Origin of the sequence: Saccharomonospora amisosensis (genome assembly GCF_011761185.1) — a bacterium.
Classification (GTDB): domain Bacteria; phylum Actinomycetota; class Actinomycetes; order Mycobacteriales; family Pseudonocardiaceae; genus Saccharomonospora_A; species Saccharomonospora_A amisosensis.
Map to the genome: position 1 here is coordinate 2259372 of NZ_JAAOYM010000001.1, position 57142 is coordinate 2316513.

Here is a 57142-nt window from a genome sequence, read left to right on the forward strand (position 1 = left end):
CGGGAAGGCGACGCGCTTGCGTGGCAGGACCACAGCTTCATCATCCGTGGCCTGAAGCACCTGCCGGTCTCACTGCGGGGCGCCCGGTGAGCGCCGCCGAACTCACCGAGCGGACCTGGCTGCGCCACGAGCGCACCGGCGCCGCGGTGAACCTCCTCTGCCTGCCCCACGCCGGCGCGGGAGCGTCGTCGTTCACCCGGTGGCTGTCGCTGTTTCCCGCCTCCGTCGCGCCGGTCCGCGTGCAGCTTCCCGGCAGGGAGGACGCCGTCGCCGAGCCGCCGCTGCGCAGTGCGGGTGACGTCGTGGCGGCACTGCTGCCCCGCCTCGCGCCGCTGACCGGCACGCGCCTTGCCCTGTACGGGCACAGCATGGGCGCAGTCGTCGCGTTCGAACTCGCGCGGGCGCTGTACGCGCGCGGGGTCGTGGTGGACCGCCTGTTCGTCTCGGGTCGCAGGGCGCCGCACCTGCCCGCCCGCGGCGCGCCGATCCACCGCGCGTCCGATGAGGAGCTCACTTCGGCGCTGACCACCGCCGGAGCCGACCTCACCTTCGCGGGCCCCGCGTTCCTGCGGTACGCGCTGCGGCTGGTGCGTGCCGATCTCGCGCTCTCGGACGAGTACCAGTGCCGGGACGAGGCCGTCCTGCACTGCCCCATCACCGTCTTCCACGGGATCGACGACCCGATCGTCGCACTCGAGGAGGCACACGCGTGGAACCGGCACACGGACGCGGGCTGCACCGTGCACACCTTCTCCGGCGACCACTTCTTCCACCAGCACCACCGTGCGGCGATCGCCGCCCTGATCGCCGGGGAGCTGGCATGAAGGGGCGGCTGCTGCCCGAGGTGCTGTCCGAACGCGCCGCCGCCGAGCCCGCCAGGCGGGCGTACGTGTTCCTCACCGAGGACGGGGCCGAGAAGGACTCGCTCACCTACGGGCAGCTGCACGCCAGGGCGCTCACCGTGGCGGGCGTGCTGCGCTCGCGGTGCCGCCCAGGGGAGCGGGCGCTGCTCGTGTTCCCGCCGGGCCTGGACTTTCTCGCCGCCTACTTCGGCTGCCTCTACGCGGGCGTGGTCGCGGTGCCGGTGAACCCACCACGCCGCGGCCGCGTACGGGACGCGACGTTCGGCATCGTCCGGGACTGCGAGCCCGTGGCGGTGCTGACGACCGCCGCCATGGCCGCCGGGCTACGGCCGGTTCTGGACGGACCGCTGTGGTGGCTCTGCGTCGACGACCTGCCCGGCGCGGGCCCGCCGCTCGAGCCGTGGCCGTGCACGGCCGGGTCGCCAGCCTTCCTGCAGTACACCTCCGGGTCCACGTCGGCACCGAAAGGAGTCCAGGTCTCCCACGGCAATCTCGCGGCGAACCAGGAGATGATCCGGCTCGCCTTCGGCCACGACCGGCACTCGACGGTCGTGGGTTGGGCGCCGCTGTTCCACGACCAGGGACTCATCGGCAACGTCCTGCAGCCCCTCTACGTCGGGGCCACCAGCATCCTCATGTCGCCGATGGCGTTCATCCGCAGGCCCTTGCTGTGGCTCTCGACGATCTCGCGATACCGGGCCCACACCAGCGGCGGTCCGAACTTCGCCTTCGAGGCCTGCGTCGAGCACGCCGCGCGCGCGAACTCGGCGGGGGAGCTGGATTTGAGCAGCTGGGCGGTGGCGTTCAACGGTGCGGAGCCGATCAGGCCGGACACGCTGCGCCGGTTCGCCGAGACCTTCGCGCCTTTCGGCTTCAGCAGCTCGGCGTGGTATCCCTGCTACGGCCTCGCCGAGGCGACCCTGATCGTCACCGGGAGCAGGCCGGGCCGCGGCGCGCGCACGCTCGACGTCAACACCGAGGCGCTCGGCCACCAGCGTTATGCACCCGGCGGCCGTCGCCTCGCCGGGTCCGGGTTCGCCGTGCCGGGGGAGCAGGTGCGGATCGTGGATCCCGACACACGCGTGCCCTGCGGCGACGGGCACGTCGGGGAAATCTGGGTTCACGGCCCCAACGTCGCGAAAGGCTACTGGAGGCGCCCCGAGGCGACGGCCGCGACGTTCCACGCGGAGTGCGCGGGGGAGCCGGGCCGGACCTATCTGCGCACCGGCGACCTCGGCATGATCGTCGACGGCGAGCTGTACGTCGTCGGCAGGCGCAAGGATCTGGTGATCATCCGGGGGCGCAACTACTACCCGCAGGACATCGAGCTGACCGCCGAGTCGGCGCATCCGTCGCTGCGGCCGGGTGGTTGCGCCGCGTTCTCCGTGCCCCGCGATGGCGAGGAGCGGCTCGTCGTCGTCCAGGAGATCCGGCGGGAGTACCGGCGAAACGCCGACCCCGCCGAGGTGGCGGCGGCGGTCAGGGCCGCGGTCGCGCGCGAACACGACGTGTCGCTCGCGGAGCTCGTGCTCACCCTGCCCGGCAGGCTGCGCAAGACCAGCAGCGGCAAGATAATGCGCGCGGACGCGAGGGAGCGTTTCCTGGCTTCCGGTTTCGAGGCGTGGACACCCGACATGGAGAGGACCGAGCGGAATGAGCATGCCGACACCGGCCAATCCGGACTATGAGGACGCGGTCAGGGGCGCGGTGCTCAGCATGCCCGCCGCCCAGCACCTCGGCTTCGACTTCGCGCGGATCGCACCGGGCGAGGTCGAGATCGTGCAGCCCTACCGCCCCGAGCTGACCCAGCACAACGGCTACCTCCAGGGTGGCGTGCTCGGTGCCCTCGCGGATTTCGCGGGAGGGTCCGCCGCGGGCACGCTGCTCGCGCCCGGCTGGGTGAACATGACCATTGACTACACCGTGAAGCTTCTCGCCCCCGCCAGGGGCGAGCGCGTGCTTGCCCGCGGGCGCGTCGTCAAGCCGGGTGCGCTGGTGACCGTCGCGGCCGCCGACCTGTACGCGGTCGACGGCGGCGAGCAGAGCCTGTGCGCCACCGCGCTGGTGACCATGCGCAACGTCAAGCTCGCCGAAGCCTGACGGAGCGCGGCCGGTGATGATCGACGTGGGCGGCACACCGATCGCCTGTACCGACACGGGTGTCCCCGCCGGTTCCCCCGGCGCGGAGACCATCCTTTTCGGACATGGCTTGCTGTTCGGTGGCTGGATGTTCGCCCCGCAGATCGCCGCACTACGGCAGCGCTACCGGTGCGTCACGATCGACTGGCGCGGGCAGGGCGACACGCCGGGCACCGGAGACGCGGGGATGGACACGCTCACCCGCGATGCGGTGGGCCTGATCGAGCGGCTGGGTATCGCGCCCGTGCATTGGGTCGGGCTGTCCATGGGCGGTTTCGTGGGACAGCGCGTCGCGGCGAGACACGGCGAACTGCTGCGTTCGCTGACGTTGCTCGGCACGAGCGCGGGACCCGAGAACCCCCGCCGCGTCCGGGAGTACCGCAGGCTGGCGACGTTGCTGCGCCTCGTCGGCATCGGGCCCATCGCGGGCGCGGTCAAGCCGTACCTGTTCGGACCCCGCTTCCTCGCCGATCCCGAGGGAAGGAGGGCGGTCGCTGCCTGGCAGGACCGCCTGCGTCGTGGTGACCGCGCTGCCCTGCGTGAAGCGGTGCGCGGGGTCACCGACCGAGCCCCGGTGGAGGCGGAGATCACTGGGATCACGGTGCCCACGTTGGTTGTCGTCGGCGCTGACGACAACGCCACGCCGCCGCACGAGGCCGAGCGCATCGCCGCGCTGATCCCCGGGGCCCGGCTGGAGGTGGTCGCGCGGTGCGGCCACACCAGCTCGCTGGAACGGTCCGACGTGATCACCGGGCTGCTGGAGCGGTTCCTCGCCGGTGGCCGCCAGTGAATGTCGAGCCGTGTCAGAACGCGGATCCGTTGTTGTGTCCCGAGCTGTGGTCCAGGCGCATACGCTCGAGCACTCCCGGGCGACACGGCTGACTTCGACCGGGCCACGCCGTGCTGTCTTGGTCGAGTAGGCACGAGCAGCCGAGCCCTACAGGCTCGAAGAGATGCTCTTTCCTCGTGACGATCCTGACGAGTCGCTTCACACCCGGCGCCGTCGTCGGCGACGAGGTGCACCGTCACGCCGAGCCGGTCGCGGGCGATGGAGCCGGGCACGACCACCGCGTACCGCACGCCAGGCGTGCCGAGTTCGATCACGCGCAACGTTGAACCCACATCACGTCAGCCGACGCGCGCCCGCGCTCACGGCTGATCATCTCGAACCCGATGTGGCGCTCACGAGGAGGTGTCGCCGCTCGCCAGGATCGCCGGAGATTCACCGACTGTTCGCCTCTGCCCGACCCGGCGTTCCCGACGGCTGCGCAAGCTTAGACATGTACCGGAACGGAGGTCACCTCCCATGGAGTTTCGCTACCTGGTGTCGTTCCTGGCCCTGGCGGAGGAGTTGCATTTCGGTCGGGCCGCGGCGAAGCTTCACCTCACCCAGCCCTCACTGAGCCAGCAGCTCCAGCGGCTGGAGCGCAAGCTCGGCGTGATGCTCGTGGTCCGCTCATCCCACGAGGTTCGGCTCACTCCGGCAGGCGAAGTCTTCCGAGAACACGTCCAGGCCATTGTCGAGGAGCTCGACCGTGCCACGCGCGCGGCGCGCGCGACGGCCGAGGGTCGTTCCGGAACTGTCCGCGTCGGTTACAACCTCTCGGCATGGCGGGACGTTTTGCCGAGGGTGCTTTCGGTCATGCACGAACGGTTCCCTCAGGTTGTGGTGGAGCTGTCCGAGCGGAGGTCCGGGGCGCAGCTGGCCGCGTTGCGTGAGGGCGACCTCGACGTCGCCTTCGCTTACAGCGGCGCGGCGGCGACGGACCTTGGCCAGCGCCGGCTGATGCGCGTGCCGATCGTGGCGCTGGTCGGGGTTCGCCATCCGTGGGCAGGCCGTCGTCGTGTCGACTTCGCCGAACTGGCGGGCCAGCCCTGCGTACTGTTCGCGAGGGAACAGAGCCCCGCCATGTACGACACGATCATCGCCACCGCGGAGAAGCTGGGTATCGGGCTCCAGGTCGCCCATCGCGTGGACGATCTGGGCGCCACGGCGATCGTGGTCGCCACCCGGCCGGTGGTCGCTTTCGTCTCCGCTCATCGCGGGGAGCACGAGGCCGCGGCAGGGATCGGCTCGGTGGCCGTGCCGTTCGCGGAACCGGCTCCCGCCGTGGACCTGCGCGCAGTGTGGCGCGTGGATGACCAACCGTCGACGGTGCAGGCGTTTCTGGCCTGCCTCGACGACGCGTGTCCCACGCCCGCCGCGTCCGGTTAGGACGCCGACCCTGGAGGCTCCATGGAGTTCCAGCAGCTGGTCTCGTTCGTCGCCGTGGCCGAGGAACACAACTTCGGCCGTGCCGCACATCGGCTGCACCTCGCGCAGTCGTCGGTGAGCCTGCAGGTGAAACGTCTGGAACGAGAGGTGGGCGTGGAGCTGCTCGCCCGCGCCCAGCATCCGGTCCGGCTCACCCCAGCGGGACAGGTGTTCCTCGCCGAGATCAAGGAGGCCCTGGAACTGGTCGAGCGCGCCGCCGATGCGGCACGGTCGGTTGCCGAGGGGCGCAGCGGAACGCTGCGAGTGGGATTCAACTTCGCCGCGGGCAGGCTCGTCCTGCCGTCGGCGCTGACTCGCCTGCACGCCGAACACCCGGGTATCCGCGTGGAGCTGACACAGGCTCGCAGCGGCCCGCAGCTGCGCGCGCTCGCCGCCGGTGAGCTCGATGTGGCGTTCGTGTTCGGCAGTCCCACGGGCGGCGAGGTGTCCTCAGCGCCGGTGCAACGGGTCGACCTCGTCGCGGTGGTCAATCGCAGGCACCGGTGGGCGCGCCGCGACCACGTCGGCTTTCGTGAGCTGTCCGGCCAGCAGTGCATCCTGTTCGGCAGGGAGCAGTGTCCCGCGATGTACGACGAGATCCACAACATCGCCGCGGGCACCGGGACGCAGCTCGATGTGGTGGAGAAGATCGATGATTCGCTCGCGACGGCGGCCGCCGTCCGGGCGCGCCCGCTCGTCGGTTTCGCGTCGGCGCCGAGGCTGAGCCAGGGTGGTGTGGCGGGACTGGCGACCGTGCCGATCGTCGACCCGGTGCCGAATCTCGTGCTGCATGCCGTGTGGCGGTCCGGTGAGCCCTCCGGCCTGGTGCGTTCGTTGCTGGGCTGCTTGCAGGTGCCATCGCGAGAACCAATCGCACGGTAACGCTTTACCGGTTGCCGCGCGGCGGGTGGCGAACGACGATCGATGCGGTGCCCTCGGACTGAGGAAGTGGTGGGATGCACGAGTTCTCTGTCGCCCCGCTGGTGGAGGTCGGCGACTCCGAAACCCTGACCGACGCTGTGTACGCGCGCTCACTGTCCGAACCGGACACCACCGTGCTGGCGGTCCGCGAGCGAGACGGCTGGCGCGACGTCGGGTACGGCGAGCTGGCCGGGACGGTTCTCGCGGTGGCGAGGGGCCTGCTGGCGGAAGGCGTGCGAGCAGGAGACCGCGTCGTGGTGCTCGGACCGACGTCGCTCGACTGGGTCGTGGCCGATCTCGCGGTGCTCAGCGTGGGAGCGGTGACCGTGCCGGTTTACCCGACGGCCTCGGCCGAGCAGGTGCGGGCCGTGCTGGCCGACGCTGAGCCGGTCGCGTGCTTCGCCGATCCGAACGCGCTGCCTCGGCTCGACGACGCGCTCGGCACCGAACTGGTGTGGCGGCTGGGTGAGTCGTTCGCCGAACTGGCCAGCAGTGGCGAGGCGGTCTGCGCCGACGAGGTGGGGAACCGGCGAGCGAGGGTTCGCGCCGACGACGCGGCGACGATCGTCTACACGAGCGGAACGACGGGCGAGCCGAAGGGCTGCGTGCTCACCCACCGCAACATCCTCGCCGCCTCGGGCAATGTGGTGGCCCTGCTGCCTGAACTGTTCGGGTGGCGGGGACGACAGCCGACGACACTGCTGTTCCTGCCGCTGGCCCACGTGTACGGCAGGGTGGTCCTGTACGGCTGCCTCGGCGCGGCCACGCGGACGGGGCTCGTCGGAAACGCCGCCGATCTGGTGTCCGAACTGCCCGCCTTCCGGCCGACCTTCCTCGTCGGTGTGCCCTACGTGCTGGAGAAGATCCGCAAGGCCGTGCCGGATGAGAGCGCTGTACCCGCGTTGCTCGGCGGCAGGCTCACCCACATGATCTGTGGCGGCGCCTCACTTGACGCATCCACGTTGCGGTTCTTCACCAGGGCAGGACTCACCGTGCTCGGCGCCTACGGACTCACCGAGACCGCTTCGACCGCGACGATGAGCGCCCCGACCGCCAACCTCCCCGGTGCGGCGGGCAGGCCGGTGCCGGGAACGACCATCGCGATCGGCGACGACGGCGAGATCCTCGTGCGGGGCCCCCAGGTTTCGCCCGGTTACTGGCCCGACCACGGCACGGGGCAGGAGTGGGTGCCGACAGGCGACCTCGGCGTCCTTCAGGACGGCTACCTGCGCATCACCGGGCGGCGCAAGGAGATCATCGTGACCAGCGGCGGCAAGAACGTCGCGCCGTCGTTGCTGGAGGACCGGCTCCGGCTGCATCCGCTCGTGGCCAACTGCATGGTGGTGGGGGAGGGCAGGCCCTACGTGAGCGCGCTCGTCACCGTCGATCCGGTGGCGCTGCGGAACTGGGCGGGCACCGCCGAGGTCGACCCGGCCGACCCTCGCCTGCTCGCGGAGATCGCCACGGCGGTCGACGAGGCCAACGCCCTGGTGTCGCGGGCCGAGTCGATCCGGAGGTTCCGCGTGGTCGCGGGCGACTTCACCGTCGAACGAGGCCAGCTCACCCCGTCGCTGCGGCTGCGCAGGATGGTCATCGAGAAGGACTTCGCCGCCGAGATCGAGCAGCTGTACGCGTCGTGAGTGTCGCGCCGGGTTCACGGTGTTCTGCCAGACACCCGCGGCCGAACCCGGCGCGACAATTTCGGTCTACTTCATCCAGCACACGTAGTCGAAATCCACCTTGCCGACGAGCGTGCCGGAATCGTCCTTCAGCAGGGCCTTTCCGGCGATTTCGTAGCGGCCTTCACCCTCGTCGGCGAGGATTGCCGACACCACATTCTCGTCGATCGTTCCGGTTGCCCGGATGCGCCCGGTTGCCGGGCGCAGGAAGCTGACCCTCGAGTCGCGCAGCACGAAGCTCTGGACCTGGGCGATCCGGGTGGCCAGGCCACCGGAGAACGCGCCCGCGCAGGCCACCTCGGCGGCAAGGAACAAGGCGCCGGCGTGCACCGTGCCCAGGTGGTTACGCATTTCCTTCCGGTCGGCCACCTCGGCGACGGCCGTGGCGAAGCCGACCTCGGTGACGCGGACGCCGACGTGGTTGTTGAAGGGCACGACAGAGTCGACCATCTGCCGGACCTGCTCGTAGTCGGTGCGGCCGTTCGCGGTCGCCGTGGCGAGCCGCTGCTGGGCCTGGGAGATTTCCGCGGAGAATTTGCTCTTGGGTGGCATACGATAAGTGCCGCACGAAGGTGCTAACAGCCGGTTAACTGAACCCTGCGAAAATGGTTCGATAGGAAGAGGCAATGGTCGTTGCCGGCCCCTTTCGCGCTCCGTAGAAAAGGAAAGGACGAGACCAAAACACGGTGAGCGCGGGAGTCTACGGATGTATGACGCGATTGTGGTCGGCGCACGATGTGCGGGTTCGCCGGTCGCCATGTTGCTGGCCAGGCGTGGATACCGCGTACTGCTGGTCGACAAGGTGACCCAGCCCAGCGACACGGTGTCCACGCATTACGTGCAGCAGTACGGGTTGCGCAAGCTCGACGAGTGGGGCCTGCTCGGCCGCCTCGCGGCCACGGGCGTGCCGGCGATACGGCGCATGACGATCTCCTACCGCGACGCGGTGATCGACGGCTTCGCCGACCCGCTCGACGGTATCGACCTCACCTACGCTCCGCGGCGCACGGTGCTGGATCCGATCCTGCTGGAGGGCGCGCGAACGGCGGGTGTCGAGGTCCGCGAGGGATTCACGGTTCGCGAGCTGGTCGTCGACGACGGCCGGGTCGTGGGCGTTCGCGGCGGGTACGGCGCGGAGGAGCCGGCCGAGTACCGCGCGAAGATCGTCATCGGCGCGGACGGCAGCCAGTCCTTCGTCGCGCGCTCGGTCGGCGCCGAGATCTACCGCAGCATTCCGGCCGCGTCGTTCGTCTACTACTCCTACTGGACGGGACTGCGGACGCACTTCCACAGCCGTATCGGGGTGGACCAGCAGGTGGGCGTGTGGCCGACGAGCGACGAACAGACCCTGGTCGCCATAATGAAGCCGATCGCGAGGTGGGCCGAGTTCCGCACCGATCCCGAGGCCTCGTTCCTGCAGGTCGTCAAGGACGTCGTACCCGAGTTCGCCGAGCAGCTCGTCGACGCCGGTGAACGCGTCGCGCGGCTGACCGGAATCCGCTACCCGGACAACTTCTACCGCCGCTCGCACGGTCCGGGCTGGGCGCTCGTCGGCGATGCCGGCTACCACAAGGACCCCATCACCGGTCAGGGCATCAGCGACGCGTTCGTCCACGCCGAGCTGCTCGCCGACCGGGTCGCCGAAGGTCTGGCCGGAGAGCGCGACCTCGACGAGGCGGTGGCCGACTACGAGCGAGCCCGCGACGCGGCGACCGCCTCGGCCTTCCAGTTCGCCGCCACCATCGGGGAACTGACGCTCCCGCCGCAGCTCGACGCCGTGTTCACCGCGATGTCGGGCAATGACGAGTACGCCAAGGACTTCTTCAACGTCATCGCGGGAGCACTGCCCGGCGAGCAGTTCTTCGCTCCCGAGAACGTCGCCCGCATGGTCGGGGGTGTGCGCGCATGACCGTGAAGCTCATGACGATCGGCGACAGCTTCGCCGAGGGCCGCGGCGACCCGCTGCCCGACGGCAGGTTCCGCGGTTGGGTGCCGCGGCTGGCGGAGCTGATCGGTGTGCGTCCCGACGAGTACGTCAACCTGGGATCGTTCGGCGCCACCACGCAGGACGTCGTCGACCACCAGCTGGCCACGGCGCTCGACTGCGACGCTCCGCTGTACGGCGTCACGGTCGGGGGCAACGACCTCGTGTCACGCGAGTACGAGGCGGCGCGCTTCCGGCACAACCTGCGGCACATACTCACCCTCCTCACGATGCGCGGCGCGCGCGTGTTCACGATCAACTGGCCGGACATCCCAGGGCGGATCCCCGGCCTTTCCGACGACAAGCGCCGCGCTCTGCGAGCGCGGTTCGCCGATGCCAACGAGTACATGAACAAGCTCACCGCCGAACTGGGCGTGCTCCGTTACGACATGATCGACACCCCCGTGACCAGGGACTCAGCCATGTGGAGCCCGGACGGGATGCACCCGAGCCCGGAGGGGCACCGCGTCATCGCGGCCCAGATCGCCGAGCTGCTGAGCTGCAGCGGTGATCCATCCCCAGCGTGAGAAGGGATCCTTGTGAAGCAGCACCACCCGGAACAGCCCGCGCGCAACCCGATCGCCATCGTGGGTGTCGCCGGCCTGTTCCCCATGGCACACACCTACCGCGACTTCTGGCAGAACGTCGTCGACGCCGCCGACTGCACCGAGGAGGTACCCCCGTCTCGCTGGCGGGCCGAGGACTACTACGATCCCGACCCGAGCGCACCGGACAAGACCTACTGCACGCGCGGCGGGTTCGTGCCGGACGTGCCGTTCAGCCCGCTGGAATGGGGCCTGCCGCCCAAACAGCTCGAGGTCACCACGGCCGTACAGCTGCTGAGCCTCGGTGTCGCGCGTGACCTGCTGAGTGACGCGGGGGCCGTCGGCTCCGACTGGTACGACCCCTCGCGAACGGGCGTCGTGCTGGGCTCCGCGGGACCGACCACCCTGTCGCACCCGCTCGCCGCGCGGCTGAGCACACCGGTGCTGCGGGCCGTCGTGCGCAGCTGCGGCCTGTCGGAACAGGACGCCGAGGAGATCGCCGCGCGCTACGTCGAGGCGTTCCCGCAGTGGGAGGAGAACTCCTTTCCCGGGCTGCTGGCCAACGTCATCGCCGGCCGGATCGCCAACCGGCTCGATCTCGGTGGCATGAACCTCACGGTGGATGCCGCGTGCGCCAGCTCGCTCTCGGCCGTGCACATCGCCATCGGTGAGCTCGTCTCGGGCCGCGCAGACATGATGATCACCGGTGGCTGCGACACCGAGAACTCGATCTTCGGCTACATGTGCTTCAGCAAGACGCAGGCACTGTCGAAGTCCGGGCGCATCCGCCCGTTCGACGACGACGCCGACGGCACCCTCGTTGGCGAGGGAATCGGCATGCTCGCGCTGAAGCGGCTCGCCGACGCCCAGCGCGACGGCGACCGGGTCTACGCCGTCATCCGCGGTGTCGGGTCCTCGAGCGACGGCCGGTTCAAGAGCATCTACGCCCCGCGCGCCGAGGGACAGGCTCTGGCACTGCGCCGTGCCTACGCCGACGCCGGCGTCTCCCCGGCTTCCATCGGCCTGTTCGAAGCCCATGCCACCGGCACCAGGGTCGGTGACCGCACGGAGCTGACCGCGCTCGACGAACTGCTGCGCGAGGCCACCGACGAGAAGCGGTTCGCCGCCATCGGCAGTGTCAAGTCACAGATCGGCCACACCAAGGGCGCCGCAGGTGCGGCGAGCCTCATCAAACTCGCGCTGTCGCTGTACCACAAGACGCTGCCACCGACGATCAATGTGGATCGTCCGAACACGACTGTCGACTTCGCGGACTCCGGCTTCTACCTCAACACCACCACCAGGCCGTGGATCGCCGATCCGAAACGGCCGGTGCGCAGGGCCGCCGCCTCGGCGATGGGCTTCGGCGGCACGAACTTCCACGTCGTGGTGGAGGAAGCCAGCGCCGACCGCGCGGCGATCCGGACCCACCACGGAACCGCGAAGGCGCACCTGTGGCACGCGCCAGACCCGGAGAGCCTGCTCGAGCTGCTGCGCTCGGGCGCGGAGCCCAGCAGGGACATCGTGCCGCAGGAGCACGCCCGGGTCGGTTTCGCGTCGCTCGGCGAGGCCGAGTCGTTGCGCGCGACCGCGATCGAGTCGCTGGCCGCGGATCCGGCCGCCGAGAGCTGGTCGCACCCCTCGGGTGTGTTCTACCGCCGCAGGGCGCTACCCGACGTGCGGATCGGCGCGCTGTTCGCGGGCCAGGGCAGCCAGTACGTCGACATGGGACTGTCGGCCGTGCTCAACAACCCCCTCGTCGCGAGCGCGTTCGACGACGCCAACGCCGCCTTCGCGGGCGCGGAGCGGACCCTCGCCGAGGTGGTGTTCCCACCGGCGTCGTTCGACGGGTCCACGCGCGCGGACAGCGACCTGGTGCTGCGCCGCACCGAGAACGCCCAGCCCGGCATCGGCGCACTCGCCGCGGGACAGTTCCGTTTCCTCACCGCGCTCGGCCTGGACTGCGCGGGCTTTCTCGGGCACAGCTTCGGCGAGCTGACCGCACTGTGGGCGGCGGGCGCGCTCGACGACGCGGCGTTCTTCGCGCTGGCCCGCGCACGTGGCCTCGCGATGGCCCCTCCGGCCGACCCCGACTTCGACGCGGGGGCCATGCTCGCGCTCGAGGCCGACCGAACCACTGTGACCGAACTGCTCTCCGCGCACCCTGGGGTCAGCGTCTGCAACCACAACGCTCCCGACCAGGTCGTGGTGGGTGGGTCGACGCTCGCCGTCGCGGAGGTGGCCGCCGCCTGCAAGCGGCATGGCATCGGTGCGACGCCGCTTCCCGTCGCCGCCGCCTTCCACACCGAGCGGGTCGAGCACGCCGTCGACGCCTTCGCGGAGGCGCTGGCCGGCGTGGAGATCGGCGCGCCTGCCAAACCGGTGTTCGCCAACACCGCGGGTGCCACCTACGGAGCGGACGCCGACGCCAACCGGCGGAACCTGGCCGAGCAACTGCGCCGCCCGGTCGAGTTCGTCGACGGGGTGCGCGCACTGCGCGCCTCGGGCTGCACCGTGTTCGTCGAGTTCGGACCCAAGCGCGTGCTGAGTCAGCTGGCCGAACGCATCCTCGGCGCCGACGAGGTCCTCGCCATTGCGACCGACCTCGGCGCATCGATCGACAGCGACCTGGCGCTGCGGCGCGCCGCGGTACAGCTGGCCGTAGTCGGTGCGCCGGTCCACGACATCAACCGGTTCGACGCCGAGCCGCTCCAGGTGCCGCGCCCCGAGGGCATGACCGTGACCCTCACCGGCCACGACTACGTTCCCGACAGCCGCGAGGCCGCGTATGCGGCCGCACTGGACGGCGCCTACCAGATCAGCACCGCCGAGGCTGCGCCCGTCACGCCCGTCACGCCCGTCACGCCCGTCACGCCTCCCGCCGGACCGATCGAGGCCGGGCCGCCCGCCGCTCCTGCCCTGCCGGAGCCCTCGGCGGCGATCGCCCCGGTAGGGCCCCCCGCGGCGGATTCGCGTCCCGAACCGCCCGTCGCCGACGGCTTCGGCGAGCTCGCCGCCAAGCATCTGGACCTGCACAGCCGCTACGTGGAGGGGCAGCTGCGGATCGCGGACGGCCTCGTCGAGGCACTCGAGCACGCCACCACCCCGGGTGCGCAGGCAGCCGTGGAGGCCGTCACCGGACACAGCGTGGCCATCGGTGAGACCCACGTGCGTGTCAACGAGATTCTGGCCGCGCTCGCCGAACGCGAGCTGGGCGGCACGACGGCCGAGCACCCGGCACCGGGATGGTCGCCGCCCGCCGCGCGGCCCGAACCGGCGACCGCGCCAGAGCCCACCACCCAGCCCGGCCCGGTACGGCCGCCCGCGGCCGAGACCCCCTCTGTCCCGCGGCCACGGGACACGCCGCAGGCCGCGCCTGCTGAGGCGGTCGCTGCGGCGCCTGTTGTGGGGTCGGGTGATGTGGAGTCGGTGTTGGTGGAGGTGGTGGCGGAGAAGACGGGTTATCCGGTGGAGTTGGTGGATTCGTCGATGGATTTGGAGGCGGATCTGGGGGTTGATTCGATCAAGCGGGTGCAGATTCTGGGTGCGTTGGGGGAGCGTTTTCCGGAGTTGCCCGCCGTGTCGCCGGAGCAGGTGGGTGAGTTGCGGACGGTGGCCGACGTGGTCGGGTTCCTGACCGCCGCGCCTGCTGAGGCGGTCGCTGCGGCGCCTGTTGTGGGGTCGGGTGATGTGGAGTCGGTGTTGGTGGAGGTGGTGGCGGAGAAGACGGGTTATCCGGTGGAGTTGGTGGATTCGTCGATGGATTTGGAGGCGGATCTGGGGGTTGATTCGATCAAGCGGGTGCAGATTCTGGGTGCGTTGGGGGAGCGTTTTCCGGAGTTGCCCGCCGTGTCGCCGGAGCAGGTGGGTGAGTTGCGGACGGTGGCCGACGTGGTCCGGTTCCTGACCGCCGCCCCTGCGGACACGGAGCAGCCACCTGCCAGCACGGTCGAACCCGTCGCCGCCCCACCCGAGATCACGCGCCTGCACCTGGAGCTGACTCGGCTGCCCGCCGTCGACGAGGTGCGCGGTGCTTACGCCGCCGATCCCGTCGCCGTCGTGACCTCCGGCCGCCTCGCCGAGACCCTCGAACGGCGCGGCTGGCAGGTCGTGCTCCTGGAGCGTGACCTCTCCTGGGACGCCGCCACCGCCGAGCGGATGCTCGCCGAGCAGGTCGGCAAGCTCGGCAGGATCGACCTGTGCCTGGTGACCCTCGCGGCCCGCGACTGGGCGGCCGCCACGGAGACGCTCGCGGGCACGTTGCTGCTCGCCAAGCACGTCCTTCCCAAGCTCACCGAGACCGCTGGCGGCGGTAGGGCTGCCTTCGTCACCGTCACCCGGCTCGACGGCGGACTCGGCCACCACGGCACCGCCGCCGAGGCGGACGCGATGCTCGGCGGCGTCGCGGGGCTGGTCAAGACGCTGCGCCACGAGGAGCCCTCGGTCTTCAGCCGCTCTGTCGATCTGGCGCCCGAGCTACCCGAGGGCACGGTCGCCGACCTGTTGCTCGCCGAGATCAGCGATGCCGACCTCACCACCACCGAGGTGGGCATCGATGCCGAAGGCCGCCGCTGGACACCGCGGTTCGCCGAGCGCGACGACGAGCTCGAGCCCGCGGCGGAGCTGGCCGACGACGAGGTCCTGGTCGTCACGGGAGGGGCTCGGGGGGTCACCGCGGCCTGCGTGCGTGCCCTCGCCGACCGATGCGGGGGTGAGTACCTCCTACTCGGCCGTACTCACCATGGTGACCTTCCGTCCTGGGCGGAGGGCGTCGCGGAGGGCGGTCTCAAGCCCGCGCTCATCGAGGCCATGCGCGCCGAAGGTGGCGAGCTGACGCCCCGCGAGATCGAACGCCGCTACCGCGAGCTGCTGGCCCGCAGGGAAATCCAGGAAACGCTCGATGCACTGCGGGCCAGTGGAGCCAGGGCCACCTACGTCGCCGTCGATGTCACCGACGCCGCCGCCGTGCGTGCCGCGCTCGCCGAGCATGCCCCACGGGTCACCGGCGTCGTTCACGGCGCGGGCGCTCTCGCCGACGCCAGGCTCGCCGACAAGACACCCGAGGCCGTGCGCACCGTGCTCGGCGCGAAGCTCACCGGCCTGCGGGCGGTGCTCGACGCACTCAGCAGCGCGCCGCTGCGGCACCTGCTGCTGTTCGCCTCGGTCGCCGGGGTGTACGGCAACACGGGACAGGCCGACTACGCGATGGCCAACCAGGCGCTCGGCAGGCTCGCCGCCACCTGGAAGCGGTCCGAGCCGGGTCGGCGGGTCACCGCGATCGACTGGGGCGCTTGGGACGGCGGCATGGTCACGCCGGAACTGCGCGAGGTCTTTCTCGCCAGGGGAGTGCCGCTGCTGCCGCCGGACACCGGCGCCAGGATGTTCACCGAGCAGTTCGCGACCACCCGTCACGACGACGTCGAGGTGCTCGCCGGGCCCGCCACCACGCTCAGCGAGCCGCCGGTCGCCGCGCCCACACCAGGGCTGCTCGCCCGCAGGGACATCGCCACCGTCGCGGCCGATCCCGTGATCGCCGACCACCGCATCGGCGCGCATCCCGTCCTGCCCGCTTCGGCGGCCCTCGGCTGGATGGCGTCCATTGTGGAGCGCGCGAATCCCGGGCTGAAGGTGGTCGAAGTGCGTGGCTTCGACGTGCAACGCGGCATCGTGTTCGACGGCGGCCAGGAACCGGAGTACTGGCTGCACGCCGAGCCCGGTGAGGTCGACGCCGACGACCGGCTCGTCGTCCCCGCCGCGGTGCTCTCCGGCCCCGACGGTGCCAGGCAGTCCCACTACCGGGCGGTCTTCGTGCTCTCCCCTGAGCCCGCGCCGGGTCCCACGCTGCCCGGGTACGTCGTGGGCGAGGGACCCGAGAACGGGCTGTGCACCTATGCCGACGCGGACCTGTTCCACGGACCACTGCTGCAGGGGGTGCGGCGCATTCTCGAACGCGAGCCCCGCAGGCTCGTCACCGAGTGCAGGCTCACCGACACGCCCGTCGCGGGCGGTGGCTACGCGGCCGCACTGCACAGCCCCGTCCTCGGCGACGTCGTCCTCCAGTCCGCGGCCGTGCTCGGCGTGTGGTTCCTCGACGCGGGCTGTCTGCCGCTCGCGATAGCGCGCTGGGAGTTCTTCGCGCCGCTGCCCGCCGGTGAGCCGTTCGTCGCCGTGGTCGGCAACCTCAGGGACGGCCCGATGACCGTCACGGTCGACGTGTCGGTGTGCGAGCCCGGCGGCGGTGTCCTGCAACGCTTGACCGACGTGACGATCGTGGCCACCGCGGACCTGCGGGCGAAGTTCGCCGAGGCGGTCCGGCTGCGCGAGACGGAGTCCCGATGACCACCACCTTCGACGACGCCCTCGCCTTCGACGGCGAGGCCTTCGACGCCCTCGCCCCGCTGACCGCCCCCGAGGCGCGCGCCGCGGCACCCGCCGCCACACCCGGAGCTGCCGGTGGCGGCCATGTCCTGCGCCGGATCCGCGAGAGCGTCGTCGCCGCCCACGCCTCGGCGCTCGGCGCCCAGGAGGCGCTGCAGCGGCTGCGTATCGCCCGGATCGCGGTCGCCACCCCCGAGGCGGTCCCACCGCAGCGGCGACGGGTGTTCCTGGCGACGGCGCAGCGCACGGACAGCCATGGCCTCGCCGTGCTGTCGACCTCGATGGACAGGCTCGCGCCGCGCGAGCTGCCCGCGCCCGCCACCACAGAGGGCGCGTTCAAACCCCTCGCCCGCACCGCGGCGACCCGGCTGGGCCACGCCGAACTGGAGAAGCTGCGTGAAGGTGACATGGCGGGGGTGTTCGGCGCGGCCTACGACCAGCGCGGCGACAATCCCCAGGTCCGGCTGCTGAGCACCACGCAAGGGCTGGTGACCGATGTGCTCGGCGTCGACCGCGGGGCAGGCAGGTGGAACCGCGGCGCGCTGCGGGCGCGCTGCGTGCTGCCCGGTGCGCCCAGCGACCCGGTGGCGGCAGTGCTGGAGGCCGTCGCCCAGGCCGCGCAGGTGTTCGCGCTTCAGGCGGGGCTGCACCTGTGCTTCGCCGATGCCGCATTCGAGTTCGGTCCCGCCGAGGTCGAGCTCACCGAGGCGCTGCCGGACGCTCCGGCCGAGCTGAGCATCGAGGTGTCCGACGTGGACATGATCCCCCGGCCCTGGCTCACCGCCGAGGCGGAGCTGACCGTATCGGGGGTCGTCGCGGCCAGAGTGCACGGGTTGCGGCTGGAAGTCAGAGAGCGGCCGGGCGTGCCGGTGGGACCCGAGACCGGCGGCGTGGTGCCGCGGTTCCTCGGCCGCCGCAACGCCCAGGGTGAACCGGCCCTGCTCGGTGAGTTCCACATGATCCACAGCTCGCGGGGAGACCTGGCCATCATCCTCGGGCCCGAGTTCGCCCACTATGCGGGTAGGCGCGCCACCCGCATGCCCAGCGGCGGTCTGCGCCTTTGCGACCGGCTCATGACAGTGGAAGGCACGCGCCACCAGCTGCAGGCGGGACGTGCCGTCAGCGAGTACGACTCGCCGGCCGACTGCTGGTACTACCTGGAGTCGGCCAACGCGTCGATGCCCAACGTCATCTACATGGAAACGTCGCTGCAGTCGGCGCTGCTGCTCGGCTACTACCTCGGGGCGACCCTGACCGACCCGCAGGAGGACTACAGCCTGCGCAACCTCGACGGCACAGCCACCGTGCTGCGCGAGGTCGACCTGCGGGACTGCACGATCCAGCAGCGTTCCGAGCTGCTGAGCACCAGCGTCCTGAGCGGTGCGGTGCTGCAGAGCTTCTCCTACGAGCTCAGCGTCGACGGCGAACCGTTCTACCGGGGCGAGTCGCTGTTCGGGTTTTTCTCCGAGCAGGCGCTGGCCAATCAGACCGGTCTCGACGGCGGCGGGTACGTGCCGACCTGGCTGGAACGCCAGCTCGTCACCCCGCCCGTACGGACCATCGAGGTCGGAGCGCGCGGGCCGCATGGTCCGGCCCGCAACACCGGTCACCTGCACCTGCTCGATCATGTGCAGGTCGTCGATGACGGTGGCGACTACGGCCGAGGCTACCTACGCGCCGTGCGCCCGGTGCGCGAGGACGACTGGTTCTTCCGTCGCCACTTCCATCTCGACCCGGTGATGCCCGGCTCGCTCGGGGTGGAGGCGGTGATCCAGGCGATGCAGGAGTGGCTCGTCGACTCCGGTCTTGCCGCGGACCTGCCTGAGCCGGAGTTCGTGCTGCCCGCCGGTGTGCCCATGACGTGGCGCTACCGGGGTCAGATTCTGGCCACCGACAAGGAGATGACGTTGGAGGTGCACCTCAAGGACGTGCGTGCCGACCACGAGCGGGTCACCGTCATCGGCGACGCGAGTGTGTGGAAGCCGGGTATGCGTATCTACCACCTGGAGAACGTGGCTGTGGAGCTCCGCGGAGCGCGGTCATGACCGCGGCGCAGGCCCTCGCCAGAACCCCCGGCGAGCTCTACGGGGTGCTGGCCGAGCTCGCGGCGCCGTGCTACGTGCTCGATCACGGTGGCGCGGCGGCGACCACCGACGAACGCGCGGCGAGAGCGGCCGGTGCCAGGGTGCTGGCCGCGGCCCCGCCGGTGGCGCCCGAGCGCCTGGGCTCCCCGGAGTTCCGGCGTGACCACGGCGTGCGTTACGCCTACATGAGCGGTGCCATGGCCAACGGCATCGCATCGGAGCGGCTCGTCGTCGCGATGGCGAAGGCAGGCCACCTGGCCTCCTACGGCGCGGCCTCGAGCGTCCCGGACACCGTCGACGCCGCGCTCGACACCATCAGCAGGCAGGTCGCGGGTGCGCCGTTCGCCTGCAACCTCATCCACAGCCCGAGCGAGCCCGCGATGGAACGGTCCACCGTGGACCTGTGCCTTCGGCACCGGGTGAGGTGTGTCGAGGCATCGGCCTTCCTCGACCTCACGCCGCAGATCGTGCGCTACCGCGCCGCCGGTCTCAGCCGCGGTGCGGACGGCAGTGTCCACATCGGGCACCGCGTGGTCGCCAAGGTGTCCAGGGCCGAGGTGGCCGAACGGTTCCTCCGGCCCGCCCCCGAGGAGACCCTGCGCGAACTGGTCTCGGCCGGTGCCATCACCGGTGAGCAGGCTGAGCTGGCCCGCACCGTTCCCATGGCCGACGACATCACCGCCGAGGCCGACTCGGGCGGGCACACCGACCGTCGCCCGCTCACCGTGCTACTGCCCGAGCTGATCAGGGCGCGTGACGCCGTGCAGGCCGACCTCGGTTACCGCAGGCCGGTACGCGTCGGCGCCGCGGGCGGGATCGGCACCCCCGACGCCGCCTACGCGGCCTTCGCGATGGGCGCCGCCTACGTCGTCACCGGCTCCATCAACCAGGCCGCCGTCGAGTCGGGCCAGTCGGCGGCGGTCAAGCGGCTGCTCGCCACCGCCGACGTCGCCGACTGCGAGATGGCCCCGTCCTCCGACATGTTCGAGCTCGGCGTCGACGTGCAGGTGCTCAAACGCGGCACGCTGTTCGCCAGTAGAGCCAAGAAGCTCTACGAGCTGTACCGCTCGTGCGCCGGAGTCGACGACATCCCGGCCGAACAGCGGGCCGAGCTGGAGGCCAAGGTGTTCCGGCGCCCGCTGGCCGACGTGTGGCAGGAGACCGTGGCCTACTTCGCCGAGCGGGACCCTGCCCAGATTGAGCGGGCGCAGGACGACCCGAAGCGGAGGATGGCGCTCACCTTCCGCTGGTACCTCGGCCTGTCGTCGCGGTGGAGCATGACCGGCGATCCCGAACGGTCTGCGGACTACCAGGTGTGGTGCGGCCCCGCCATGGGCGCGTTCAACGCCTGGGCATCGGGCACCTACCTCGCACCGGTCGAGAACCGCAACGTCGCGGAGCTGGCCGGGCAGCTCATGCGCGGCGCTGCCTTCGCGGGCAGGGTCGCCGCGTTGCGTGTCGCGGGCGTACGGCTGCCGACGGCCTGCGCCCGCTACCGCCCGGTTCCCTCCACCGGGCAGATTGGAGAGATCCCGTGACCACCAGGCAAGGCTCGGTTTGGCTGCTCTGCCCCGGCTGCGGGGAGATGATCTACGGCCGCAGCTTCGACCGCGCGGACAAAGTGTGCCCCCTGTGCGGCCACCACGCGGCACTCAACGCCCCCCAACGGCTCGCCCAGTTGCTCGACGAAGGCTCCATGCGGGTACTCGACCACACGATCCCCGACAGCGACCCACTCGGGTTCGCCGACACTGAGCCCTATCCGGAACGCCTGCGCAAGGCGCGGATCCGCACCGGGCTCGACGAGGCGGCCGTGTGCGCGCGCGGCGCCATCGAAGGCCATCCGGTCATCGTGGCCGTGCTGGATTTCCGCTTCCTCGGCGGCAGCCTCAGCGCCGCCGTGGGCGAGGCGATCACGCAGGCCGCCGAGCAGGCGTTGCGAGAACGCACCCCGCTGGTGCTCGTCACCGCCTCAGGTGGTGCCCGCATGCAGGAAGGTGTGCTCGCGCTCATGCAGATGGCCAAGACCAGCCAGGCGCTGGGGCAGCTCGACGAGGCGGGCGTGCTGACGGTCACCATCGTGACCGACCCTACGTTCGGTGGTGTGGCCGCCTCGTTCGCGACCCTGAGCGACGTGATCATCGCCGAGCCAGGCGCGCGCCTGGGTTTCGCGGGCCGCAGAGTCATCGAGCAGACCATCAGGGAGTCGCTGCCAGCCGACTTCCAGACGGCGGAGTTCCTGCTGGAGCACGGCATCGTCGACGCGATCCGGCCCCGCCACGAGCTGCGGTCAACGCTGGCCCGGCTACTCTCCGCCGCCACACGTAGCGGTGCCGCCCATGCCGGCGCGCGGGAACCGGCCACCGCGCTGGTCACCGATCCGGGGGAGCTGGCCGACCGGCACCCGTGGGAGACCGTCCGGGCCGCCCGCAGCCTCGACCGACCATCCACTCTGGACTACATCGGTATGCTGGTGAGCGAATTCGTCGAGTTGCACGGCGACCGGCTCGGCTCCGACTGCCCCGCCGTCGTCGGCGGTGTCGGCTACCTCGCCGACGTGCCGATCGTCGTGATCGGCACACAGAAGGGCCACACCGCGGCCGAGCTGACCGAGCGCGGCTACGGTATGCCCAGCCCCGCAGGCTATCGCAAGGCGGCGCGGCTCATGCGGCTCGCCGCGAAGCTGGGCCTTCCCGTCGTCACCTTGATCGACACCGCCGGTGCGCACCCCGGCGCGGACGCTGAACGCAACGGGCAGTCCGTCGCCATCGCCGAGAACCTGCGACTCATGGCGGGCCTTCCGGTGCCCACGGTGGCCGTCGTCATCGGCGAGGGCGGCAGCGGGGGAGCGCTCGCCCTCGCTGTCACGAACCAGGTGCTGATGTGTTCCAACGCCGTCTACTCGGTGATCAGCCCAGAAGGGTGTGCCTCGATCCTGTGGAAGGACACCGAGGCCGCGCCACGCGCGGCCGAGGCCCTGCGCGTCGATGCGCGCAGTCTGCTGGAACTCGGTGTGATCGATGGCGTGGTTCCCGAGCCGCACGGAGGCAGCGGCGCCGACCACGCGGCCGCCGCCTCGGCGCTGCGGGAGGCACTGACCGGCGTCCTGCACGAGTTGATGCCCCTGGACGCGATGACCATCGTCGTCGACCGCCGGGCTCGGTTCCGCCGTTTCGGCATGGCGCCGAACGTGGAGGACGCACAAGACATCGAGGATGCCGAGCAGAGGGAGACCGCGTGACCACCAACCCCGAACCCGCCGAGCGTCTCCTGTTCGCCTTGCGCGACAACGTGGTCGCGCTCGCTACCCAGACACCCCACCCGCCTAGCTGGATCAGGGTGGCCGTGGGCGACACGGCACTGGAGCTGTCCTGGGACGGCGTCCCCAACCCGGTCCAGGTTCCCGAGCACGCCGCGCCGCCGGAGACCGAGGCCGCCGCACAGGAGGAGCCTGACGAGCAGGGGGAGGGCACCCAGCACATCGAGGCCCCCACCGTCGGCGTGTTCTACCGTGCGCCCGAGCCCGGTGCGACGCCGTTCGTGTCCGTCGGCGACACGGTCACCGCCGGCCAGCAGGTCGGGATCGTCGAGGCGATGAAGCTGATGATCCCGGTGCTGGCCGACCGCGCGGGGCGGGTCACGGAGATCCTCGTCCCCGACGCCACGCCCGTCGAGTACGGGGAGCCACTGCTGGCCTGGGTTCCGGTGGGAGCCGGCTGATGGTGGACACGGTGCTCATCGCCAACCGCGGCGAGATCGCACTGCGCATCGCGCGCACGTGCCGCAGGCTGGGGCTGCGGACGGTCGCCGTGTACTCGACGGCTGACCGCGACTCCGGCGTCGTCCGCTTCGCCGACGAGGCGGTGCACATCGGCCCGCCCGCGCCCAAGCGCAGCTACCTCAGCATTCCGGCGATCATCGAGGCCGCGCGCAGGACCGGAGCCGACGCCATTCACCCCGGTTACGGTTTCTTGTCTGAGAACCCCGACTTCGCAGAGGTGTGCGAGGACGAGGGGCTGGTCTTCGTGGGGCCGCCCGCTCAGGTTATGCACAGGCTCGGTGACAAGGCGATGGCCAGGGCGCTGATGGTGGACGCAGGCCTGCCACTGCTGCCGGGAGTCACGTCGGCCGTGGAGCAGGCCGCCGACGCCGAGGAACTGGCGGACGACATCGGCTACCCGGTGATCATCAAGGCGGTTGCCGGCGGTGGCGGTCGGGGCATGCGCGTGGTTCGCGACCGGGCGGATCTCGCCGCGGCGTACCACCAGACGCGCGCGGGTGCGCAAGCTGTCTTCGGCGACGGCAGAGTCTACGTCGAACGTTACCTCGAGTCGGCGCGGCACGTGGAGGTCCAGGTGCTCGCCGACCGCTACGGCGACGCCGTGCACCTCGGTGCCCGTGACTGCTCGGTGCAGCGCAGGCATCAGAAACTCGTCGAGGAGTCGCCCGCGCCCGGGCTCGCCCCCGGCGGCCTCGCCGAGCTCGGCGAGGCCGCGGTCAAGGCCGCGCGCATGGCGGGCTACGTCGGAGCTGGAACGTTCGAGTTCCTCGTTGACGCGCACGGACGGTACTACTTCATGGAGGTCAACTGCAGGCTCCAGGTCGAGCACCCGGTGACGGAACTGGTGACCGGGCTCGACCTCGTGGCCGAGCAGTTGCGGATCGCGAGTGGTGAGCAGCTGGGCTACGCACAGCGGGACATCACCGTGCGGGGCTGTGCCATCGAGTGCCGCGTCAACGCCGAGGACCCCGCGCGTGGTTTCGCGCCCGCCGCGGGCCAGGTCACGGAGTTCATCCCTCCGGGAGGGCCTTTCGTGCGCGTGGACACCCACCTGACGAGCGGCTACCGCATTCCCGCGGACTACGATTCCCTGCTCGCCAAAGTGGTGGTGTGGGGCGGCGATCGGGAGACGGCGATCGCGTCGATGCGAGCCGCGCTGAGTGAGCTGGTGGTGCGTGGGCCCGGGGTGGCGACCACGGCGCCGTTTCTGCGGGAGCTGCTCGCCGATTCCCGGTTCGCGGCAGCGACGCACGACACCTCGCTAGTGGGGACCGTGCTGTTCGGGAGCGCGGCGTGAACCTCGAACTGGTGGTGGCCGCGAAGAAGCCGGTCGCCGACGGAGTCGTGCTACTCGATCTGCGACCGCGTGGCTGCCTGTCGCTACCGCAGTGGCAGCCGGGTGCGCACATCGACCTCGTGTTGGGCAACGGCCTGGTGCGGCAGTACTCGTTGTGCGGGGACCCCGCCGACCGCTCCCGGTACCTGCTGGCCGTGCTGCGCGAACCGCGGGGCAGGGGTGGTTCGCGGCACGTGCACGATCGGCTCGCCGCCGGCGACATGGTCGAGGTGGGCGGGCCGAGAAACCATTTCCCGCTGGTGGCGGCCGAGCGCTACCTGTTCCTCGCGGGCGGGATCGGCATCACGCCACTGCTGCCGATGGTCGCGGCGGCTGATGCTCGGGGCGCAGCCTGGCGACTCGTCTACGGAGGCCGGACCCGGGCGGCCATGGCCTTCCACGCCGACCTCGCCAACCGCTTTCCCGGCCGGGTTGTGGTGTGTCCGCAGGACGAAACGGGCCTGCTCGACCTCGAGGCCGAGTTGAGTACGCCTCGGCCGGGCACGGTTGTGTATTGCTGCGGCCCCGAACCGATGCTGGCGGCGGTGGAACGGGCGTGTGCAGGCTGGCCACCGGGCGCCCTGCACGTCGAGCGGTTCGCCCCGAAACCGCACGGTGGCACCGCCGAGGCGTTCGAGGTGGAGCTGGCGGGCTCCGGCAGGGTGCTGAGCGTGCCCGCGGACCGGACGGTGCTGCAGGTGCTGGAGGCTGCCGGAGTGCTCGTGCTGTCCTCGTGTGAGGAGGGCACGTGCGGAACCTGTGAGACGGGGGTGCTCGAGGGAGTGCCCGACCACAGGGACAGCGTGCTCACCGACGCGGAGCGGGCCGAGGGTCGTTCGCTCATGGTTTGCGTGTCACGCTCCCGCACACCCAGGCTGGTGCTGGACCTGTGAGCGATGGCCGCTCGTGTGGTCAGCCGTGTGCGAGTACAGCCCGGTGCCGCAGAAGTCGCGCCGTAGTTCCGTGCTCGGCACCCCGGTGCTGACCGTGATCGCAGCGTTCGTCGTTGTGAAACAGCTGAATGGACCCTGCTGCGGACGGTGCGCACTTTGACTCGTCGACGCCACTACGGCGCTCGAGAACCCGTTCGACTGAGCGCTTTCAGGGCAGCTGCAGGTCAGCGCGGTGCTTGAGCGTGGGGTTCTGGGGTGGTTCCCCCCTCGGACACAGACCGTAACCCCACATGTGCGCTTCGAGTGTTATCTCGGCGCGCACTTCGTGTTTTCCGGGCTGGTAGGCCAGGTTTGTGGTGGGCGTCGGCTTTGAGGAGAACGACACCAACGGTCAGGACACACACCCGGCCACCACTCCCGTCGCGCCCACAGCTGCGGGAGCGGCGCGGGGCCGCAACCGTCGGCGCCGGTGGTGGATATCGCCCTGGACACCAGCACTCACCATGCCGACAGCGCAAGAACCAACACCGGCGCGGGCGGGGCACGGAGGACAGTGGCGGTCGCGCTGGACCTGGCCCGCGTTCACGGCCTCGGCCTGCTCGGCCCAGGCGGCCACGCCGGCCTGGCCGTAGAGGGCGGGCGGATCGGTGCGTCGGCGCTGGTTGCCCAGTTCGTCGTAGCCGTAGGTGGTGGTCTGGTTGAGCGCGTCGGTGGTGCTGGTGACCCGGCCCGCGGCGTCGTAGCCGGTGGTGGTCACCGGTGTGGCGGTGGTGGGCTGCTGACCTCCCGACTCGACCTCCACGGGAGGTGCCGTGGCTGTGACTTGCCTGCCGATCCCGTCGTATGTGTAGCTGGTGGTGAACTGCGCGGGGTCGGCTCCGGTGGCGGTGCCACGCGGGTCGACCTCGGACAGCACCAGCCCGGCCTCGTCGCGGTTGATGAGGGTGACCAGAGATTCCTTTCCGGTGTGGATGGTCTCGGATGTCTCCCGACCGAGCGGGTCGTAGCCGACCTCGACGTCGGTGTGCACGGACCAGTCGGCGTTGCGCCCGATGACCCGCACCGGGTTGTCCAGCTGGTCGTAGGTGGTGTGCTCCGAGCGAATCCGGTCGCCGTCGCGGAAGTCTGTTGTGGACGTCGGCCTGCCGGCCGGGTCGTAGGAGGTGGCTGTCCGCAAGCGCCCGTCGCCCAAGGTGTGATCCGGCCGCGTCGGTGGTTCGCGCGAGGTCACCAGAGGCGGTGTAGGCGAAGCTGGTCACCCCGCCTGCGGGTGGACAAGCGCCCCGCTCATTTACTACACTTTCGTAGTACGATCTCGTAGTAAGGAGGGATTGTGGACGACGCAACGCTTGTGGACCTGTTCGACAAGGGTGAACTACGCGAGTTTCCGCACCTGGACCACATCAGGGTGGTCTTTGCCCGTACGCGGCAGACCAACAGGACCGAGGCGATCGAGTTCACCCGACGAGGGCTTCGCGCTCTCACGCAACGTGTCGGCGCGCCGGACAAGTACCACGACACCCTCACTGTGGCCTGGGCGCGCATCATCGGGACTCTCACCGAACAGGCGCCGAACCTCGACTTCGACGACTTCATGCGCGCTCACCCCGAGCTCGCTCGCAGTTCCCTGATGGACGAGTACTACTCGCGAGAGGTCCTGCACTCGGCCGCTGCCCGTGCCCGCTTCATTGAACCGGATCTGCGGGATCTCCCATGACCACCGCGACAGGCCGACGGCACCTCGATGCACCCCGGGTGGGGGCTTCGGCCCCACGGAATCCACCAGGTGATCGATCCTCCAGCGCTGCACTTCGGGGCTCCGGTGGTTCTCGTCAGCACCAAGGACCTGTGCGGAGCCCCCTTGTGCGTCCGTTCTCGGCATGTGCGCCTCTCGGCGATCGACTCTGGATCGGATTCGATGGGCCAGCCCAGACACGCGCCGGCCTCGAGCACCACGGCCAATGTGTGGTCAACGTGCCTCAGGCCGCGCTCGCCCAGGCACTCGAAGCGTTTCAAGCAGCGGCTTCGGCAGGCACGGCGTCAAACGGCTTTGACGCCCATCGGGACTGACGCCATTGCCTTCCGAGGTAGTGGCCGCGCCGCGCGTGCGGGAGTGTTATGCGCAGATTGAGTGCACCGTTGCGGACCGCCACGCCCCGAACCAATCGGCGAGCGCATTCGCCGAGTTAGAGGTACGGCGAGTGCACGCCTTGTCCGACATCGTTCGCGCAGACTCCACGCACATCGACGGCTGGCAGCCCCTGCTCCCCGCGTTCAAGCGGTTCTTCACCACGGCGAGGGTCACTCCCACGCCGTCACTGGAAGGGCGGGTGGCCGGTGGACGCCGCACGAGCGTAGCCTCGGTTCGTTCTGGGGCATTCCGTCGCCGCTCAGATCGACCCCGTGTCGGTGCCCTCTGTGACCGTGTCCGCAACGAAAGGGCTCCGGTTGGGAGCAGCGACCAGCCACCATTGTGCGTTTCGTCCGATGCCATGGTTGCGCGACTGAATGCGACTTTCCTTAGAGTGTGTCTCGTTTGGTTCTCTGTCGGTGGGCTGTCATGATCTTGTCGCAACGGTTGGTGCCCGACGATCTGTGGGTGTTGGTGGAACCGCTGATCCCACCGGCGAGGGAGCGTCCGCAGGGTGGGGGCCGGGCGCGGACCGATCCAAGGGCGGTGTTCACGGCAATTGTGTTCGTATTGACCAGCGGTTGTGCGTGGCGGCACTTGCCGCCGTCGTTCGGGGTGTCGGTACCCACGGCGCATCGGACGTTCACGGAGTGGACCGAGGCGGGGCTGTGGCGGCAGGTGCACCAGTCGGTGCTGGACGAACTGGGTGGCCAAGGGTTGATCGACTGGTCGCGTGCGGTCCTGGACGGAGCGCCCGTCAGGGCGAAATGGGGGCAGTCTGACCGGTCCGAGTCCGGTCGGTCGCGGCAAGCCCGGTTCGAAGATCCACGTGCCGTCCGACCGGGCCGGCTTGCCGTTGACGGTCGGGATCTCCGCGGCCAGCACCCACGACAGTCACGCGCTCAAGCCACTGGTCAACGCGCTGCCGGCGATCCGATCCCGCCAGGACCCCGGCGTCGGAAACCGGCCAAGCTGCACGCGGACAAGGCCTACGACATCCCCGCCCTGCGCGACTGGCTGCGTCAGCGTCAAATCATCCCGCGCATCGCCCGCAAAAGCATCGAATCCACCGACAAACTCGGCAAACACCGCTGGGTGATCGAACGGTCCATCGCCTGGCTGACCGGCTACCGGCGCCTGACCCTCCGCTACGAACACAAACCCGGCCAACCACTTAGCAGGCACAAGGCTTCCGCCCTTCTGCCACGCGCTAATGTTTTCAGCCACGGCAGGCCCAGGGGTCGCGCTGAGTCCGCTGACCACTTCGGGGACCACTTCCTCATGGCCGTTACGCAGCAACCCTCACGGCGGGCTATGAACTCTATACAGCGGGTGGACGGGCCGTTTGCCGCCTCATCGACTTCACGCGGGCGCAAGCCGATGACACCACCGGAGCAGGGAACACCAACGGGTCAGCGGCGAGCGATACCTTCAACGTCATAGGGGCGGGGCGGGTGTCATCGACGTGCATGTCGGCAGTGTTGTGCTGTCTGTCTGTGCACAGGCGAAGGCTGCCACCATCCGTAGCCCGATAACCGCAACGTTCACGCCACTACGCGCGTCAGCGACCGACGCCGGGTTCGAGTTCCTGGTCCAACGTTCAGCGACACCGGATCAGACGACCGAGCCCTACGCCTGACCCCACACTGCCTCAGATACGCCCGGGAGTTGGCGGCAACCACGAACGGCAGCCCACGGGCCAAGGCAACACTGTTCGCTAGGATCACTGCCATGAGGGCTCGATCTTCTCGCTCCGCGCCACGGGCCGACGTTGGGGTGACCGCCTCACTCCTTGTCCTTGGACACCAGGCCGCACGCGTACTCGAGCATCACCTCTCGCCAACCGGGCTAGGGGCGGGGGAAGCCGTTCTGCTGCTCGCGCTGAGAAGGGGAGCGCTGACGATGACAGGGGTCATGACGACCTTGCACATCAAGGCATCCACCGCCACCAGCCTTGTGAACCGCCTGGAGACGCTCGGCTTCGTCCGTAGGTCCCGCAATCCAAGAGATCGACGGTCCCTCTTGGTCGAGCTGACAGACGACGGCATTCAATGTGCCGGGAGGGTGCTACCTGCGTTTGAGGCCGTGGACAGTGCCTTGGCCGGCTCGGCTCAGGACCTGACCCTTGCGCGCGTGAGCCTGGTACTCGACCAGTTGAGTGCAGATGGCTAGTGAGCCTCTTTCCAGCCTGGCGACCCTCGGGCGTGGCGAACTCCGGGACCGTGGAAGCTCGCTGATCGAGAAGGCGCTGCCGGCACGCTGACACTCGTGCTGCGGCCAGGCGACCTGCCTGGTGAAGTGACACGCGAGAACGTGATGTGACTTCGAGTGGGAGTGGCCTGTGACGGTGGAGAAGCGGGATCGGGACGAGGTGTTCATCGAGTACACCAAGAGCATCTGTCCGGTGTGCAAGGTCGCGGTGGATGCGCAGGGCAACGGCCGCGAGGACAGGGGCTATCCGCGCGAGCGTTGCCGCGAGCACGGTGAGTCGAGGCGCTCGTTTGCGAGTCCTACCATCCAGATGGGTTGTCGCTGACGCGCCGGTTGGCCGAACGTGTCCGGTTGCGTGCCGGAGGCCGGTGGTGGATGTGGCTGCTGGGCCGGGTGCGACGGCGCGGTTGTTTGCCGCCGACTACGACGTCACGGTGGACGGTGTGGAGCTGGGCGAGGCGGGTGTGCGACGCGCGCGAGCCTTGACCGCCGAGGCGGGCCTCGCCGCGAAGGTACGTTTCCACGTCGGCGACGCCGAGCGCATTCCGCTGCCAGCCGGGGTGTTCGACGCGGCGGTGCGCGAGTGCGCGTTCTGCACCTTCCCGGACAAGACCGCCACGGCGGGCGAGTTCGCCCGGGTGTTGCGTCCCGGCGGCCGGGTCGGGATCACCGACGTCACCGTCGCCGAGGGTGGCTTGCCGAAGGAACTGACCACTCTGGCCGCCTGGGTGGCGTGCATCGCCGACGCCCGGCCGCTGGCCGAGTACGCGGCGATCCTCGACCGGACCCGGGTTGCGCACGATCCACACCGAGGACCACGGCGAGGCTTTGCCGCGGATGATCGACGAGATCGAGCCCGGCTGCGGCTGCTGCGGATGACCGCGCCCGAGCGGTTGTGCGAGGTGGGCGTCGACGTCGGCGCGGTGTCAAGCTACCTCGCGTTGGCCAAGCAGGCGGTGGCCGATGGGCAGCTCGGATACGCGTTGCTGGTCGCACAGAAGCCTTCGTGAACCTGCCCGAAGCGCCACACGGTCGGGCTTACGCCGCGGGGCCACCGAATGTCCACTGTGCTCGCTGCCTCACGGTGTCCTCGACCGTCCGAACCGGCGCCACCAGCGTCCTCGCTCAGCCTCCGACCGTGGTTCGGGGCTTCCCTCTACCGTCACGACAGGGCCGAAGGCGACGTGGTTCTTGATCGACCGGGCGAGCGGGCTGGGGTGGGCATAGTACCACGCACCGTCCGGGAGGTTCGCCCGCTCGGAGGTCAGGTGGTAGTAGCTGGCGATGCCTTTCCACGGGCAGACCGTTTTCATCCGGCTCTTGCTGAGGTACTGCTCGTTCACCGAATCGGGCGGGAAGTAGTGGTTGCCTTCGATGCGGACCGTGCGTGGCGCTTCGGCCAGCACGATTCCGTTCCATACCGCACGCAACATCGTGGCCTCCTTCTTCTTCGCTGAGCCCATGCCAGCACGGCCGGACGGGAAGGGCACGGGAAATGTCAGCTCGCTGACAACCAGGAAATGTTTGTCAGCTCGCTGACATTCCGCCCTTTCGGGGCGGGCCTGCCTGCTTTCGCGCTGTCAGGATGGGGTTATGGCGTTGTCGAAGCTGCCGGGTGCGGCGATGGAGCAGACGATGCGGCTGCTCGGCTCGGGCCACCCGGCCGAGGACGCGATCCGGCAGGCGGCCTGGGTGGCACGGTGCGTCGGCCGGGGGGAGGCAGCGCCGTTGACCCATGACGATGTGGGCGCGCTGGCCGCGACCCTGCGCTCTCGGGTCTACGAAAGGGGCGAGGTGCTGTTCCACGGCGGCGATACCGCGCGGGGCGTGTGGATCGTGCAGCGGGGCCGGGTGGAGCTGTCGGCCGGGTCGGGGCGGCGCCGTTCGGTGGTGCACGTGCTGCAACCTGGCGACGTGGACGGCGACATCCAGCATCTGCTGGACATGCCGCTGCCCTACACCGCGCGAGCACTGGAGGAAGCCACCGTGCTTTCGCTGAGCGCGGACGACTTCGAGCGCTTGCTTGCCGACAGCCTGCCACTGGCGCGCCGATGGCTGTCGAGCGTCGCGCAGCGGCTCGCGGTCAGCCAGAACCGCATCATCGGGCTGCTGGGCCGCTCCCTTACCCAGCAGGTGGCGCGACTGCTGCTGGACGAGTCCGTCGAGGGAGACGTCCAGCTGCCCCAGCGAACCCTCGCCGCGATGCTCGGGGTGCAGCGGCCCTCAATGAACAAGATCCTCAAGGACTTCGAGCGGCAGGGGCTGCTCGCGGTGGGCTATGCGGCGATCCGGATCACCGACCGGTCGGGGCTGCTCGGCATCGCAAGGTGAGGCCGACGTGTGCTCGGCACACCTCTTCGGACCACGGTCACGACTGACCGAGCACGTGAGGAAATGGAGTTGCCATGGCTGAGACGGTCGATGTCGTCGTGGTCGGAATGGGCCCGGGCGGTGAGGAACTGGCCGGTCGACTCGCCGAGAGCGGGCTGGCCGTGGTCGGTATCGATGCGCGGCTGGTAGGCGGCGAGTGCCCGTACTACGGGTGTGTGCCGAGCAAGATGATGATCCGCGCGGCCGGCAGCCTGGCGGAGGCGCGGCGGGTTCCCGCGCTGGCCGGGCGCAGCGAGGTGATGCCGGACTACACGCCGGTGGCGCGGCGCATCCGGGAAGAAGCCACGGACACCTGGGACGACAAGGTGGCGGTCGACCGGTTCACCAGCAAGGGCGGCCGGTTCGTGCGCGGCAGCGGACGGTTGACCGGCCCTCGCACGGTGCGGGTGGGCGAGCAGGAGTTCACCGCCTCGCGGGCGATCGTGCTCAATACGGGAACCGAGCCCGCGATCCCGCCCGTTCCCGGCCTGGCTGGCACTCCGTACTGGACCAACCGGGAGGCCGTGGCCACTGAGACCGTGCCGTCCTCGCTGATCGTGCTCGGGGCCGGTGCGATCGGGCTGGAGCTGGCACAGGCTTTCGCCCGGTTCGGTTCGGCGGTGAGCGTGGTGGAGGTCGCCGACCGGATACTGCCGTTGGAGGAGCCCGAGGCCAGCGGCGTGGTGGCCGGAGTGCTCACCGCCGAAGGGCTGCAGCTGCACACCGGTGCACCGGCCGAGCGGGTGAGTCACGACGGCACGGGTTTCACTGTCAGCCTCGCGGACACTCAGCTGCGGGCGGAGCGGCTGCTGGTCGCCACGGGCAGGCGCACCGATCTCGCCGGGCTGGGACTCGCCGCGATCGGGCTGGACACCGAACGCAAGTTCCTCGACCCCGACGACCGCATGCGCATCGCCGTCGAAGATGTCGCGCGTGGCGCCTCCGGCGAGGGTGGACGGCAGGTGGGGGTCTACGCGATCGGGGACATCACCGGCAAGGGCGCGTTCACACACGTGTCGATGTACCAGGCGGCCATCGCGGCCCGAGACATTCTCGGCGAGGACGGCCCACCCGCGGAGTATCACGCGGTGCCGAGGGTGACGTTCACCGACCCGGAGGTCGGCGCGGTCGGGTTGACCGAGATCCAGGCACGGGAGCGCGGCATCGACGTGCGCACCGCCGTGGCCGAACTACCGAACTCGGCGCGAGGCTGGATCCACAAGGCGGGGAACGAAGGTCTGATCAAGCTCGTCGAGGACGCCGACCGTGGGGTGCTCGTCGGCGCCACGGCGGTCGGACCGTCCGGTGGTGAGGTGCTCGCGGGTCTGGCCGTGGCCGTGCATGCCGAGGTTCCGACCGGCAGGCTCCGGCAGCTGATCTACGCCTATCCAACGTTTCACCGGGCGATCGAGGACGCACTCGGCAGGCTGCGCTGAGGCGGCGCCGGTGCCCGGGCGGCCTCACCGGCGACGGTGTCGAGGTGAAAGGCGAAAGCATGAGCGGTAGTGCGTGCCCGGCGGTAACGGCGGAGCAGATGCGCGAGGTCGACCGGGCGATGGTGGAGGACTTCCATATCGAGCTCGGGCAGATGATGGAGAACGCCGGTCGCAGCCTGGCCGAGTTGGCGGTGAACACGTTCGACCCGGTGCGGGTGGTGGTGCTGGCGGGTCCCGGCGGCAACGGCGGTGGCGGGCTGGTCGCGGCCCGGCATCTGGCCAACCGGGGTCGCGACGTCCACGTCGTCCTGGCGAAACCGGCCGATCACCTGGGTGAGGTGCCTGCCCACCAACTCGACATCCTTGCCCGGATCGGCGTGCCGATCGGCACCGCACCTGACCCGCCGCTTCGTGCCGCCGAGGTGCGTGGCGAGGGGCTCGGCGAAGGTGACCTGATCGTGGACACGCTCATCGGCTACAGCCTCGTCGGATCGCCCGCCGAACCCGTCGCCGGGCTCGTTCGCTGGGCAAACGGCCACGCGGCGCCGGTGCTGAGCCTTGACACCCCGAGCGGGCTGGACGTGACCACGGGTGTCGCCGCGAATCCGTGTGTTCGGGCGGCGGCCACACTGACCCTGGCCCTGCCCAAGGTCGGACTGCTGGGCTCGCCCGAGGTCGGCAGGCTCTATCTGGCCGATATCTCCGTTCCCCCGCTGGTGTACGAGCGGATGGGGATCGAGATCGGGAATCCCTTCGGAGAGCACCCGATCGTGTCGCTGGACTGTGGCGGCCCGGCGTCGTGAGGAGAGTTGAGGACATGACTCGTGCGGATGCCCTGGTGCTCTTCGGCGCCACCGGTGACCTGGCCCGCAAGGAGATCCTCCCCGCGCTTTACCGGCTGGCGCAGGCCGGCAGGCTGAACCTGCCCGTGGTCGGTGTGGCCCTGTCCGAACTGGACAGTGACGAGGCTTTTCGGGAGCACGCGCGCGCGGCGGTCGAGGCAGCGATAGGCGATCCCGACCGTGAACTGCTCGCGGCGCTGCTGCGACGGCTGAGCCTGGTCAACGGCGACTACGGCGACCAGGCAACCTTCGAGGAGCTTGCCGACCGGCTGGCGGGAGCCGCACGGCCCATGCACTACCTGGCGATCCCGCCTTCGCTTTTCTCCATGGTGGTGCACCGCCTTGCCGAGACCGGGCTGCATCGCGGGGCCAGGGTAGTGGTGGAGAAACCCTTCGGGCGCGATCTCGAATCGGCGCGGGAACTCAACCAGGTGCTTCGCGAGGTGTTCGACGAGTCGGCGATCCTGCGGACCGACCACTTCCTCGGCAAGGAATCGGTGGAGAACCTGCTCGCGTTCCGGTTCGCCAACACGCTGCTGGAGCCCGTGTGGAACCGACACCATGTGGCGGCCGTGCAGGTCACGATGGCGGAGTCCTTCGGTATCAAGGGCCGCGGTGCCTTCTACGACGGTGTCGGTGCGATCCGGGACGTGGTGCAGAACCATCTGCTGCAGGTCGTGGCGCTGCTGGCCATGGAGCCGCCCGTGGACGCCACGGCGGAGGCGTTGCGCGACGAGAAGGTGAAGGTCGTGCGGGCGATGCGACCGGTCGAGCCCGACCAGGTGGTGCGGGGCCAGTTCGACGGCTACCGCGACGAGCCGGGCGTCGCCGCCACCTCCGCGAGCGAGACGTACGCGGCATTGCGGCTGGACATCGACTCGTGGCGCTGGGCAGGGGTCCCGTTCTTCGTGCGTACCGGAAAGCACCTGGCCACCACAGCGCTGGAGGCGGTCGTGGAACTGCACTGCCCGCCGAAACCGCTGTTCGCGGGAGCCGACTGCGACCCACGCCCCAACACGGTGCGGCTGCGGCTGGGACACGATCCGGGCGTAACCATGAACGTGCAGGCCAAGCAGCCCGGCCCCCGGATCGTCACCCGGTCCGTGGATCTGCGTGTCGACTTCAGGACCGCGCTGGGCGGCACACAGCAGCCGTATGAGCGATTGCTGGACGACGCGCTCGACGGCGACACCCATCGCTTCGCCCGTGAGGACATGGTGGAGCAGGCGTGGCGGGTCGTCGAACCCGCGTTGCCCAGTCGTGGGCCGGTGTACGGCTACCCGCGCGGTAGCTGGGGCCCGCCTCAGGCGGTCGACGTGCTCGGCGGTGGCCAGTGGTACGAGCCGGAGGAAGCCGGTGAGTAGCCACCCGATCGGCGAGCACGCGTTGCTCTCGGACCGGCACTCGGCGGCGCTGGTGACCCGGCAGGGGTCGATCGACTGGCTCTGCTTTCCCCGCTTCGACAGCCCGTCGGTGTTCGGCGCGCTGCTCGACGACGACGCGGGACACTGGTCCGTCAACCCCGCGGTTCCCGCGAGAGCCGAGCGGAGCTACGTGACGGGCAGCATGGTGCTGCGCACGACGTTCCACACCGCGGAGGGCACCCTCGAACTGCTCGACGCGCTCGCGCTCGGAGACTCGCCCGACCCGCACCGCCTCGGCGAGTACGCGCCGCATCAGCTGCTGCGCGGGCTGCGCTGCACCAGCGGTCGCGTCACCGTGGAGGCGTCGTTTCGGCCGCGCCCCGAGTACGGGCTGATCGTTCCCGTGCTCACCGCCACCGAAGGCGGGATCCTCGCCACGGGTGGCCCGGACCAACTCCTGCTGGCCACACCGATCCGACACGCGCCGCATGACGGTGACGCCCGTGCCCGGTTCGACCTCGATGCCGGGCAGTCGGTGTACTTCGCGTTGCGGCGGGTCCCGTTCGGCGAACCGACGCCTCCGATGGCGACCCAGCCCGAGATCGCCGCGGCGCTGGACGAGACCGTCGCCGCGTGGCGCTCGTGGTCGGCGCTGCACCAGAAGTACGACGGCCCATGGCGGTCGCTGGTGCACCACTCGGGCCGGGTGTTGCAGGCACTGAGCTACCAGCCCACCGGTGCCATCGTGGCCGCGCCCACGACATCCCTGCCCGAACTGGTCGGCGGCGAGCGCAACTGGGACTACCGCTACTCCTGGGTTCGCGACGCCAGCTTCACCATGCAAGCACTGTGGGTCGCCGCCTGCCCTGACGAGGCCTACGAGTTCTTCGGCTTCATGACCGCGGCCGCGGCACGTTACCGCCCCGAGCGGCCGCTGCAGATCATGTTCGGAATCGGCGGCGAGCACGACCTGTCCGAGCGGGTGCTGACCCACCTGTCCGGCTGGCGTGACAGCCGCCCGGTCCGCGTCGGCAACGGCGCCTGGACCCAGCCGCAGTTGGATGTCTACGGCGAACTGCTCGACGCGGCCTTCCGGCTGCGTGAGCAACTCGGCGAGCTCACACCGACCACGCGCACCTTCCTCACCGGCCTGGCCGATGCGGCCGCCAACCAGTGGCGGCAACCGGACAACGGCATCTGGGAGGTGCGGGGCGAACCTCGGCACTTCCTCTACTCCAAGCTGATGTGCTGGGTGGCGCTCGACCGCGCGGCCGCGATGGCCGACCAGCTGCATGCCACCGACCGCGCACCCGCGTGGCGGGCCACGGCCGAGGAGATCCGCGACGCGGTGCTCACCCACGGCTTCAACCCGGACGTGGGAGCCTTCACCCAGTCCTTCGGTTCATCACGACTCGACGCCGCCGCGCTGGTGCTTGCGATCGTCGGCTTCCTGCCCGCCACCGACCCGCGCGTACTGTCCACAACAGAACTCATCGCCGAGCGGCTCACCGACCGGCGCGGACTCGTTTACCGGTATCAAACCACCTCCGGGGTCGACGGCATCGCCGGCGACGAGGGCACTTTCGTGCTGTGCACGTTCTGGCTGGCACACGCCTACGCCCTTGCCGGACGCGTCGAACGGGCGCGGGAGGTGTTCGGCCGAGCGGCCGAATACCTCAACGACGTGGGCCTGCTCGCCGAGGAGATCGACCCGGCAACCGGCGAGCAACTCGGCAACTATCCGCAAGCCTTCAGCCACATCGGGCTCGTCAACGCCGCCTGGGCCATCCACCGTGCCGAACAGGCATGACGACTCGCTCTCCGGTGGGTCACCCGATGTCCGCGCGTGCCGGTCCGTGTCACGCCGCTGACAGTCTCGATGGTGTTGCGCAACCCCGGTCCTGATGCGGCCCAGCGCCAGGGAGGTTGGCTGCCGTCGGGTTCGGCTCGGGTGGTTTTGCGTTGTGCTCGTGCCTCGCTGATGGCCTCGAAGAACGCGGCTGGATCCGCGCCTGCGGCGAGCGTCGCCCGGCCCCTCACAACATCCAGGTTCGTGCGGGTTCATAGCGAAGAGCCGATGATGCTCCGACTATTCGGTTCGCTTTGCTGTCCCGGACTTCGCCGCTACGACTCTGCCGCACCTGCTCAGATCGGTGCCGCCCGAACGGAAATACCCGCTACGGTGAGTCACTGAGTCATACTCATTGTGGGAAAACCGGGAGGTCCAGGGGGTGACCGTCGAGATGGACGAAGTCCGGCCGGAACTCAGTGAGCTGCTACGCGCGGTCCGTGCGGAGATCGATGCGGTGATCGCCGCGGAGACAGGGTTCCACAAGGTGACTCTGACCGACGGCCGAGTGGTGAGAAGCGATGGCGAACAGTACGAGTACTCGTTCGCTGCGCGGGGCTGGACGGACACGTTCGCCGACAAGCCGCTGCTGGTACGGGCCGGACCAGGCAACGAATGGGAGTCGGCGGAACTGGTTACTGCAGACCGTGGTCGGCTTCTGCTGCGCACGTCCGCCTTGCTGAAGGCGCGGGCTGATCTCCGAGAGGACGAGACGGTCGGACTGGCCGTGCTAGCGGAACAGCTAGAGCAAGCGGCTGGCGACTCCTGTGAATTGAACCTGACTGCGGCTGGGTGGTTGCTTGGTCGGGACATCCCAGCCGCAGGACAGTGTCCAGAGCCGCAGCGGTACGTTCGCGATTGGCGGAATCTGAAGCTGAACGATCGTCAGCGCGCCGCCGTCGTCCGCGCCCTCGGCAGCGACCTGGTCTTCATTTGGGGCCCACCCGGCACCGGCAAGACCGAGGTCCTCGGCTATGTGGGGGAGGGCAGCTACCGCCAGGGCCGCCGGGTGCTGTTCCTCGCGCCGACCAAGGTAGCCGTGGATCGGGCGGTGGAACGGCTGTGCGAGCTGTTGAGCGCCGAGAGCGGATTCGCCGACGGGCTCTTGCAGCGGGTCGGGGAGATCGCGATCAGCTCGCTCAAGGAGAAGTACGGCGACCAGATCGATCCGACCAAGATCGTCGCACGCTTGAGTGCTGCCCTGACCACTAAGATCAGTGCGTTGCAGGATCAGCATGACGTCGTTGACACGCAGCTGACGCTGCGCCGCGAGTATGAGGAGCTGACGCGAAAGGTGGCGCAGTTGCGGGCCGACGCCGAGCAGAGCGCTCGGGACGCCGCCTCGGCTGCGGCCCGGGCTGAGACTGCCGATCGGGAAGTGGGTCGGCTGCGCAAGGAGTTGGCCGAAATCGGCGAGCCCTCCGGTTTGTTTGCCGGCCGGAAGGCGCGGCGGCGCGACGAACTCGTGGGTCAGGTCCAGGCTGTCGGTCGGGATGCCGCCGACTTGGAGGCACAGCATCAGGTCGCCACTGCCGAACAGCAACGCCTTACGGCGCAGGCGGAGGCTTTGGAACGCAAGTTGAGCGGGCTCCGGCCAAAGCTGAGCGGCACCGAGTCCGCTGACCGGCTCGCGGCCACGGTGGCGGGGATCCGGGAACGTCTCGCAACGCTGCAGGAGGAACTTCGCGCTGTCTCGAATACGGTACGTGCCAACTGCCGTGTCATGGCGACGACAGTGGCCAAAGCGATTCAGTCCCGGTTCCTGACCAACCAGTTCGACACCGTGGTTATCGACGAGGCGGGCATGGTCAACCTCCCCTCGGCGTGGTACGCGGCGGCGCTGGCAGGCAAGCGCGTAGTCGTGGCCGGCGACTTCCGGCAACTTCCTGCGGTCACTCGTGCATCCAGCGACCGCAAGGCCACTCAGGAGACGAGGTTGCACTCCGAGCATTGGATGGATCGAGACGCCTTCTACGCGGCAGGTCTCGTCGACGGCCGTGGGCGTGTACGGCCTCGCGACTACCTGGTCACACTGACCACTCAGTACCGAATGCGTTCGGCGATCTGCGCGGTCGTGAACACAATCGCCTACCCCGACGCGCCGTTGATCACCGGACGACCGGACACCAGCCGGCTGCCCCCGTCGCCGTTACTAGAAGCTCCCTTGGTGCTGGTCGACACCGCATCCCGTCGCTCGGCTGCACGAGGCGGTTCGAATGGTCACAGGTCCAACCCGGTGCACGAAGCCGTGATCCACGAACTTGTCCGCGGGCTTCAGTACGACGGCGTGCTTCCGGCACGCAAGCAGGAAGACTGCCCGTCCGATGCTCGGCCGTCCGCTCGAATGGCGGTTATAGCCCCATACCGCGATCAGGTTCAGGCGCTGCAGGGTAGTCTTGCCTACCGGTTCGGCGCGCCCTACGACGAGGTCGTCGATACCGTGCACCGGTTCCAGGGCAGCCAGCGGCCCCTGGTCCTGATAGACACCGTTGCCGGTGCTGGGGACAAGGTCGGCTTCTTCTACGAGGGAGTAGGCCTTTCATCCGCGACCTGCCGACTGCTCAACGTGGCCGTGAGCCGCGCACAGGACCACCTCGTGGTGGTCGCCGACCTCGATTTCCTGAACCGGAACCTCCATCCTCACGGTGAAGCCGCCCGCATGATGGAGTACCTGCAGCGGTATGCGCACCGGCTCGACGTCGGCGATCTCGTCCCGTTCCGCGCGGCCGACGAACTCGCGGGCCTGGGCCGTCACGAACTGGATCGGCCGGCGTTCTTTCCCGCCGACGAGGTGCCGCGCGCCGTAGAATGGGACATCGACCACGCCCGGCGCAGCATCGATATCTACTGCGCGTTTCTCGACTCTGGCCCGGTCGAGCGCTGGCTCACGCGGCTCAAACCTCGCATCGACTGCGGCCTGCGCGTCACCATCCACACACGACCGGTTCAGCGATCCGGATCTGGGAAACAGGTGATGATGCTGGAGAGGGCAGGCTGCACTGTGGTCCAGCGCGAACGCATGCACGAAAAGGTCGTGATCATCGATGGCGAGGTGCTGTGGCACGGGTCGCTCAACCTGCTCGCTGCGACCGGACCCACCGACCTGATGATGCGCATCACCGATCCCGGGTCCTGCGCACGGGTGCGCCGCATCGTCGAGCGCGCTCGTCCTGACCGGCCAACTCGCCCCGGCCAGTCCGCCCGTCGCGGGGGCCAGCACCAGCGTGGGCAGGAAGGCAGAAATGCCGCCCGGCTGTACCTGAACGTGCCGTACGAGGAGAAGGACGAGGCCAAGAAGACCGCAAATGCCCGCTGGGATCCCACGGCCAGGCGCTGGTATGTGGCCCCTGAGACGCCCCGGCACCTCGTCGAACGCTGGCTGTAGGGCTCCACCGCTCGAGCCCCTCAATCACGGCGACGCGGTCAACCCGGCTGAGGGACGCGGCTCTGCTGGAGCCGGCCGAGCTGCTGGCCAGAGTGGAACCCGCCGTCGCGGGCGCGGGTAGGTTCGAGGCATGACGACAGATCACAGGTCGGTACGTATCGAGCGAGTGGCCGCCGGACGGTACGTGGCGCACAACGAGCGCGGCGCCACGATCGCCTTTGGAGGTGAGGACTTCAGCCCGGTCGAGCTGCTGCTCGCCGCGATCGGTGGCTGCACGGCCATCGACACCGACATCGCGACCAGCAGAAGGACCGAGCCGACCTCGTTCACCGTGACGGTCAGCGGGGACAAGGTGTCGGACAGGGAGTCCGGAAACCGGATGGAGAACCTCAGCGTGACCTTCGCCGTGCGCTTCCCCGACGGCGAGCAGGGTGACGCGGCCCGCGCGATGCTGCCCCGCACGGTCGCGCTGTCGCACGACAAGCTCTGCACCGTGAGCCGCACCGTCGAACTCGGCACGCCCGTGCGCACGGTCATCGAGTAGCTACCCGGCGGCCGAGCCGCCGCGTGCGGCCGAGCCGACGAACCGGTCCCCGATTTCTGGTCGAGTTTGACAAAGACAACGGCGTCGCGCATCGGCAGGCTCCTGCTCCAAGAACCCGTTGGAGCTGGAGGCGTCATGAAATCGGTGCTGACCATCGCCACGGCCGGTGCGCTCGCCGTGATCCTCGCCGCGTGCGGAGGCTCCGGGGGAGCGCGGGGCGGGCAGAACTTCGTGGACGATGAGACCTTCACGATGGTGCTCGGTGCGGACCCGGGCAACCTCGACCCGCACTTCTCCACGCTCTCGGTGACGATGCCAGGCGGGCCGCGCCGCCGCGGCTGCTCGCGCTGTCACGAACCAGGCCTCACATCGGCTGAACGGATTCGACGGACTTGAGGAGATTGTTGATGACGCCGACCGCGTTGTCTTCGCTCGCCTGAGCGGTGTCGGCGACGTACCGAAGGGCTTCCCCGTGCTGCCGGAGGTAGTCCACCATCGTGTTGTGCTTGTCGACAGCTTCCTGCCCGAGGGAGACCACCCTGTCCCCGAAGTTACGGCCGGCGAGAGAAATGGCCGGGAAACGCGATGAGGACCCCCAGTCCGCGCCGCCGATGGCGTGGATGCCCGCCTGGTACTCACGACTGTTCGCCGCGAGAGCATCGACCTTCGGGTCCAGCCAGCGTCCTACACCGTTCTTGAGCTGGTCGGGGACGATGTTTCGGCCGTTGGGCGGGATGTCTTTGATTGATTCGTCGGGCGCGGGCGGAGCCAGCGAGTGTCCATTCCGGATGGCGGCGATTCTGGTGACCAGGTTCTGCCGGATGCTGTCGATCTCCCCGGCGACCTCCTCCAGTTGCCGCGTCACCTCCTCGCAGAAGCCGTGCAGGAGGTCTCTCCAGCGACCGGGATCGCCGGCCTCGTACCTCGTCGGTGACTTCCCTGCCTGTTCCTGCAGGGCAGCTGTCGCCGTCCCGATCGCACCGGCGGCCACCAACCACGGCAGAGTCGCTCCGCCTGTCACGATCGTCACGCTGACGACACCGGCACCGGCGATCAGAGCGGCGAACCAGTTCGGACCGTCGGCAGGTGCCTCGGCAGGCGAGGTGTCCACCTTGGCTTCGAAACGCTCGATCAGCGCCTTCACCGCCTCGTCCAGCGAACGTCGGGCTTCCAGGTACACCGCTTCGTAGAGCGCGAACGCCTCGGCGATGGCGAGGAAGGCGTTCTCGTTGCCGACCGCGAACCTGATCCACCGCTGCTCCCAGTCGTGGGCCTTTGCGTTGCCGTCCTCGATCCAGCCCTTGCGCATCTCCGCGAAGTCGGAACTCAACGGAAGCAACATCGGATACTCGGATTCAGCCGACTCGTCCGCCTGCTGGTCGTCCGGCATTCCATCGCCACCGACGCAGAGGTAGCCGGTCGCGACCCCGTTGTACGCGTCCCCGAGCACACTCGGGCTGCATCCGGCGACGGCCAGGACCGCCTCGTGGACGGTCGACGGGTCGGTGCCGTCCAGGACCGAACCGATGACCTCGTAGTGCTCACCCTCCTTGATCAGGGGCTGGTCGGCGGGCTTGTTGAGATCGACTTCGGTTCTGCCGTCCGCCATGCGGTTGCCATTGATGAAGCGAATCCGTCGGGGCCCGTCGTGTCCTTCGTAGTGGATCAGGTAGTCGATCCATGCGGCGTACTCCGCCATGGTGTGTTTGAGGTCGTCGTTGTCGCCCTCGTTCTCGAGCTGCGCGCAGGTGGGGTGGTCGGTCATTGGTGCGCGTCCTGGAGGTGGCGCCATGGCTGTGCCCTTCTTCTCGGTGCGGTGGTGTTCTTCCGGCGAACACGCTTCACCTTCGAGCGGTCGGGCAACAGGTAAAAGCGGCGGTCATCGGTGGCCGGTAGCGATGACCAGGCAGAACACCGGCCTGTGGCCGGAGGGCGCCGGTGGCTCGGCACCGACGTCGAGTCTTGCGCTGCGGCAGTGTGCGACGGTGCTGGACTTCGCGGGGATCAGGCGGCGCAGAGTTCAGTGCTGGGGCCGAGTCGCTCAACCCGCGCCGAGGGAGAGCTCGAACCTGCCCTTGGACACCAGGTCCAGCGCGGCCGAGGTCTTCGCCAGCATCGCGGGTTGGGGCAACGGCAGGTTGGCCACGTCAGGGAACACCGTGACTGTGTTGGTGCGCGCGAGCAGAGCACCGGCGAGCACGAAGGTGTCCAGGTAGCCCGGTACGTAGGGATGGTCCTGGATTCCCACCAGGTCCAGACCGCCTGCTCCGGCTGCCGTAACCAGCTCGACATGTGCGTCCAGATCCAGGCTCGGTAGCAGGGAGAAGCCAAAGGCCAGTTCGTGCATCGCGGTCCTTCCCTTACGGATGACGGGTCGAGGAGTTGACCCGAGAGCCGGCATCACGCTACACAGTTAATGCTACAGGTGTAGCGGACTGTGGGTGGGTCGACCGAAGGAAGTGGCGTGATGGGGACATTCGCACAGGACACAGCTGGGCCACCGCACTCGGCTTCGGTGCTTCGGGGAAGCGCCGTTCGGTACTTGCCCGGCGAGCTACTGGCGTCGCTTCACCGCAAACGCGGCCCGGTGGTCAGGGTGGGCGCCGGCCGGAGCGGTTTCACCTACCTGTTGGGGCCCGAAGCCAACAGGTTCGTTTTCGCCAACTCGGACCTCTTCCGGTGGCGGGACGCCTTCGACTGGCTGGTGCCGGTCGACGGGCCGACGTCGATGCTGCTCAGCGACGGCGACGAGCATCGCCGCAGGCGCGGGTTGGTGCAGCCGACGATGCACCATCGCCGGGTGGCCGGGTACCTCGACACGATGGTGGACAACACTGACCAGGTAATCGACACCTGGCGCCCGGGTGACACGGTGGACGTATACCAGGGGTTCCGCGCCGCTATCCGGCGTACGACGCTGCGGACGTTGTTCGGTGCCCGGCTCGCACGTGACGAACGGTTCTTCGGCGACCAGTTGCAGGTACTACTCGACCTGTGCGACGCGCTCCCGCAGACCGTCACCTGGAAACGGCGCCTCGCCACACCCCAATGGCGCCGGGCGATGGTCGCGCGCGGGCGGATCGACGAACGGATCCACACCGAGATCGCGCACATTCGAGACGTCGGCGGCGACGACTCCGACGTACTGACGTCGCTGGTTCACAGCCGCGACGAGGACGGCGCCACGCTCAGCGATCTTGAGATCCGGGACCAGATCGTCACCCTGATCGTCGCAGGCTACGAAACCACCAGCGCCACGCTGGCCTGGGCGATCTACTCCCTGCTGAGCGTGCCCGGTGTCCGGGAAAGGGCGCGGCAGGAGGTGCGGCGGGTACTCGGGAGTCGGCGACCCGCACCGGAGGACCTGAAGGACCTCACCTACCTCAACGGCATCGTGCGGGAAACACTACGGCTGTATCCCGCTGTCGTCGTGGTCGGCCGTAAGGCGGCACGGGACTTCGAGTTCGGCGGCCGGGTAGTTCGTGCGGGCAGCATGCTCGCGATCAGTCCATACGTGACACACCGGCTTGCGGAGTTGTGGCACGATCCGCTGCGGTTCCGTCCGGAACGTTGGGACCCCGGCTACCGCAAGCCCGCACCACACGAATACCTCCCCTTCGGGGCGGGGCCGCACCGCTGTGTCGGTTCGACGATGGCCGCCACCGAGCTCACTGTGATGCTCGCCCGGCTGCTGGCCAGAACGTCACTGCGGTTGCCGAGGCAGCGTGTTCGCCCGGTCAGCATGATCTCCATGCGGCCACGGAACGGCCTGTGGGTCCAGGTGGAGGATCGCACCGCCGACTAGGCTCGTGCCGGTGCGAGGGCAGGACGGTGCAGAACCGAGTCGCAAGCAACGCGCCGCGGACGCGGCCATCGAGGTGATCGCCGCCGAGGGCCTGCGCGGCCTCACTCACCGGGCGGTCGACACGTGGGCCGGACTACCACAGGGCAGCACCAGCAGCTGTTTCAGAACCCGGGTCGCCCTGCTCGCGGCCGTCCTGGATCGGCTGGTCGAACTCGACGAGGCCATGCTGGCGAGCATCCCGGAGAACGACTGGAGCATTGACACCCCCGAGCATCGCTGCGAGATCGTCACGATGTTGACGGAACTGCTCCTCTACTGGTTGGGGCCGGCCCGGTCGCGTACCCGCGCGCGCATGGAGCTATACCTTGACGCGACCCGCCGTGCGGAACTGCTGCCCGAGTTGGAAGCCGCCAACCGCCGGTTCATTGACCGGACCGCCGCCGGCATGCGAACCGCGGGCCTCGATCACCCCGAACGGGCGGCCCGGCTGCTGATCGCCTACCTGGACGGGTTGCTCTACGACGCGCTGGCTCGACCCTATCTCGGCGAGAATGACAGGGCCGCCCTGTATCAGGCCATCGACACCATGGTGCGCGGCATCACCTCCCCGCCGGATTGATCCCGGTGAGAGGAGGTCGCGGGTTCAGTGCCGCTGCTGTTGGGCGGCCATACCGGACCGCTGCCGCGCCCTGACCGGGGCGTCTGCTCTACTTTGGGTCAGGTACCCCCGTACCGAACATCGAGAGGAGAACACCCATGGGCTTGCACCTGGGCGACGAGGCGCCGAACTTCACAACGGAGACCACCGAAGGCGAGATCGACTTTCACCAGTGGAAAGCCGGTGCGTGGGCGGTGCTGTTCAGCCACCCGGCGGACTACACGCCGGTGTGCACGACCGAACTGGGCCGCACCGCCGTGCTGAACGACGAGTTCAAGAAGCGCAACGTCAAGTCGATCGCGGTGTCGGTGGACCCGGTGGAGGACCACCGTGGTTGGGCGCCGGACATCCGGGACGTCGGTGGCACCGACCTGAACTTCCCGATCATCGCCGACCCTGACCGTAAGGTCTCCGAGCTGTACGACATGATTCACCCGGGCGAGGGTGACACCTCGACGGTGCGCTCGGTGTTCATCATCGACCCGCAGAACAAGGTGCGGCTGACGCTGACCTACCCGAAGTCCGTCGGGCGCAACTTCGACGAGATCCTGCGGGTCATCGACGCGTTGCAGCTCACCGACGCGCACCCGGTAGCCACCCCGGCGGACTGGACGCCCGGTAACCGGGTGATCGTGTCCCCCACGATGGCGACCGACGACGCCAAGCAGCGGTTCGAGCAGGTCGAGGAGGTCAAGCCTTACCTGCGTTGGGCGGCCTACCCGCAAAGCTGACACCGGGCGACGCCGACCGACTACCGAGTGCGCCGCGTTTCCGGTACGGGGCGGCACCGCGGTGGTCGGTCGGCCCGGCTCGGACGCGTGGGTCAGCGTCGGGCGTCGCCAGTGGCCGCGCGCCGGACTCGGTCGGGCTTAGCAAATTAAAGCAATATTGCTACCGTCGCGGTATGCCTGAGATCACTCCCAGTGAGCTGCGTAACGACAGCTCACGGATCCTGAGTCGGGTGGAGCGTGGAGAACGCTTCACGGTCGTCAGGGGCAACACACCCACCGCTGAGGTGATCCCCGTCCAGCGGCGCCAGTACCAGACACGAGCCGAGATCGCGGAAGCCGTAGCCAACCTGCCCGCGGTGGATGCGGCACGGCTGCGGGCTGACATCGATGCCGTGGTCGACAGCGACGTGACCTTTGATGAATGAGCCGCTCTCGCCGGCCCTGTTGGCCACCAATGTCGTCATCGACCTCGGTGACGGACTCGATCCGAATTCTTTGCCGGGCGGTGCCCTGTACCTGAGCGCGATCACCCTGGCCGAACTCTCTGCCGGGGTGTCCGCGGCCAAGACCGCGGACGAACAGGGGGCCCGACTGCGTCGACTGCAGTGGGTCGAAAGCAGCTTCGTTCCGCTGCCATTCGACGCCGAGGCCGCTCGGTTCTACGGGCAGCTTTACGGACGCATTCGTGCTGCAGGCCGCCAACCACGCCGTCGCCTCGCCGACCTGCAAATCGCCGCGATCGCAGGTGCTCACGGCTGGCCTCTTGTCACCCGTAACCCCTCCGATTTCGCGGGGCTGGAGAAACTGGTCACCGCCATCGGCGTTTGACAATCCTCGAGCAACTCAACTGGTGGCCGGCGAGGGGAAACATTTCGCGCATGGGGGAGTGGTGGCGCCGCCGACGGTCGTCGTGGTCTACCGGCGGCGCACGGCTCACGGGCGTGGCAGCAGCGCGGCTACCTCGGCCACCGTGTCGAGATCGTCCGCGCTGAAATCTCCGGACAGTGTCTCGGTTTCGGCGACGGTGAGTACCGTCCGGTTCTGTCGGGTTCGGCGATTCCGTCGGCCGGGGCCGGGGTCAGCGAATCCGGCGTCGTGAGTCACGGGCACCGTCGCGGTGCCGCACCCAGGGCCAGGTAAGCAGCGCCCACACTGCCAGCAGCATGGCGGCGAGCGCCAGCAGGTACCACGGCCACGGGCCGAGCAGGTCCAGCACCGAGACCGTCTCGGGTTTGCGATTGAGAAAGCCGTAGTTGGTGCCCGCCACGGCGTTGAAGCTCATCGCCACCGCCGCCCAGCCCGCCGTGATCGCGATCGTGACGCGGTAGCTACGCCACCCGACGCGCATACCGAGACCCCAGGTGAGGTAGATGGCGGCCCAGACGACCAGTAGGTGACTTCCCCAGAAGAACAGGAAGTTGAAGTGGGGGAAGTCCGGACCGGTCAAAGCCGGTGTGACCAGTGCCTGGGTGCTGAGCACGAGCCCCCAGTAGTAGGTAAGCGCGTAGGCCCACCGGCTGCGGAAGAACAGAGCGTAGGCGGTGACCAGGGGCACGAGGTCGGAAATGTGCAGCGGAACGGAGTCCTCGACGGTCGGCGGGAGCAGCGAGTGGATCAGTCTCGCGAGACTGAGAGCGAGGATCGTCACCGCGAACGCACGACTGAAGCGCAGCGCCCGCGCCTGGTTGGGATGCCCACGACCGACCCGGACGACCAGTGCCGCTCCCACGCCGAACACCAGCAGTGCCAGCCAGTGTGAGGGGCCGTAGGCGCTGAACTCCCGCTGCGCTGCGAACAGTCCCACACCAAAGACCCTAACGTCGGACTCCGCGCTCGCTACCCGCCGAGCGAACCGCCCGGCGGCTCGCAGGTGTTGGGAAGTCACCTGGAATTCGTTGCTCGCGGGTAACGTCACACCACCCCTTCCGGAACGGAGGGAAAGGTGGACACGTGGCCTGGGGCTTCAAGGTCGAGCCCGCGGAGCTCGTCAGCCCGCGTGCCAGGACCAGCCGGAGGGCTTGGTGGTGCCTTTGTTGTGCACGATGTCGAACGCCAGGGCCGCGCCGATCACCAGCTCCCGCACGGGCGAGCCGAGTTCGGGAGGCATCCGCAGGACGTCTCTGCGCACTTTGCGGCCGCCCCGCCTGGCGAGTGCACCGAAGTGGGAGGCGAACACCTCGCTCGTGGGTGCGGAAGGAGGGTCGCGGTGGCGATCTTGAAGGTGAAGGCGGGCGCGTAGCGGCCGGCCAGCGAGCCGGGAACGGTACCAGGTCTTGCCCTTCCCTACGGGCACGGCGGCGGTCTCGCGGGCACAGCCACCGATCGATCGACTGCCACCAACCAGACGCTGAGGTGAGCTAGCCGGCCGGGCCAGCGCCGTCGGCACACAGTTGGGCCTGCAGGGTCGCGCGCGCCCAGTCTTCCCACCGCGCCGACGACCAGCCGCGGTCGCGTACGAAAACCAGGTACAGCTCGGGGCTGAGCAACCCGTACAGCAGGTCGGCCGCGTGCTCGGCGGATACACCTGGACGCGCGTCCGGCTTCGAGACCAGTACCTGCGCCGCGGCCGCGTGCACGGTATACCGGGGGTTCTCCTGATAGTTCCACAGCGTGGCGATCTCAGGGTCGCTGGCGCCCGCCGTGTCGATGGCCTTCGTCAGCGGCGCGACGCGTTCGAGGATCGCGGCAGTGCCGTGGACGTGCGCGCGCAACTGTTCGGCCGCGGTGGGTGAGGTACACGCCTCGCGGAACCAGGGCCGGTCCATCGTCGCGACCGGCTCGTCATCGCCCGCGATCGTCGCGTCGACCATCTCCTTGAACAGCGTGCGCTTGTTGTGGAAGACGAAGTAGATCGTCTGAACGGCGACACCGGCCAGGTCCGCGACTTCCCGCAGGCTGGTCGCGCCGTAGCCCTTCGCGACGAACAGTTCGGTCGCCGCCGCGATGATCTTGGCGCGCGTTCGCCGGGACCGCTCTGCCCGCCCGTCCGGCTGCTTGACACCGCTCATGACGCGAGTATATCTGGAGTAGAAATCTAGAGTTGTGATAAGAAAATATCGGAAGGGATCACGATGAACCTGACAAGGCTTGCGGGCAGGCTGAGCAGGATGGGTGGCCGGTCCGACCGCGCGAAGGAGATCATGTTCAAGCAAGCGCTGCGGGTCTTCTACCTCTCGGGCAAGCCCCCGTGGGACAGCGGTGTAGCGGCACCCGAACTCGCCGAACTCGTGGAAGGCACGCACGCGCTGCCTGCTGGCCGGGCGCTCGACCTCGGCTGCGGCACCGGTACGAACACGGTATATCTGTCGCGTCACGGTTGGGACGTGACGGGCGTCGACCTGATCGGCCGCGCCGTCCGCCGCGCACGGCGGAAGGCGCGCAGTGCGAATGTGCACCCGGTGTTGCTGCGTGGTGATGTCACGCGCCTGGATGAACTACCGGTGAGGCGACCGTTTACGTTGTTCTTCGATCTGAGCTGCTATTGCGGGATTCCGCTCCATCGTCGTGACGCCTACGCCGAGGGAGTCACCCGACTGGCCGCCTCGAACGCGCACTTGCTGATGTTCGGCTACGGGCCAGGGGCATTCGAGGGTGACGACGAAACGGGTGTCACCGCCGACGAACTGCGAAGCCGCTTCCCGGAGTGGGAGCTCACCGCCGCCGTACCCGGCACCAACCCCGTCCCGACGTTCTGGTTCACGCTGCGCAAGCGGGCCTGATCAGGAATCGGTCCCGGCGGCTCAGCGCTAGCGTCCCGGCCTCGTCAGTGGTCGCCGTGGCCGCGCGACGTGCCTGTCGGATTCCCGCACCGCGGCCCACCCTCGATCAGGTGACAGCTGTGCCTTCGCCCTCGGTGGGCGAAGGCACAGCGCGCGGCCGGCGAAACGATGGAGGGTCTATGGCTCCCTCCGCGTTCCACGTCATGGCGAAGCCCACCGGGGCGATCTGCAACCTGGACTGCGAGTACTGCTTCTTCCTGTCCAAGGAGCAGCTCTACCCGGGCAGCGGCTTCCGGATGGAATCGCACGTGCACGAGGCATATCTCGACCAGTTGCTCTCCGCCCACGCCGGCGCCGACGAAGTCGTGGTCGCCTTCCAGGGTGGTGAGCCGACCATGATGGGTCTGGAGTTCTTCCGGCGCACGATGGAACTCGAGGAGAAGTTGCGCCGTCCCGGCCAGCGGGTGCTCAACACGCTACAGACGAACGGCACCCTGCTCGACGACGAGTGGGGTGAGTTCCTTCGCGAGCACGACTTCCTCGTCGGCCTTTCGGTTGACGGACCCCGGCCGATGCACGACTTCTACCGCGTCGACAAGGCCGGCAAACCGACCTTCGACCGGGTGATGCGTGGGCTCGACGTACTACGTGAGCACCACGTCGACTGGAACGCACTGACCACGGTCAACGCCGCCAACGGTGACCATGGCCGGGAGGTCTACATCTTTCTGCGCGACCAGCTCGGCGCGCGATTCGTCCAGTTCATTCCCGTGGTGGAACGCGAGTCCGCACGCGACGTGGCCAGCCCCCGCTCCGTGAGCGCGGGGCAGTACGGCCAGTTCCTCGTGGAGGCGTTCGAGGAGTGGGTGCGCCACGACGTCGGGAAGGTGTTCGTCCAGGTCTTCGACACCGCGCTGGCGCACTGGCTGGGCATGGACCAGGTCGGTATGTGCGTACACGCCCGCACCTGCGGCAGCGCGCTGGCGCTGGAACACAACGGCGACGTCTACTCCTGCGACCACTACGTCGAGCAGGAACACTTGCTCGGCAACATCGCGCAGGGCTGCACGCTCCTGGAGTTGGCCAACTCACCCCGGCAGCGGGCCTTCGGCCGGGCCAAAGTGGACTCGCTTCCCGACTACTGCCGTCGGTGTGATGTCCGCTTCGCCTGCAACGGCGGCTGCCCCAAGGACCGTTTCCTCACCACGCCCGACGGGGAGCCGGGCCTGCACTACCTCTGCGAGGGCTACCGGCGGTTCTTCCGACACATCGACAAGCCGATGCGCGTGATGGCGGACCTGCTGCGACGGGGCGAGGAACCCGGCGGTGTGCGGGAATGGTACGCCGAGGCGGATGCCGGTCGCCGCAGGAACGACCCGTGCACCTGCGGCAGCGCGAACACGTGGCAGCGATGCCACGGCGGCAAACCGGAGCGAAAGGAAGCTGTGTGATGGCTCAGGCGCCAACCGATGTTCTCCTGGCGGGCTACCCGGATGTGGAGACGGGCAGAACCGACTTCAAGCGGCTGGTCACCAGGGTGAAACGGCGGGAGGTGGCGGTAGAGGGGGTCCTCCTCGTCACCCATAAGAAGCCTGGCAAGTTCGCCGTCGAACTCACCGGTGACCACCTGGGCCGTTCGGGCGCACGATGGGGCGGCGGCGTCGGCCTGGCTGTGGGCCTGTTCGCGCCGTTCCTGCTCGCGTCCACGGTGGCGACCGGTGCGCTCGTCGGGTGGCTTGCGGGCAAGTTCAGCGCCAGCCGGTTGCAGCAGCGTGTTCAGCACAGCATCGGCGAGACCATACCGCCCGGCTCAGCGGGAATCGTCGTCGTCTTCGACGACACCCACCTGCTCGCCGTTGAACAGTCGCTCGAAGCCGCGCGAACGCGGTCCCTGGTGCAGAGCGAGAACGGTGGCATCGGCGCGCTGCGCGACTCGCTGAGCGAGGCGATGAGTAAGCTCAGCCCCGACCGGACGGTGCTGCCGATCCCAGACCCGAGCTTCGGCGGGGTGGCCGGACCGACCCTCGACACCTCGGTGGCCGACTGGTCGATCGTGTCGACCCCAACACCTCCGGCCGGGGCCCCCAACGTGCTGATCGTGCTCATCGACGACGCGGGCTTCGGTGGGCCGAGCACCTTCGGAGGTGCGATCGAGACGCCCAACCTGTCGCGCGTGCAGCAGCTGGGCCTGACCTACAACCGGTTCCATCTCGCGGCTGTCTGCTCCCCGACCCGCGCAGCGACGCTCACCGGCCGCAACAACCACCGGGTCGGTTTCGGGTCCGTCGCCGAGTTCGCCGGTCCGTTCCCCGGCTACAGCGCATCGGTACCGCGAAGCTGCGCGGCGTTGCCCCGCATCCTGCAGGAGAACGGCTACGTCACCGGTGGTTTCGGCAAATGGCACCTCACTCCGGACGACGTGCAGGGCGCGGCCGGTCCGTTCAGCCGGTGGCCGCTGTCCTGGGGCTTCGACCACTTCTGGGGCTTTCTCAGCGGCGCGGCCGGACAGTACGACCCCATCATCACCCAGGACAACTCCGTGCTGGGGGTGCCGGAAGGCAAGAACGGCCAGCAGTACTACTTCCCCGACGACCTCACCGACAAGGCCGTCGAGTGGCTGCACGCGGTGCGCGCACAGGATGCCACGAAGCCATGGCTCATGTACTACGCGACCGGCTGCAGCCACGCACCACACCACGTCGCCAAGGAATGGGCGGACAGGTACAAGGGGAAGTTCGACCAGGGGTGGGACGTCTACCGCCGCGAGACGCTCGAGCGTCAGAAGCGGTTGGGGATCGTGCCTGAGAACACGGAACTGACCGAGCGGCCCGACCTGTTCCCCGCCTGGGACTCGCTCACCGCCGCACAGCGCAAGCTCTACGCCCGCCAGATGGAGGTTTTCGCGGGCTACTCGGAGAACGCCGACTACAACGTCGGCCGCCTGCTTGACGCCATCGAGGAAGCAGGCGACCTGGACAACACGCTCATCTTCTACGTCTGGGGCGACAACGGCGCCAGCATGGAGGGCACGACGACCGGGTTGTTCAACGAGATGACCTTCCTCAACGGTCTGGTGCTCGATCCCGAGCAGCAGCTGGAACTGATCGAGGCGCACGGTGGGATCGAGGAACTCGGCAGCGCCCACACCGCTCCGCACTTCGCCGCGGCGTGGGCGCACGCGAACAACACGCCGTTCCAGTGGGGGAAGCAGACCGCCAGCCACCTGGGTGGCACGCGCGACCCGATGGTGGTGGCATGGCCGCGGCGCATCAGGAACACCGGAATCCGGTCGCAGTTCACCCACTGCATCGACATCGCTCCGACCGTGCTCGAAGCCGCCGGGATCCCGGAGCCGAAGGCCGTGGACGGGATCGGCCAGGAACCAATGGACGGCACCAGCTTCCTGTACACCTTCGACGACGCCGATGCCAAGGAGCGGCACACGGTGCAGTACTCGGAGGCTTTCGGCAGCAGGTCGATCTACAAGGACGGCTGGTGGGCGTGCAGCAGGCTCGACCGCGCCCCATGGGACTTCAGCCCGGAGACGTTGCAGCGTCTCGGTCCCGGCGGATGGGAGCAGGACGCGACGTGGGAGCTGTACTACCTGCCGGACGACTTTTCCCAGGCACACGACCTGGCCAGCGAACATCCCGACAAACTCAACGAACTGAAACAGCTGTGGTGGTCCGAGGCCGAACGCAACCGGGTGCTGCCCCTGCTCGGAGGATTGTGTGTCTTCTTCGAGATCCTGCCGCCGTTGCCGCCGGTCACCCGATACACGTTCGCGGGCGATGTGCAGAACGTGCAGCGAGGCATGATTCCGAGAATCACGGGCAGGTCCTACGAGATCGAGGCCGAGCTGGAGGTGCCCGAAGGCGGCGGCGAAGGTGTCCTCGTCGCGAACGCCGACTTCACCGGCGGGTTCGCGCTCTGGGTCGGCCAGGACGGGCTGCTCCGGCATACCTACTCATTCCTCGGCATCGAGACCTACCGGCAGGTTTCCACCGAGCCCGTTCCCAACGGCGAGGTGACGGTGAAGCTGTTGTTCGAGGCGGACGAGAACAAGCCCGGCACGGCTGGCACCGTCACCCTGTGGGCAGCCGGCCGTAAGATCGGCGAGGGCAGGCTGCCCCGTACCGTGCCGATCACCTTCTCCTCCTACGCCGGGCTGGACATCGGCCGCGACAACGGCCTTGTCGTGGACGAGAACTACGAGGACAAGGCACCGTACCCCTTCACGGGCAACGTGAAGCGGGTGGTTTTCGATCTCAAGCCCGCGCGGCGGCACGAGGACGAGCAGGCCCTCCACCATCACCACACCCGCCACGCCGTCGCGCATGGCGCGGAAGCGTGAGGCGCGCTCGCCGAACCCGGTTCGCGGCTTCGACATCACGGTCCCTGCCGGTCGCGCCGGCTGGCGGGGACGGTGAAATGGGTGGCGCCTTGGCCGTATCTAGGACTGTTCTCGCTGGCCAGCGCGCTTTGAGTGGCCGGGGGAGTGGCGTAACCGCCGCGTAATTGGCGCAACTCGGTCACGTAATACACCGTGCCGAGCCTTTCCGGCATGACCGAACACCGCGCCACCCGGACGCTCGCAGGCCGCCGCCGCGCGCCGGCGCGTCGGATCCGAGATGTGTTGCGGGCCCGCATTCTCGCGGGTGTCTACGGGGCCGAGCCGCTACCGTCGGAGTCGCAGCTGGCCGCCGACTTCAACGCGAGCCGAAACATCGTGCGCGAGGTCCTCACGCTGCTGCGTGGTGAAGGACTGGTTGACCGGATTCCCGGCTCGGGCACCTTCGTCGTGTCGGAGAAGGTCGTGCATGGTCTCGACCGGCTGCGGGGCCTAGCGGAGAGCTTCGACAGCGGCGGCGACCGCCTTGTCAACCGGGTGCTGTGGGCCGAGCGAGTACCCGCAACGGCGATCGTCGCGGAACGGCTCGGGCTGCGACCGGGTGAAGAGGTCGTCGCGTTGGAGCGGGTCCGTTCCCTCGACGGCGAACCGCTTTCACTCGACGCGAGCTACCTACCAGCCGACATCGGCGGCCCGCTGCTGGAACTCGACCTGGTCCGCAACGACGTCTTCTGCCTGATCGAACGCGAACTCGGGTTGCCGCTGGGAGCAGCCAGCGTGCGGATCGAGGCGGTCGCGGCCGACGTGGTGGTCGCCGACCTGCTCGACGTCGCCGACGGGTCACCGTTGCTGTTCGTGGAACGACTCACCCACTCCCACGCGGGCAGGCCCGTCGACCTGGAGTTCCTGCGCTACCGCGGCGACCGGCTCTCACTGTCCGGCGTGCTGGCTCGCAGCCCGCATCCCTGTCCGCTCCACCCCTAGTCGGCACCGACCAGTTAAGGAGATCACCCGTGCACATTCCCCCGCCGCGGCAGCGCCAAGAGCTCAGTTGTGACGTCCTCGTCGTCGGCGGTGGCACCGCGGGCACGATGGCCGCGCTGACCGCCGCACAGCACGGCGCCACCGTACTGCTGCTGGACAAGGCCCACGTTCGCCACTCCGGTGCGCTGGCCATGGGCATGGACGGGGTGAACAACGCCGTGGTGCCGGGCAAGGCCACGCCGCAGGATTACGTCGCCGACATCACCGTGGCCAACGACGGCATCGTCAACCAGCGCACGATCTACCAGACCGCCACCCGTGGCTTCGACATGGTGCGCAGGCTCGAGGGCTACGGCGTGAAGTTCGAGAAGGACGAGCACGGCGAGTACGCCGTGCGCAAGGTCCATCGCTCGGGCAGCTACGTGCTGCCGATGCCAGAGGGCCGCGACGTGAAGAAGGTGCTGTACCGCAAGCTACGCGCGCGGGAGGTGCGCTCGAAGGTCACCATGCTGAACCGGGTCATGCCGGTGCGGGTGCTGACCGTGGCCGGTCGGGCCGTCGGAGCCGCCGGGTTCGACACGCGCTCCGGCGAGTTCGTCACCATCTCGGCGGGCGCGGTCGTGCTGTCCGCGGGTGCGTGCGGGAGGCTGGGTTTGCCTGCCAGCGGCTACCTCTACGGCACCTACGAGAACCCGACCAACGCCGGTGACGGGTACGCGATGGCCTACCACGCGGGCGCCGAGCTGTCCGGGATCGAGTGCTTCCAGATCAACCCACTGATCAAGGACTACAACGGTCCCGCGTGTGCCTACGTGGCCAACCCCTTCGGCGGGTACCAGGTCAATGCCGAGGGTAACCGGTTCGTCGACTGCGACTACTGGTCCGGGCAGATGCTGGCCGAGGTCAAGCGCGAGCTGGACAGCGCACGTGGGCCGATCTACCTGAAGCTCTCGCACCTTCCCGACGCCACGATCAGCGAGATCGAGGGCATCCTGCACACGACCGAGCGACCGACCCGAGGCACCTTCCACGCCAATCGCGGCACGGACTACCGCGACCGCGACATCGAGATGCACATCTCCGAGATCGGGCTGTGCAGCGGGCATTCCGCGTCCGGTGTCTGGGTGGACGAGCACGCCGCCACGACGGTGCCCGGCCTGTACGCGGCGGGCGACATGGCCTGCGTGCCGCACAACTACATGATCGGCGCTTTCGTCTACGGCGACATCGCGGGTGAGCACGCCAGCCGCTACGCCGCGACGGCCGAGCGCCCCGCGCTTCCGGAGGAGCAGATCCTCAGTGCGCACGAACTGATCTACCGCCCGCTGGCCAACCCCGACGGCCCGCCACAGCCGCAGGTGGAGTACAAGCTGCGCCGCTTCGTCAACGACTACCTGCAGCCGCCCAAGACCGAACGCTACCTCCGGCTCGGCATCGAGGCGTTCGAGCGAATGCACACCGACATCGCCGAGATGGGTGCGCGCACCCCGCACGAACTGATGCGCTGCGCGGAGGTCACCTTCATCCGTGACTGCGCCGAGATGGCCGCCCGCGCCTCGCTTGAGCGCACCGAGAGCCGATGGGGCCTGTACCACCAGCGCGACGACCACCCTGAGCGTGACGACGCGGCCTGGTTCTGCCACCTCAACCTGCACAAGGCCGGCACCGGCGAAATGGCGTTCACCCGCCGTCCTGTCGAGCCCTACATCGTCCCGGTCCCCGGGTTCACCAGGCCGGACGGGGTCCCCGACGACCCCACGCCCGTCGGCGACGAACTCGCCGCGGCATGGAGGTGAGGCATGGCAGGCCGAAGCTCCGCACGCATCCTCGCCCTGCTCGAACTCGCGGACGAAGCTCCCACGGTGGAAGAACTGGCCGGCTACCTCGCCGATCCCGATGCCGAAG

Annotated in this window: 51 protein-coding genes (2 of these 51 only partly in view); 42 read left to right on the forward strand and 9 right to left on the reverse strand. The window is 69.1% G+C overall.

Annotated features, from left to right (window positions below; all coding sequences use genetic code 11):
- The 9 genes from FHU38_RS27965 to FHU38_RS11120 form a co-directional block, all read left to right on the forward strand.
- Positions 1-90: the final stretch of a cytochrome P450 gene (locus FHU38_RS27965; RefSeq protein WP_167169817.1), read on the forward strand. The gene continues 1149 nt to the left of window position 1, outside the view; 90 of the gene's 1239 nt are visible here — the last part of the coding sequence; its start codon lies beyond the left edge, outside the window; its stop codon occupies positions 88-90.
- Entirely contained in the window at positions 87-824 is a 738-nt protein-coding gene (locus tag FHU38_RS11085) for a thioesterase II family protein (RefSeq protein ID WP_208415628.1), read from the forward strand. Before FHU38_RS27965 ends, FHU38_RS11085 begins: the two co-directional genes overlap by 4 nt.
- A complete protein-coding gene (locus FHU38_RS11090) occupies positions 821-2551 on the forward strand; it encodes a fatty acyl-AMP ligase (RefSeq protein ID WP_167169820.1) in 1731 nt (576 codons plus the stop codon). Before FHU38_RS11085 ends, FHU38_RS11090 begins: the two co-directional genes overlap by 4 nt.
- Positions 2523-2963, forward strand: a complete 441-nt coding sequence (locus tag FHU38_RS11095) for a PaaI family thioesterase (RefSeq protein WP_208415629.1) — start codon at positions 2523-2525, stop codon at positions 2961-2963. The genes FHU38_RS11090 and FHU38_RS11095 overlap by 29 nt, the downstream gene beginning before the upstream one ends.
- 16 nt (positions 2964-2979) lie before the next feature.
- On the forward strand, positions 2980-3792 hold the full coding sequence (locus FHU38_RS11100; RefSeq protein WP_167175944.1) for an alpha/beta fold hydrolase: 813 nt from the start codon (positions 2980-2982) through the stop codon (positions 3790-3792).
- 176 nt (positions 3793-3968) lie between these two features.
- Entirely contained in the window at positions 3969-4118 is a 150-nt protein-coding gene (locus FHU38_RS11105; RefSeq protein ID WP_167169853.1) for a hypothetical protein, read from the forward strand.
- 190 nt (positions 4119-4308) lie between these two features.
- Complete coding sequence (locus FHU38_RS11110) at positions 4309-5217, forward strand: LysR family transcriptional regulator (protein ID WP_167169856.1); 909 nt, start codon at positions 4309-4311, stop codon at positions 5215-5217.
- A 21-nt stretch (positions 5218-5238) separates the two neighbouring features.
- Positions 5239-6138 carry a LysR family transcriptional regulator gene (locus tag FHU38_RS11115; protein ID WP_167169859.1) on the forward strand — a complete coding sequence of 300 codons (900 nt, stop codon included), beginning with the start codon at positions 5239-5241 and terminating at the stop codon, positions 6136-6138.
- A gap of 74 nt (positions 6139-6212) precedes the next feature.
- Positions 6213-7817 (forward strand): AMP-dependent synthetase/ligase, encoded by a 1605-nt coding sequence (locus FHU38_RS11120; protein ID WP_167169863.1) that lies wholly within the window; start codon positions 6213-6215, stop codon positions 7815-7817.
- Positions 7818-7883: 66 nt separating this feature from the next.
- Here the strand turns inward: FHU38_RS11120 and FHU38_RS11125 are convergent, their stop codons facing one another.
- Positions 7884-8408 (reverse strand): PaaI family thioesterase, encoded by a 525-nt coding sequence (locus tag FHU38_RS11125; protein WP_167169865.1) that lies wholly within the window; start codon positions 8406-8408, stop codon positions 7884-7886.
- 154 nt (positions 8409-8562) lie between these two features.
- On the opposite strand from FHU38_RS11125, the gene FHU38_RS11130 reads away from it, so the two are divergent.
- Genes FHU38_RS11130 through FHU38_RS11170 form a run of 9 tightly spaced genes read left to right on the forward strand, consistent with a single transcriptional unit; the run spans position 8563 to position 24857 of the window.
- Entirely contained in the window at positions 8563-9765 is a 1203-nt protein-coding gene (locus FHU38_RS11130) for an NAD(P)/FAD-dependent oxidoreductase (RefSeq protein ID WP_167169868.1), read from the forward strand.
- Positions 9762-10367 carry an SGNH/GDSL hydrolase family protein gene (locus FHU38_RS11135; protein WP_167169871.1) on the forward strand — a complete coding sequence of 202 codons (606 nt, stop codon included), beginning with the start codon at positions 9762-9764 and terminating at the stop codon, positions 10365-10367. The genes FHU38_RS11130 and FHU38_RS11135 overlap by 4 nt, the downstream gene beginning before the upstream one ends.
- Before the next feature lie 12 nt (positions 10368-10379).
- Positions 10380-16724 carry a type I polyketide synthase gene (locus tag FHU38_RS27740; protein ID WP_208415631.1) on the forward strand — a complete coding sequence of 2115 codons (6345 nt, stop codon included), beginning with the start codon at positions 10380-10382 and terminating at the stop codon, positions 16722-16724.
- Entirely contained in the window at positions 16721-18808 is a 2088-nt protein-coding gene (locus tag FHU38_RS11145; RefSeq protein ID WP_167169873.1) for a beta-hydroxydecanoyl-ACP dehydratase, read from the forward strand. The genes FHU38_RS27740 and FHU38_RS11145 overlap by 4 nt, the downstream gene beginning before the upstream one ends.
- Entirely contained in the window at positions 18805-20385 is a 1581-nt protein-coding gene (locus tag FHU38_RS11150) for a PfaD family polyunsaturated fatty acid/polyketide biosynthesis protein (protein WP_167169876.1), read from the forward strand. The genes FHU38_RS11145 and FHU38_RS11150 overlap by 4 nt, the downstream gene beginning before the upstream one ends.
- A complete protein-coding gene (accD, locus tag FHU38_RS11155; protein WP_167169879.1) occupies positions 20382-22088 on the forward strand; it encodes an acetyl-CoA carboxylase, carboxyltransferase subunit beta in 1707 nt (568 codons plus the stop codon). The genes FHU38_RS11150 and accD overlap by 4 nt, the downstream gene beginning before the upstream one ends.
- The gene (locus tag FHU38_RS11160) at positions 22085-22567 is read left to right on the forward strand and encodes an acetyl-CoA carboxylase biotin carboxyl carrier protein (RefSeq protein WP_167169882.1); all 483 of its coding nucleotides are present in this window, start codon (positions 22085-22087) and stop codon (positions 22565-22567) included. Before accD ends, FHU38_RS11160 begins: the two co-directional genes overlap by 4 nt.
- Positions 22567-23925, forward strand: a complete 1359-nt coding sequence (locus tag FHU38_RS11165) for an acetyl-CoA carboxylase biotin carboxylase subunit (RefSeq protein WP_167169885.1) — start codon at positions 22567-22569, stop codon at positions 23923-23925. The genes FHU38_RS11160 and FHU38_RS11165 overlap by 1 nt, the downstream gene beginning before the upstream one ends.
- On the forward strand, positions 23922-24857 hold the full coding sequence (locus tag FHU38_RS11170; RefSeq protein ID WP_167169888.1) for a PDR/VanB family oxidoreductase: 936 nt from the start codon (positions 23922-23924) through the stop codon (positions 24855-24857). Before FHU38_RS11165 ends, FHU38_RS11170 begins: the two co-directional genes overlap by 4 nt.
- Positions 24858-25248: 391 nt before the next feature.
- Here FHU38_RS11170 and FHU38_RS11175 read toward each other — a convergent pair whose 3' ends face one another.
- The gene (locus FHU38_RS11175; protein WP_313886734.1) at positions 25249-26088 is read right to left on the reverse strand and encodes an RHS repeat domain-containing protein; all 840 of its coding nucleotides are present in this window, start codon (positions 26086-26088) and stop codon (positions 25249-25251) included.
- A gap of 102 nt (positions 26089-26190) precedes the next feature.
- Here FHU38_RS11175 and FHU38_RS11180 point away from each other — a divergent pair, with 102 nt between their 5' ends.
- The 5 genes from FHU38_RS11180 (at position 26191) to FHU38_RS11200 (ending at position 30209) form a co-directional block, all read left to right on the forward strand.
- Positions 26191-26574: a hypothetical protein gene (locus FHU38_RS11180; RefSeq protein ID WP_167169891.1), complete on the forward strand. Its 384-nt coding sequence runs from the start codon at positions 26191-26193 to the stop codon at positions 26572-26574.
- Between the two features lie 843 nt (positions 26575-27417).
- Positions 27418-28431: an IS5 family transposase gene (locus tag FHU38_RS11185; protein ID WP_390623269.1), complete on the forward strand. Its 1014-nt coding sequence runs from the start codon at positions 27418-27420 to the stop codon at positions 28429-28431.
- A 288-nt stretch (positions 28432-28719) separates the two neighbouring features.
- Positions 28720-29160, forward strand: coding sequence for a MarR family transcriptional regulator (locus FHU38_RS28160; protein WP_390623270.1), 441 nt, complete (start codon positions 28720-28722; stop codon positions 29158-29160).
- Positions 29161-29329: 169 nt separating this feature from the next.
- Complete coding sequence (locus tag FHU38_RS27970) at positions 29330-29524, forward strand: hypothetical protein (RefSeq protein ID WP_167165473.1); 195 nt, start codon at positions 29330-29332, stop codon at positions 29522-29524.
- 46 nt (positions 29525-29570) lie between these two features.
- Positions 29571-30209, forward strand: a complete 639-nt coding sequence (locus FHU38_RS11200) for a class I SAM-dependent methyltransferase (protein WP_313886735.1) — start codon at positions 29571-29573, stop codon at positions 30207-30209.
- A 69-nt stretch (positions 30210-30278) separates the two neighbouring features.
- On the opposite strand, the gene FHU38_RS11205 is transcribed toward FHU38_RS11200, so the two are convergent.
- Positions 30279-30662: a DUF427 domain-containing protein gene (locus FHU38_RS11205; RefSeq protein ID WP_243852233.1), complete on the reverse strand. Its 384-nt coding sequence runs from the start codon at positions 30660-30662 to the stop codon at positions 30279-30281.
- Between the two features lie 130 nt (positions 30663-30792).
- Between FHU38_RS11205 and FHU38_RS11210 the strand changes: the two genes are divergently transcribed.
- The 8 genes from FHU38_RS11210 to FHU38_RS11245 all read left to right on the forward strand — a co-directional run bounded on the left by FHU38_RS11210 (position 30793) and on the right by FHU38_RS11245 (position 41385).
- Complete coding sequence (locus FHU38_RS11210; protein ID WP_167169897.1) at positions 30793-31530, forward strand: Crp/Fnr family transcriptional regulator; 738 nt, start codon at positions 30793-30795, stop codon at positions 31528-31530.
- A gap of 74 nt (positions 31531-31604) precedes the next feature.
- Complete coding sequence (locus tag FHU38_RS11215) at positions 31605-33005, forward strand: dihydrolipoyl dehydrogenase family protein (RefSeq protein ID WP_167169900.1); 1401 nt, start codon at positions 31605-31607, stop codon at positions 33003-33005.
- 59 nt (positions 33006-33064) lie between these two features.
- On the forward strand, positions 33065-33808 hold the full coding sequence (locus FHU38_RS11220) for an NAD(P)H-hydrate epimerase (protein ID WP_167169903.1): 744 nt from the start codon (positions 33065-33067) through the stop codon (positions 33806-33808).
- Between the two features lie 14 nt (positions 33809-33822).
- Complete coding sequence (gene zwf / locus FHU38_RS11225) at positions 33823-35211, forward strand: glucose-6-phosphate dehydrogenase (RefSeq protein WP_167169906.1); 1389 nt, start codon at positions 33823-33825, stop codon at positions 35209-35211.
- Complete coding sequence (locus FHU38_RS11230; protein ID WP_167169909.1) at positions 35204-37021, forward strand: glycoside hydrolase family 15 protein; 1818 nt, start codon at positions 35204-35206, stop codon at positions 37019-37021. The genes zwf and FHU38_RS11230 overlap by 8 nt, the downstream gene beginning before the upstream one ends.
- Positions 37022-37442: 421 nt before the next feature.
- Complete coding sequence (locus FHU38_RS11235; protein ID WP_208415632.1) at positions 37443-40445, forward strand: AAA domain-containing protein; 3003 nt, start codon at positions 37443-37445, stop codon at positions 40443-40445.
- Between the two features lie 130 nt (positions 40446-40575).
- Positions 40576-40989: an OsmC family protein gene (locus FHU38_RS11240; protein WP_167169912.1), complete on the forward strand. Its 414-nt coding sequence runs from the start codon at positions 40576-40578 to the stop codon at positions 40987-40989.
- A 135-nt stretch (positions 40990-41124) separates the two neighbouring features.
- The gene (locus FHU38_RS11245) at positions 41125-41385 is read left to right on the forward strand and encodes a hypothetical protein (RefSeq protein ID WP_208415633.1); all 261 of its coding nucleotides are present in this window, start codon (positions 41125-41127) and stop codon (positions 41383-41385) included.
- Here the strand turns inward: FHU38_RS11245 and FHU38_RS11250 are convergent.
- Positions 41354-42754, reverse strand: coding sequence for a hypothetical protein (locus FHU38_RS11250; RefSeq protein WP_167169914.1), 1401 nt, complete (start codon positions 42752-42754; stop codon positions 41354-41356). The two genes, FHU38_RS11245 and FHU38_RS11250, sit on opposite strands and share 32 nt — an antisense overlap.
- Positions 42755-43030: 276 nt before the next feature.
- Positions 43031-43336, reverse strand: coding sequence for an LLM class flavin-dependent oxidoreductase (locus tag FHU38_RS11255; RefSeq protein ID WP_243852234.1), 306 nt, complete (start codon positions 43334-43336; stop codon positions 43031-43033).
- Positions 43337-43456: 120 nt separating this feature from the next.
- On the opposite strand from FHU38_RS11255, the gene FHU38_RS11260 reads away from it, so the two are divergent.
- The 5 genes from FHU38_RS11260 (at position 43457) to FHU38_RS11280 (ending at position 47011) form a co-directional block, all read left to right on the forward strand.
- Positions 43457-44794, forward strand: a complete 1338-nt coding sequence (locus tag FHU38_RS11260) for a cytochrome P450 (protein WP_167169917.1) — start codon at positions 43457-43459, stop codon at positions 44792-44794.
- A 10-nt stretch (positions 44795-44804) separates the two neighbouring features.
- The gene (locus tag FHU38_RS27975; RefSeq protein WP_167169920.1) at positions 44805-45413 is read left to right on the forward strand and encodes a TetR/AcrR family transcriptional regulator; all 609 of its coding nucleotides are present in this window, start codon (positions 44805-44807) and stop codon (positions 45411-45413) included.
- 137 nt (positions 45414-45550) lie between these two features.
- Positions 45551-46183 (forward strand): peroxiredoxin, encoded by a 633-nt coding sequence (locus FHU38_RS11270; protein ID WP_167169923.1) that lies wholly within the window; start codon positions 45551-45553, stop codon positions 46181-46183.
- 173 nt (positions 46184-46356) lie between these two features.
- Positions 46357-46608, forward strand: a complete 252-nt coding sequence (locus tag FHU38_RS11275) for a type II toxin-antitoxin system Phd/YefM family antitoxin (protein ID WP_167169925.1) — start codon at positions 46357-46359, stop codon at positions 46606-46608.
- Positions 46601-47011 carry a type II toxin-antitoxin system VapC family toxin gene (locus FHU38_RS11280; protein ID WP_167169928.1) on the forward strand — a complete coding sequence of 137 codons (411 nt, stop codon included), beginning with the start codon at positions 46601-46603 and terminating at the stop codon, positions 47009-47011. Before FHU38_RS11275 ends, FHU38_RS11280 begins: the two co-directional genes overlap by 8 nt.
- 250 nt (positions 47012-47261) lie before the next feature.
- Here FHU38_RS11280 and FHU38_RS11285 read toward each other — a convergent pair whose 3' ends face one another.
- From FHU38_RS11285 to FHU38_RS11295, 3 genes are all read right to left on the reverse strand, one after another.
- Positions 47262-47987, reverse strand: a complete 726-nt coding sequence (locus FHU38_RS11285) for a YwaF family protein (RefSeq protein ID WP_313886736.1) — start codon at positions 47985-47987, stop codon at positions 47262-47264.
- A 183-nt stretch (positions 47988-48170) separates the two neighbouring features.
- Positions 48171-48359: a hypothetical protein gene (locus FHU38_RS11290; protein WP_167165475.1), complete on the reverse strand. Its 189-nt coding sequence runs from the start codon at positions 48357-48359 to the stop codon at positions 48171-48173.
- 181 nt (positions 48360-48540) lie between these two features.
- Positions 48541-49191, reverse strand: a complete 651-nt coding sequence (locus FHU38_RS11295) for a TetR/AcrR family transcriptional regulator (protein WP_167169931.1) — start codon at positions 49189-49191, stop codon at positions 48541-48543.
- A 63-nt stretch (positions 49192-49254) separates the two neighbouring features.
- Here FHU38_RS11295 and FHU38_RS11300 point away from each other — a divergent pair, with 63 nt between their 5' ends.
- The 3 genes from FHU38_RS11300 to FHU38_RS11310 all read left to right on the forward strand — a co-directional run bounded on the left by FHU38_RS11300 (position 49255) and on the right by FHU38_RS11310 (position 54256).
- Positions 49255-49902: a class I SAM-dependent methyltransferase gene (locus FHU38_RS11300; RefSeq protein WP_167169934.1), complete on the forward strand. Its 648-nt coding sequence runs from the start codon at positions 49255-49257 to the stop codon at positions 49900-49902.
- Between the two features lie 179 nt (positions 49903-50081).
- Positions 50082-51353 carry an anaerobic sulfatase maturase gene (locus FHU38_RS11305; RefSeq protein WP_167169937.1) on the forward strand — a complete coding sequence of 424 codons (1272 nt, stop codon included), beginning with the start codon at positions 50082-50084 and terminating at the stop codon, positions 51351-51353.
- On the forward strand, positions 51353-54256 hold the full coding sequence (locus FHU38_RS11310) for an arylsulfatase (protein WP_243852235.1): 2904 nt from the start codon (positions 51353-51355) through the stop codon (positions 54254-54256). The genes FHU38_RS11305 and FHU38_RS11310 overlap by 1 nt, the downstream gene beginning before the upstream one ends.
- 35 nt (positions 54257-54291) lie before the next feature.
- Here the strand turns inward: FHU38_RS11310 and FHU38_RS11315 are convergent, their stop codons facing one another.
- Positions 54292-54468: a hypothetical protein gene (locus FHU38_RS11315; protein WP_167169943.1), complete on the reverse strand. Its 177-nt coding sequence runs from the start codon at positions 54466-54468 to the stop codon at positions 54292-54294.
- Between FHU38_RS11315 and FHU38_RS11320 the strand changes: the two genes are divergently transcribed.
- The 3 genes in view from FHU38_RS11320 to FHU38_RS27355 are tightly spaced (at most 29 nt apart) and all read left to right on the forward strand, a layout consistent with a single transcriptional unit that may run on beyond the window.
- Positions 54467-55237 carry a GntR family transcriptional regulator gene (locus FHU38_RS11320; RefSeq protein WP_167169946.1) on the forward strand — a complete coding sequence of 257 codons (771 nt, stop codon included), beginning with the start codon at positions 54467-54469 and terminating at the stop codon, positions 55235-55237. The two genes, FHU38_RS11315 and FHU38_RS11320, sit on opposite strands and share 2 nt — an antisense overlap.
- Before the next feature lie 29 nt (positions 55238-55266).
- Positions 55267-57033 carry a fumarate reductase/succinate dehydrogenase flavoprotein subunit gene (locus tag FHU38_RS27350; protein WP_313886737.1) on the forward strand — a complete coding sequence of 589 codons (1767 nt, stop codon included), beginning with the start codon at positions 55267-55269 and terminating at the stop codon, positions 57031-57033.
- Between the two features lie 3 nt (positions 57034-57036).
- Positions 57037-57142, forward strand: the 5' portion of a protein-coding gene (locus tag FHU38_RS27355; RefSeq protein ID WP_243852236.1) for a HEAT repeat domain-containing protein. It continues 812 nt past the right edge of the window; 106 of the gene's 918 nt are visible here — the first part of the coding sequence; its start codon is at positions 57037-57039; its stop codon lies off the right edge, out of view.

Excerpts from the sequence above, each read along its gene's own strand:
- FHU38_RS11090 (WP_167169820.1), top strand. The coding sequence starts at position 821 with ATGAAGGGGCGGCTGCTGCCCGAGGTGCTGTCCGAACGCGCCGCCGCC.
- FHU38_RS11095 (WP_208415629.1), top strand. The coding sequence starts at position 2,523 with ATGCCGACACCGGCCAATCCGGACTATGAGGACGCGGTCAGGGGCGCG.
- FHU38_RS11100 (WP_167175944.1), top strand. The coding sequence starts at position 2,980 with ATGATCGACGTGGGCGGCACACCGATCGCCTGTACCGACACGGGTGTC.
- FHU38_RS11110 (WP_167169856.1), top strand. The coding sequence starts at position 4,309 with ATGGAGTTTCGCTACCTGGTGTCGTTCCTGGCCCTGGCGGAGGAGTTG.
- FHU38_RS11115 (WP_167169859.1), top strand. The coding sequence starts at position 5,239 with ATGGAGTTCCAGCAGCTGGTCTCGTTCGTCGCCGTGGCCGAGGAACAC.
- FHU38_RS11120 (WP_167169863.1), top strand. The coding sequence starts at position 6,213 with ATGCACGAGTTCTCTGTCGCCCCGCTGGTGGAGGTCGGCGACTCCGAA.
- FHU38_RS11125 (WP_167169865.1), bottom strand. The coding sequence starts at position 8,408 with ATGCCACCCAAGAGCAAATTCTCCGCGGAAATCTCCCAGGCCCAGCAG.
- FHU38_RS11130 (WP_167169868.1), top strand. The coding sequence starts at position 8,563 with ATGTATGACGCGATTGTGGTCGGCGCACGATGTGCGGGTTCGCCGGTC.
- FHU38_RS11135 (WP_167169871.1), top strand. The coding sequence starts at position 9,762 with ATGACCGTGAAGCTCATGACGATCGGCGACAGCTTCGCCGAGGGCCGC.
- FHU38_RS11145 (WP_167169873.1), top strand. The coding sequence starts at position 16,721 with ATGACCACCACCTTCGACGACGCCCTCGCCTTCGACGGCGAGGCCTTC.
- FHU38_RS11150 (WP_167169876.1), top strand. The coding sequence starts at position 18,805 with ATGACCGCGGCGCAGGCCCTCGCCAGAACCCCCGGCGAGCTCTACGGG.
- FHU38_RS11165 (WP_167169885.1), top strand. The coding sequence starts at position 22,567 with ATGGTGGACACGGTGCTCATCGCCAACCGCGGCGAGATCGCACTGCGC.
- FHU38_RS11185 (WP_390623269.1), top strand. The coding sequence starts at position 27,418 with ATGATCTTGTCGCAACGGTTGGTGCCCGACGATCTGTGGGTGTTGGTG.
- FHU38_RS28160 (WP_390623270.1), top strand. The coding sequence starts at position 28,720 with ATGAGGGCTCGATCTTCTCGCTCCGCGCCACGGGCCGACGTTGGGGTG.
- FHU38_RS11205 (WP_243852233.1), bottom strand. The coding sequence starts at position 30,662 with ATGGGCTCAGCGAAGAAGAAGGAGGCCACGATGTTGCGTGCGGTATGG.
- FHU38_RS11210 (WP_167169897.1), top strand. The coding sequence starts at position 30,793 with ATGGCGTTGTCGAAGCTGCCGGGTGCGGCGATGGAGCAGACGATGCGG.
- FHU38_RS11215 (WP_167169900.1), top strand. The coding sequence starts at position 31,605 with ATGGCTGAGACGGTCGATGTCGTCGTGGTCGGAATGGGCCCGGGCGGT.
- FHU38_RS11220 (WP_167169903.1), top strand. The coding sequence starts at position 33,065 with ATGAGCGGTAGTGCGTGCCCGGCGGTAACGGCGGAGCAGATGCGCGAG.
- zwf (WP_167169906.1), top strand. The coding sequence starts at position 33,823 with ATGACTCGTGCGGATGCCCTGGTGCTCTTCGGCGCCACCGGTGACCTG.
- FHU38_RS11240 (WP_167169912.1), top strand. The coding sequence starts at position 40,576 with ATGACGACAGATCACAGGTCGGTACGTATCGAGCGAGTGGCCGCCGGA.
- FHU38_RS11245 (WP_208415633.1), top strand. The coding sequence starts at position 41,125 with ATGAAATCGGTGCTGACCATCGCCACGGCCGGTGCGCTCGCCGTGATC.
- FHU38_RS11250 (WP_167169914.1), bottom strand. The coding sequence starts at position 42,754 with ATGACCGACCACCCCACCTGCGCGCAGCTCGAGAACGAGGGCGACAAC.
- FHU38_RS11255 (WP_243852234.1), bottom strand. The coding sequence starts at position 43,336 with ATGCACGAACTGGCCTTTGGCTTCTCCCTGCTACCGAGCCTGGATCTG.
- FHU38_RS11260 (WP_167169917.1), top strand. The coding sequence starts at position 43,457 with ATGGGGACATTCGCACAGGACACAGCTGGGCCACCGCACTCGGCTTCG.
- FHU38_RS11270 (WP_167169923.1), top strand. The coding sequence starts at position 45,551 with ATGGGCTTGCACCTGGGCGACGAGGCGCCGAACTTCACAACGGAGACC.
- FHU38_RS11275 (WP_167169925.1), top strand. The coding sequence starts at position 46,357 with ATGCCTGAGATCACTCCCAGTGAGCTGCGTAACGACAGCTCACGGATC.
- FHU38_RS11280 (WP_167169928.1), top strand. The coding sequence starts at position 46,601 with ATGAATGAGCCGCTCTCGCCGGCCCTGTTGGCCACCAATGTCGTCATC.
- FHU38_RS11295 (WP_167169931.1), bottom strand. The coding sequence starts at position 49,191 with ATGAGCGGTGTCAAGCAGCCGGACGGGCGGGCAGAGCGGTCCCGGCGA.
- FHU38_RS11300 (WP_167169934.1), top strand. The coding sequence starts at position 49,255 with ATGAACCTGACAAGGCTTGCGGGCAGGCTGAGCAGGATGGGTGGCCGG.
- FHU38_RS11305 (WP_167169937.1), top strand. The coding sequence starts at position 50,082 with ATGGCTCCCTCCGCGTTCCACGTCATGGCGAAGCCCACCGGGGCGATC.
- FHU38_RS11310 (WP_243852235.1), top strand. The coding sequence starts at position 51,353 with ATGGCTCAGGCGCCAACCGATGTTCTCCTGGCGGGCTACCCGGATGTG.
- FHU38_RS11320 (WP_167169946.1), top strand. The coding sequence starts at position 54,467 with ATGACCGAACACCGCGCCACCCGGACGCTCGCAGGCCGCCGCCGCGCG.
- FHU38_RS11315 (WP_167169943.1), bottom strand. The coding sequence starts at position 54,468 with ATGCCGGAAAGGCTCGGCACGGTGTATTACGTGACCGAGTTGCGCCAA.